This window comes from Paenibacillus sp. USHLN196 (genome assembly GCF_037144955.1).
In the GTDB taxonomy this organism is placed as follows: Bacteria; Bacillota; Bacilli; order Paenibacillales; family Paenibacillaceae; genus Paenibacillus; species Paenibacillus xylanexedens_C.
Map to the genome: position 1 here is coordinate 114,737 of NZ_JBBCYH010000003.1, position 57,671 is coordinate 172,407.

Annotated in this window: 45 protein-coding genes and 1 pseudogene (2 of these 46 running past the window's edge); 30 read left to right on the forward strand and 16 right to left on the reverse strand. The window is 45.8% G+C overall.

Annotated elements, in window-relative coordinates; genetic code table 11:
• A protein-coding gene (locus WFI24_RS07415) for a PAS domain-containing hybrid sensor histidine kinase/response regulator (protein ID WP_336759746.1) crosses the window boundary here: on the forward strand, positions 1 to 2,480 show its 3' portion. Its footprint begins 268 nt before the window's first position; the window shows 2,480 of its 2,748 coding nt (coding positions 269–2,748); the start codon falls outside the window, past its left edge; the stop codon is at positions 2,478 to 2,480.
• An 86-nt stretch (positions 2,481 to 2,566) separates the two neighbouring features.
• Here the strand turns inward: WFI24_RS07415 and WFI24_RS07420 are convergent, their stop codons facing one another.
• Positions 2,567 to 2,779 (reverse strand): hypothetical protein, encoded by a 213-nt coding sequence (locus WFI24_RS07420; protein WP_336759747.1) that lies wholly within the window; start codon positions 2,777 to 2,779, stop codon positions 2,567 to 2,569.
• 119 nt (positions 2,780 to 2,898) lie between these two features.
• Positions 2,899 to 3,654, reverse strand: a complete 756-nt coding sequence (locus tag WFI24_RS07425) for a hypothetical protein (protein ID WP_336759748.1) — start codon at positions 3,652 to 3,654, stop codon at positions 2,899 to 2,901.
• A gap of 605 nt (positions 3,655 to 4,259) precedes the next feature.
• Between WFI24_RS07425 and WFI24_RS07430 the strand changes: the two genes are divergently transcribed.
• The 4 genes from WFI24_RS07430 (at position 4,260) to WFI24_RS07445 (ending at position 9,556) form a co-directional block, all read left to right on the forward strand.
• Positions 4,260 to 5,954: a M3 family oligoendopeptidase gene (locus tag WFI24_RS07430; protein ID WP_336759749.1), complete on the forward strand. Its 1,695-nt coding sequence runs from the start codon at positions 4,260 to 4,262 to the stop codon at positions 5,952 to 5,954.
• A gap of 245 nt (positions 5,955 to 6,199) precedes the next feature.
• A complete protein-coding gene (locus WFI24_RS07435; protein WP_336759750.1) occupies positions 6,200 to 7,351 on the forward strand; it encodes an iron-containing alcohol dehydrogenase in 1,152 nt (383 codons plus the stop codon).
• 158 nt (positions 7,352 to 7,509) lie between these two features.
• Positions 7,510 to 8,448 (forward strand): tyrosine-type recombinase/integrase, encoded by a 939-nt coding sequence (locus WFI24_RS07440; RefSeq protein WP_336759751.1) that lies wholly within the window; start codon positions 7,510 to 7,512, stop codon positions 8,446 to 8,448.
• A gap of 43 nt (positions 8,449 to 8,491) precedes the next feature.
• Positions 8,492 to 9,556, forward strand: coding sequence for an ATP-grasp domain-containing protein (locus WFI24_RS07445; RefSeq protein WP_336759752.1), 1,065 nt, complete (start codon positions 8,492 to 8,494; stop codon positions 9,554 to 9,556).
• 8 nt (positions 9,557 to 9,564) lie between these two features.
• On the opposite strand, the gene WFI24_RS07450 is transcribed toward WFI24_RS07445, so the two are convergent.
• On the reverse strand, positions 9,565 to 12,003 hold the full coding sequence (locus WFI24_RS07450; RefSeq protein WP_336759753.1) for an ATP-binding protein: 2,439 nt from the start codon (positions 12,001 to 12,003) through the stop codon (positions 9,565 to 9,567).
• Between the two features lie 629 nt (positions 12,004 to 12,632).
• On the opposite strand from WFI24_RS07450, the gene WFI24_RS07455 reads away from it, so the two are divergent.
• The 13 genes from WFI24_RS07455 (at position 12,633) to WFI24_RS07515 (ending at position 29,804) form a co-directional block, all read left to right on the forward strand.
• Positions 12,633 to 13,802, forward strand: coding sequence for a glucose-1-phosphate adenylyltransferase (locus WFI24_RS07455; RefSeq protein ID WP_076217121.1), 1,170 nt, complete (start codon positions 12,633 to 12,635; stop codon positions 13,800 to 13,802).
• A 26-nt stretch (positions 13,803 to 13,828) separates the two neighbouring features.
• A complete protein-coding gene (glgD, locus tag WFI24_RS07460) occupies positions 13,829 to 14,932 on the forward strand; it encodes a glucose-1-phosphate adenylyltransferase subunit GlgD (protein WP_336759754.1) in 1,104 nt (367 codons plus the stop codon).
• Positions 14,933 to 15,430: 498 nt separating this feature from the next.
• The gene (locus WFI24_RS07465) at positions 15,431 to 17,863 is read left to right on the forward strand and encodes a glycogen/starch/alpha-glucan phosphorylase (RefSeq protein ID WP_336759755.1); all 2,433 of its coding nucleotides are present in this window, start codon (positions 15,431 to 15,433) and stop codon (positions 17,861 to 17,863) included.
• Between the two features lie 261 nt (positions 17,864 to 18,124).
• A complete protein-coding gene (locus tag WFI24_RS07470; RefSeq protein ID WP_336759756.1) occupies positions 18,125 to 18,994 on the forward strand; it encodes an effector binding domain-containing protein in 870 nt (289 codons plus the stop codon).
• A gap of 41 nt (positions 18,995 to 19,035) precedes the next feature.
• Complete coding sequence (locus WFI24_RS07475; protein WP_336759757.1) at positions 19,036 to 19,494, forward strand: VanZ family protein; 459 nt, start codon at positions 19,036 to 19,038, stop codon at positions 19,492 to 19,494.
• Between the two features lie 374 nt (positions 19,495 to 19,868).
• Positions 19,869 to 21,560, forward strand: a complete 1,692-nt coding sequence (locus WFI24_RS07480) for a glycoside hydrolase family 13 protein (RefSeq protein WP_336759758.1) — start codon at positions 19,869 to 19,871, stop codon at positions 21,558 to 21,560.
• Between the two features lie 98 nt (positions 21,561 to 21,658).
• Entirely contained in the window at positions 21,659 to 22,351 is a 693-nt protein-coding gene (locus WFI24_RS07485) for a metal-dependent hydrolase (RefSeq protein ID WP_336759759.1), read from the forward strand.
• A 236-nt stretch (positions 22,352 to 22,587) separates the two neighbouring features.
• Positions 22,588 to 23,943: a C4-dicarboxylate transporter DctA gene (gene dctA, locus WFI24_RS07490; RefSeq protein ID WP_336759760.1), complete on the forward strand. Its 1,356-nt coding sequence runs from the start codon at positions 22,588 to 22,590 to the stop codon at positions 23,941 to 23,943.
• Between the two features lie 368 nt (positions 23,944 to 24,311).
• Positions 24,312 to 26,033 carry an alpha,alpha-phosphotrehalase gene (gene treC, locus WFI24_RS07495; protein WP_336759761.1) on the forward strand — a complete coding sequence of 574 codons (1,722 nt, stop codon included), beginning with the start codon at positions 24,312 to 24,314 and terminating at the stop codon, positions 26,031 to 26,033.
• A gap of 28 nt (positions 26,034 to 26,061) precedes the next feature.
• Entirely contained in the window at positions 26,062 to 28,080 is a 2,019-nt protein-coding gene (treP, locus tag WFI24_RS07500) for a PTS system trehalose-specific EIIBC component (protein WP_336759762.1), read from the forward strand.
• Positions 28,081 to 28,308: 228 nt separating this feature from the next.
• On the forward strand, positions 28,309 to 29,157 hold the full coding sequence (locus WFI24_RS07505) for a chemotaxis protein (RefSeq protein WP_336759763.1): 849 nt from the start codon (positions 28,309 to 28,311) through the stop codon (positions 29,155 to 29,157).
• A gap of 103 nt (positions 29,158 to 29,260) precedes the next feature.
• Positions 29,261 to 29,524, forward strand: coding sequence for a YkgJ family cysteine cluster protein (locus WFI24_RS07510; RefSeq protein WP_017688873.1), 264 nt, complete (start codon positions 29,261 to 29,263; stop codon positions 29,522 to 29,524).
• Between the two features lie 76 nt (positions 29,525 to 29,600).
• Positions 29,601 to 29,804 carry a hypothetical protein gene (locus tag WFI24_RS07515; RefSeq protein WP_145318209.1) on the forward strand — a complete coding sequence of 68 codons (204 nt, stop codon included), beginning with the start codon at positions 29,601 to 29,603 and terminating at the stop codon, positions 29,802 to 29,804.
• 102 nt (positions 29,805 to 29,906) lie between these two features.
• Here the strand turns inward: WFI24_RS07515 and WFI24_RS07520 are convergent, their stop codons facing one another.
• The 3 genes from WFI24_RS07520 to WFI24_RS07530 form a co-directional block, all read right to left on the reverse strand.
• Entirely contained in the window at positions 29,907 to 31,022 is a 1,116-nt protein-coding gene (locus tag WFI24_RS07520) for an AbrB family transcriptional regulator (protein ID WP_336759764.1), read from the reverse strand.
• A 145-nt stretch (positions 31,023 to 31,167) separates the two neighbouring features.
• Positions 31,168 to 32,475 carry an MFS transporter gene (locus WFI24_RS07525; protein ID WP_336759765.1) on the reverse strand — a complete coding sequence of 436 codons (1,308 nt, stop codon included), beginning with the start codon at positions 32,473 to 32,475 and terminating at the stop codon, positions 31,168 to 31,170.
• Between the two features lie 77 nt (positions 32,476 to 32,552).
• Complete coding sequence (locus tag WFI24_RS07530; protein ID WP_336759766.1) at positions 32,553 to 33,257, reverse strand: O-methyltransferase; 705 nt, start codon at positions 33,255 to 33,257, stop codon at positions 32,553 to 32,555.
• Between the two features lie 139 nt (positions 33,258 to 33,396).
• Between WFI24_RS07530 and WFI24_RS07535 the strand changes: the two genes are divergently transcribed.
• A complete protein-coding gene (locus WFI24_RS07535; protein WP_336759767.1) occupies positions 33,397 to 34,293 on the forward strand; it encodes a LysR family transcriptional regulator in 897 nt (298 codons plus the stop codon).
• Between the two features lie 44 nt (positions 34,294 to 34,337).
• On the opposite strand, the gene WFI24_RS07540 is transcribed toward WFI24_RS07535, so the two are convergent.
• Positions 34,338 to 35,057, reverse strand: coding sequence for a YoaK family protein (locus WFI24_RS07540; protein WP_336759768.1), 720 nt, complete (start codon positions 35,055 to 35,057; stop codon positions 34,338 to 34,340).
• Positions 35,058 to 35,140: 83 nt separating this feature from the next.
• Positions 35,141 to 36,040, reverse strand: coding sequence for an alpha/beta hydrolase family protein (locus tag WFI24_RS07545; protein WP_336759769.1), 900 nt, complete (start codon positions 36,038 to 36,040; stop codon positions 35,141 to 35,143).
• 223 nt (positions 36,041 to 36,263) lie between these two features.
• Here WFI24_RS07545 and WFI24_RS07550 point away from each other — a divergent pair, with 223 nt between their 5' ends.
• On the forward strand, positions 36,264 to 37,007 hold the full coding sequence (locus WFI24_RS07550) for a GTP pyrophosphokinase (protein WP_062834047.1): 744 nt from the start codon (positions 36,264 to 36,266) through the stop codon (positions 37,005 to 37,007).
• Between the two features lie 6 nt (positions 37,008 to 37,013).
• Entirely contained in the window at positions 37,014 to 38,249 is a 1,236-nt protein-coding gene (locus tag WFI24_RS07555) for a multidrug effflux MFS transporter (RefSeq protein WP_336759770.1), read from the forward strand.
• A 133-nt stretch (positions 38,250 to 38,382) separates the two neighbouring features.
• Here the strand turns inward: WFI24_RS07555 and WFI24_RS07560 are convergent, their stop codons facing one another.
• Positions 38,383 to 38,991, reverse strand: a complete 609-nt coding sequence (locus WFI24_RS07560) for a hypothetical protein (RefSeq protein ID WP_336759771.1) — start codon at positions 38,989 to 38,991, stop codon at positions 38,383 to 38,385.
• A 536-nt stretch (positions 38,992 to 39,527) separates the two neighbouring features.
• Here WFI24_RS07560 and WFI24_RS07565 point away from each other — a divergent pair.
• The 6 genes and pseudogenes from WFI24_RS07565 to WFI24_RS07590 form a co-directional block, all read left to right on the forward strand.
• The gene (locus tag WFI24_RS07565; protein WP_336759772.1) at positions 39,528 to 40,505 is read left to right on the forward strand and encodes an iron-hydroxamate ABC transporter substrate-binding protein; all 978 of its coding nucleotides are present in this window, start codon (positions 39,528 to 39,530) and stop codon (positions 40,503 to 40,505) included.
• 160 nt (positions 40,506 to 40,665) lie between these two features.
• Positions 40,666 to 41,286: a flavin reductase family protein gene (locus WFI24_RS07570; protein ID WP_145318187.1), complete on the forward strand. Its 621-nt coding sequence runs from the start codon at positions 40,666 to 40,668 to the stop codon at positions 41,284 to 41,286.
• A gap of 231 nt (positions 41,287 to 41,517) precedes the next feature.
• Positions 41,518 to 42,672, forward strand: coding sequence for a type III polyketide synthase (locus tag WFI24_RS07575; protein WP_336759773.1), 1,155 nt, complete (start codon positions 41,518 to 41,520; stop codon positions 42,670 to 42,672).
• A gap of 51 nt (positions 42,673 to 42,723) precedes the next feature.
• Positions 42,724 to 44,949 (forward strand): MMPL family transporter, encoded by a 2,226-nt coding sequence (locus WFI24_RS07580; protein ID WP_336759774.1) that lies wholly within the window; start codon positions 42,724 to 42,726, stop codon positions 44,947 to 44,949.
• Positions 44,950 to 45,145: 196 nt separating this feature from the next.
• Positions 45,146 to 46,165, forward strand: coding sequence for a dienelactone hydrolase family protein (locus tag WFI24_RS07585; protein ID WP_336759775.1), 1,020 nt, complete (start codon positions 45,146 to 45,148; stop codon positions 46,163 to 46,165).
• Between the two features lie 189 nt (positions 46,166 to 46,354).
• A pseudogene (locus tag WFI24_RS07590) lies at positions 46,355 to 46,639 on the forward strand (esterase); the annotation flags it as partial.
• Positions 46,640 to 46,774: 135 nt separating this feature from the next.
• Here WFI24_RS07590 and mnhG read toward each other — a convergent pair.
• Genes mnhG through WFI24_RS07620 form a run of 6 tightly spaced genes read right to left on the reverse strand, consistent with a single transcriptional unit; the run spans position 46,775 to position 52,683 of the window.
• Positions 46,775 to 47,167, reverse strand: coding sequence for a monovalent cation/H(+) antiporter subunit G (mnhG, locus tag WFI24_RS07595; protein ID WP_017688856.1), 393 nt, complete (start codon positions 47,165 to 47,167; stop codon positions 46,775 to 46,777).
• Positions 47,151 to 47,435 carry a Na(+)/H(+) antiporter subunit F1 gene (locus tag WFI24_RS07600; RefSeq protein ID WP_017688855.1) on the reverse strand — a complete coding sequence of 95 codons (285 nt, stop codon included), beginning with the start codon at positions 47,433 to 47,435 and terminating at the stop codon, positions 47,151 to 47,153. The genes mnhG and WFI24_RS07600 overlap by 17 nt, the downstream gene beginning before the upstream one ends.
• Entirely contained in the window at positions 47,435 to 47,911 is a 477-nt protein-coding gene (locus tag WFI24_RS07605) for a Na+/H+ antiporter subunit E (protein ID WP_047842677.1), read from the reverse strand. Before WFI24_RS07605 ends, WFI24_RS07600 begins: the two co-directional genes overlap by 1 nt.
• A 6-nt stretch (positions 47,912 to 47,917) precedes the next feature.
• Positions 47,918 to 49,396, reverse strand: coding sequence for a Na+/H+ antiporter subunit D (locus WFI24_RS07610; protein WP_076217030.1), 1,479 nt, complete (start codon positions 49,394 to 49,396; stop codon positions 47,918 to 47,920).
• On the reverse strand, positions 49,389 to 49,727 hold the full coding sequence (locus WFI24_RS07615) for a Na(+)/H(+) antiporter subunit C (protein WP_036608715.1): 339 nt from the start codon (positions 49,725 to 49,727) through the stop codon (positions 49,389 to 49,391). The genes WFI24_RS07610 and WFI24_RS07615 overlap by 8 nt, the downstream gene beginning before the upstream one ends.
• 1 nt (position 49,728) lies before the next feature.
• Complete coding sequence (locus WFI24_RS07620; RefSeq protein ID WP_336760261.1) at positions 49,729 to 52,683, reverse strand: Na+/H+ antiporter subunit A; 2,955 nt, start codon at positions 52,681 to 52,683, stop codon at positions 49,729 to 49,731.
• A gap of 299 nt (positions 52,684 to 52,982) precedes the next feature.
• Between WFI24_RS07620 and WFI24_RS07625 the strand changes: the two genes are divergently transcribed.
• Positions 52,983 to 54,623 carry a diguanylate cyclase domain-containing protein gene (locus WFI24_RS07625; RefSeq protein ID WP_336759776.1) on the forward strand — a complete coding sequence of 547 codons (1,641 nt, stop codon included), beginning with the start codon at positions 52,983 to 52,985 and terminating at the stop codon, positions 54,621 to 54,623.
• A gap of 71 nt (positions 54,624 to 54,694) precedes the next feature.
• Positions 54,695 to 55,216: a hypothetical protein gene (locus WFI24_RS07630; protein WP_336759777.1), complete on the forward strand. Its 522-nt coding sequence runs from the start codon at positions 54,695 to 54,697 to the stop codon at positions 55,214 to 55,216.
• 137 nt (positions 55,217 to 55,353) lie between these two features.
• On the opposite strand, the gene WFI24_RS07635 is transcribed toward WFI24_RS07630, so the two are convergent.
• Entirely contained in the window at positions 55,354 to 56,472 is a 1,119-nt protein-coding gene (locus tag WFI24_RS07635) for a GGDEF domain-containing protein (protein WP_336759778.1), read from the reverse strand.
• A 234-nt stretch (positions 56,473 to 56,706) separates the two neighbouring features.
• On the opposite strand from WFI24_RS07635, the gene WFI24_RS07640 reads away from it, so the two are divergent.
• A protein-coding gene (locus WFI24_RS07640; RefSeq protein WP_336759779.1) for a DUF7507 domain-containing protein crosses the window boundary here: on the forward strand, positions 56,707 to 57,671 show its beginning. It continues 5,746 nt past the right edge of the window; only the first 965 of its 6,711 coding nucleotides appear in the window; the start codon lies at positions 56,707 to 56,709; its stop codon lies beyond the right edge, outside the window.

A 57,671-nucleotide genomic window follows, 5' to 3' on the forward strand; every position in this document is an offset into this window, starting at 1 on the left:
GTCTGAGACGAAAGGATGGATCGTTATTGTGGGTAACGATTAGAGCCTGCATTGTGAGGGATGAAACGAATGGTGATCCATTATACCTGTTGGTACAAGCTGCTGACATTACAAAACAAAAGGATGCAGAGGAACGGCTTTTAGTGAAAAGCAAACAACTGGAGGAAAACAGCCGTATTTCTCGTCTCCTGGCGGAATCTTCTCTAGATTTAATAGCCATACATCAGGCTGATCCTCAGCGTACATTCCAATATGTATCGGATGCATGTAGAAGCATGTTAGGTTATGAACCGGAAGAAGTTATTGGTCAGCCGGGAACGTTTGTTATTTATCCCGAGGACGTGCCATTGGTTGAAACCTACATGGAAGAGCAGAGGCAGGGACTGGCTCCTAAACGAATCAGTTACCGTCTTCAGCATAAAGATGGATCTACGGTATGGGCAGATACCATTACCCATTATGTGTATGACGATTCAGGTAACCTAAAAGAGATGGTCGCCGTAACCCGTGATATCACAGTCAGCCAGCAACAAAAGCTAAGCCTGCAGGAGTACAGATCATTGTTCGACTGTAATCCGCTGGGCGTGGCCTCTCTGGATCTGGAAGGCAATCTGCTGAAGGCCAATGTGGGTCAGGAACAATTGACAGGACACACTAAGGAAGAGTTGCTGAGTCGACCTTTTGATCATCTCATCGATCCTGTCGATTTGGAGAAGACCCGGTATCATTTTGAGCAGACAGTAAAAGGGACTGCGCAGAGCTATGAGATAGGTTTGATTCACAAAAACGGTCAGCGAATTGAGGCAAGTGTCATCAATGTTCCCATTTTACTGGAGGACCAAGTCGTTGGCATCTATGGAATCACAAGTGACATTACAGAGTCGAAGCGTTACGTTGAGGAAATTGAGAATCTGAGCTATGAAAGGGCGCTGATTCTGAATGGGATGTCTGAGGGTGTTATTGGACTGGACCTGGAAGGGAATATGAACTTTGCCAATCCAGCTGCTGCAGAGATGATGAGCATCTGTCCAAGTGAGATGAATGGTAAACCGCTCGAACAGATGATGATCCAAATGCAGAGCGAAGGCATTCCTTATGCATCCAAGGATACACCGATTCTGCAGGCTGTACGTGAGGGACGAAGTCTGCCGCGTACCGAATCCGTATTCTGGAGACCGGATGGGTCCAGTTTTCTTGCCGAGTTTCAATTGAAACCGATTATGGATCAGGGGAGAAACCGTGGAGCCGTTTTGGTTTTCCGTGATATGACATCGGTGAAGGATATTATACGTGCCAAGGAAGCAGCAGAACATGCAGACCGTGCGAAGTCCGAGTTTCTCGCCATCATGAGTCATGAGCTTCGTACGCCATTGAACGGCATCATGGGCATGGCCCATCTGTTAATGGAAACGGAGCTGGATGATGAACAGAAGGGTTTTGCGGAAATCATGATTGACAGCGGTGAATCCCTTTTGTACATTTTGAATGAAATTCTGGATTTCAGCAAAATTGAAGCAGGCAAAATGGATCTGGAGCGTGCGCCTGTAGATATTAAGACCATGCTGGGTGGCGTGATCGAACTGTTTGCACTTAAGGCGTCAGAGAAAAATATTGAACTCTACTGTGAAATGTCGGATCAGATTCCTGAACGTGTTCGAGGGGATGAGACACGAATACGGCAGATTCTAATTAATCTGGTGGGGAACGCCGTTAAATTCACAGAGAGAGGCCGTATTAAGGTGAAGGTAGGCGCTGATTTCTCAGAGGAGCATGGTCAAGATCACCTGATGTTGACCTTCTCGGTTCAAGATACAGGGATTGGTATTCCAATGGAGAAGCAGCATCAACTGTTCCAATCCTTCTCACAGATAGATCCGGCCATCAATCGCAAGTTTGGCGGGACAGGTCTGGGGCTTGCGATCAGCAAAAAGCTTGTGGAGTTAATGGGCGGAGCGATTGGCGTACAGAGCGAGATTGGTGAGGGTGCAGAATTTCAGTTCACTCTGGTGCTTGAACGGTGGCTCGATGAAAGTAGTGATTCGATCGAAGTAGCTACGAATAGTGAATTGCAATTGGATCGATCTAGTCTTGGTCATGACATCAAAATTTTGATTGCTGAAGATCAAGCGGTCAATAGTCATCTGCTGGAGGAAATGCTGCGTAAATTCGGCGGGGTGTGTGATATTGTTGAAAATGGTGCGCAGGCCGTCGAGTCATTAAACAAGGTGCAATATGACCTGGTGTTTATGGATATTCAAATGCCGATTATGGATGGGATTGAAGCGACCTGCAAAATCAGGCAAACTCATCCAGAAATCCCGGTTATTGCTGCGATTACAGCTTTTGCAGGCGCAAGTGACCGTGAGGAATGCCTGAAATGCGGAATGCAGGACTTTATCAGCAAACCGTTCCATTCCACGGAGATCAGCCGCGTACTGAATACATGGGTACCATACATCCGCTCTCAGAAGGTAACTTGACAGAAAAATAACCTGTACCTTAAGAAACTCAAGGTGCAGGTTATTCTGTCATTCATTCAAACCAATAAGGCTCCTGATAACAAGAATCAGGACCATCCTCCGATTAACCCGGAGAGGGTTACGCATTCGTCATCTTCCAATTCTGCAATCAGAGTGAGTTCTTCGTTGTCTTGTGGATCAACGGAGAATAATTCACGGCGTCCGTCTTCGTGTACAATAATAACTAACTGATTGCCGCTCTTTGTATCAAACTGGTACTTAACTCCGATACCAGGTAGTGGGCATTCCCGAATATTCATGAAACCTGTCACCTCTTTAGCTTTTACATAATTAAAAATCTAACCGTTCACACAGTACGGATGTATTCTACTATCCATAACACCGTTTGGCAAGTCACAAATAAAATTGTAGTGTGGAATTAACGCTTACCACGATGTGGTCTTGCACTTTGGCGCTGTCTTGCGCGTCTTCGGCGGACGAAAATCCAAAGGAGCAGTACAACGATTAACAATAAACCAAGGACTGCAATAATGATGATGTTCCGGATATTGGGAACCTGTACAGTCAGATCTAGCTTATTCATCTGGAGTGGTGAAACGTGCCAAATGAGCGTTTTTCCGCTATCCTCCACTTGGTCCGCATTGGAATCGGCTGCTTTGATGGGCAGAGACAACTTAAAGTCAAAATTTACATCTTTCAACAAGAGGTTCTTTAGAAATCCGGGCACCTTGTTAATCTGATTTTTGATCTCACCATCCGGCATGGACTCCATCAGATCGGCTTCTGCTGTAATGTGCATTTTGGAAGTGAAGAAGCCGGGTGTAGTGGATTGTTCGACCTTGATGCCTTGTGGTAACTTGGACGTATCAAAGCTGGTCGTATTGCTTTTTTCATAATGGGTTGTTGCGGTGAGTTGCTTCTGATCCCCTTGTTCCGATACCTCTGCCTGAAAGTTATTTCGATTCAATGCATCTGCGATCAGAGGCATGAGATTGTCTTGTCCGATCTTTCCAAGTGCAGAGTTGGTTACCTTGAGATCTAGATCCAGATCCGTTGAACCATCCATATTAACCGTTAGATGGGCTTCTCCATCCGCACAGGCGGATAAAATAGATAACATAAGGGTTAGTAGAACAGTAAGCATTAGCTGACGTAAGGGAATGCGAGTCGACATGTCTTTCAACCTTTCTACGTAAAATCCATTTCCAATTCATAGAAGTATAGTATACACCGTAAGGTTGGCGGATGAAACTTTAAACAGTGTAGCAAGATGAGAATGATACAGTATGATTGTGGAAATAATTGATTTATTAAAATTAAAGATTTCGTATTTTTGTCAATGTTCGGTCAATTCAAACGGATCTTCACAGTGTACACTAGTAGTAGTGTGATGAATATACGGAAGCAGGGAGGTTACATTCATGACATATATCATTATTATGGCTGTTATTATGGTCGTAGGCATGGTCGGAATGGGCTGGTTCTATCGGATTATGGACAAAGACCAAAGCTAGTATTCCTTAAAATGTGGAACAGAAGAGACAAGCCTATAAGCTGGCTTCGCTAACGCGAGGCGGGCTTATTTGTGTTGAAAAACATCTTGAGTACGTGACCTTACATTGGCGCGTAATATATATAACCAATGATGTTGCGCAATTTGACCGATGGACAAATATTTTTCGTAAAGATGGGATTTTTTAGCTACTCTTTTGTATAATAGGGGGTAGTTTAACTCGGGATATTCCCGAGATTCTGCCAAACAGGAAAGGGTGTACATAAATGAAATTTGGTGAGTATACGTATACACGTCCCGATCTGGAACACATCAAGACATCTTTCCGTGAGCTGCTGAGCGGTTTCGAAGCTGCTGCAACGGTTGAAGAGCAGAGCGGATTCATGGATCAGATTAACGCGCTGCGCAGTGATTTTGAGACGCAAGCCCAATTGGTCTACATCCGTCATTCCATTGATACCAATGATGAGTTTTACAAGGCGGAGAACGAATTTCTGGATGAGAACGCACCAATTGTGCAGGAATATATCACGGATTTTTACCGCGCACTGGTTAACTCCAAATTCCGCAACGAGTTAGAGCAAAAATGGGGTTCACAGTTGTTCCAGCTGGCGGATCTTTCTCTGAAAACATTCAGCCCGGAAATTATCGAAGAACTCCAGAAGGAGAACAAACTTTCCACAGAATACAACCAGTTGATCGCTTCGGCCAAGATTCCGTTTGAAGGTGAAGAGCGTACGTTGCCTCAGCTTCATCCATTTGAACTGTCTACGGACCGCTCCATGCGCGAGCGTGCGTCGGAAGCAAGATACACTTTCATGGCTGAGCATGAAGCTGAATTCGATCGCATTTACGACGAGTTGGTCAAAGTACGTACACAGATTGCGAAGAAACTGGGATATCCAAGCTATGTGGAACTCGGCTATGATCGCATGAACCGCACGGATTACAATGCCGAGATGGTAGCCAACTTCCGGGCACAAGTTCGTGATTATATCGTGCCTGTGGCGACCAAGCTCAGAGAGCGTCAGCGTAATCGGATCGATGTGGATACGCTGTATTATTACGATCAGGGCTTCAGCTTCAAGACGGGTAACCCGACACCTAAGGGTGACGCGGACTGGATTATCGATAATGGTAAAAAAATGTACGCTGAATTATCACCAGAGACGGATGCATTTTTCCAGATGATGACCGAAAACGAGCTTATGGATCTGGTAAGCAAAAAAGGTAAACAGGGCGGCGGATATTGTACGTTCCTGAACGATTACAAAGTGCCGTTTATCTTCTCCAACTTCAATGGTACATCCGGTGATATTGATGTATTGACACATGAAGCAGGTCATGCTTTCCAAGTGTATGAGAGCCGTGATTTTGCAGTGCCTGAGTACAACTGGCCGACATATGAATCGGCTGAGATTCATTCCATGAGTATGGAGTTCTTCACATGGCCGTGGATGCAGTTGTTCTTCAAAGAAGATACGGACAAGTACAAGTTTGATCACCTGTCTTCCGGTCTGTTGTTCATTCCGTATGGTGTAGCTGTGGATGAATTCCAGCATTTTGTGTATGCGAACCCGGATGCAACTCCAACGGAGCGCAAGCAGGCTTGGCGCAACATTGAGAAGATCTATCTGCCGCATATCAATTACAAAGATAATGCTTATCTGGAGCAAGGTGGCTTCTGGCATAAGCAGGGTCACATTTTCTCATCGCCATTCTATTACATCGACTATACCCTCGCTCAAATCTGTGCATTCCAGTTCTGGAAACGCAGCAACGAGGACATGAAGTCTGCATGGGCCGACTATCTGACATTGTGTAAAGCGGGAGGAAGTCTGTCCTTCACCGGATTGGTTGAACTGGCTGGATTGAACTCTCCGTTCGAGGACGGTTGTGTCTCTTCCGTAATTGGGGATATTGAGGCATGGCTTGATGGTGTGAATGATAAGGCGTTGTAAGCCTTTGTAAGTACGCTTTTAGTGAACGCATCATTAGTAAGTTGTAAATAGTCGATGAAGCTTTAAAATCGATAGATAAGACGGCTTGGAGACCTTCGGGTGTCTGAGTCGTCTTTTTCATTACAGGTAAAAATCAACTTCAGTGTAACATTTATTAGACTCATTGTGATTTATTTCACTATATCTGAAAACGGATTCAGTTACAATGTAAATAGTAAATCAGGGGTTACAGGAGGCTGGTTCAAATGGCAACACATGCATATTATGTTCCGCCCGTGAACTTGATGGGTAGAGGATGTTTACAAGAAGCAGGTCAGATGATTGAACAGATGGGTATTCGCAAAGCGCTGGTCGTAAGTGATCGTGCTTTGATTACTTCAGGTGTTGCAGAACAGGTTCTGTCTATATTAAGAAAATCAGGGTTAGACTATGTAGTATATGATGAGGTTCAGCCTAATCCAACGTGTCAGAATATACATGACGGACTTCAAGTATTCCAGGATCATGGCTGTGACGCCATTATATCGATAGGCGGAGGTTCACCACAGGATGCTGCGAAAGGCATTGGCATTGTAGCTACCAACGGTGGACATATCCGAGAATATGAAGGATTGCATCAATCGAAACATAAGTCCGTGCCACTTGTGGCCTTTAATACAACGGCTGGCACATCGAGCGAGGTGACAATTAACTACGTGATTACAGATGAGGAACGCAAAGTGAAGATGGTGATGGTGGACCGTAACAGTCTGGTCTCCCTGTCGGTTAATGATCCGGAGCTGATGCTCAGCAAACCTGCAAGTCTTACAGCGGCCACAGGAATGGATGCGTTGACCCATGCCGTGGAAGCGATGGTTACGCCGGGTGGATTTACAGTGACAAGTGCGACAGCTGCAGCAGCTGTTGAATTGATCTTTGAATATTTGCCAAGAGCCGTGAGAGACGGCAGCGATCTGGAAGCTCGGGAACATATGACGTACGCGTGTTTTCTTGGCGGGATTGCTTTTAATAATGCAGGCCTTGGTTATGTGCATGCGATGGCACATCAACTGGGTGGCGTGTATGATCTGCCGCATGGTGTATGTAACGCAATGTTACTCCCCTATGTGGAAGAGTTGAACGCGAAGCATGTCCCCGGCAAATTCCGTCATATTGCCAAAGCCATTGGTATGGATGTGAAGGGTAGAAGCGATGAGGAGTGTTCGGAGTACGTCATTGAGGCCATTCGACAGCTATCGAAGGAAGTAGGCATCCCCGAGAAACTGTCCGAGCTGGGCGTGAAGGATCCTGATGTTGAACTGCTTGCGGATAACGCGATGAAAGATGCCTGTGCACCAGGCAATCCATATCAACCATCGAAGGATGAAGTGATGGAGTTATTCCGCAAAATTATATAAGTGTGAGCGTATCGAGTCGGAGGTAATCCGGCTCTTTTTTGTTTTTCAAATTTCAGATGTTGTATATGTGCCTTTGGGCATCTTCACAAATGAAGTTCAATGCGTAATAATGTAGGTCGGGCTATTGGCAACATATGACATGGACATCAGGAGGCATCATGAGACTTAGTACCAGTAATTTAAACAGCTATATTAAGCAATACGAGACGTATTTAAGTGTAGAGCGGAATCTATCCCTTAAATCCATTAAAGCCTATCTGTCTGATCTCAACAGACTTGTAGAATGGTTTGATACTAAACATATCCATGATGTTACCAGAGAAAATTTGCGAATGTATCTGGAACAATTAAACAGTGAACATACACTTAAAGACTCGACCATTAAAAGAAAGTACATATGCTTCAAAGCTTTTTTTAATTATTTGGTTCAAAACGGTGATATCGTCGAGTCCCCAATTATTGGTTTCGGGAAAAAGTTCAAAACGGCAAGACGTATTCCAAAGACACTCTCTGTCAATGAGGTTGAAAAGTTATTAAATGCACCACAAGAGCACATGAAACAATTACACACGAGTTTTAGAAGAAGAATTAACCTTCGCAATGATGCTATTATTGAACTGCTCTATGTTATTGGAATTCGTATTGGAGAATTGGTGAATATTGATATGGAGCACATCGATCTTGAAGAGAAGACCGTGTTGATTTTTGGGAAAGGTCGTAAGGAGCGGTTGCTCTACATCTCAAGTAGCGAGGTTATCCATAAAATTAAAACATGGTTGCACGCCCGCGAACATTTCGACCCCCAATCTGATGCTCTGTTTCTCAACAAATATGGTGATCGACTCTCCATTTACTCCATTGAGGATATTTATTCTAAATATAGGGACTTATCTAAGGTTAGCAAAAAATCAACTCCGCACTATCTCAGGCACAGCTTTGCTACACATCTTTTGAACAATGGTGCAGATTTGCGCTCAGTCCAGGAAATTTTAGGGCATACGAACGTTAGTACAACTCAAATTTATACAGAGGTGTCCGTTGAGCGGAAGAAGGATGTGCTTTCGAGGTTCAATCCGAGAAATAACCTTAAAGTGTAGAGTAAAACCTCCAAATAACTATAAATTATTTGGAGGTCTTGTAGTGAAAGAAATTGAAAATCTAATTATGAATACTAGATTGACAACCACTGAATTAAGAAGAAATTATCACATTTCCTTGTTAACAAATACACGTTCCAGAACGAGAGAAATAAATAATGCTGTCATAAATTATTCAACAAATAATGAATTTTTTAATGATCAGGAATTTGGTGAAGTTTTGAGAGGAATTCAAGAAGCTAATTTCTACGTAGAGCCCTTTTTTAATGAACTAGAATTCATACAAACGATACTTAAAGAAGCTTATTATAAAAATAAACGATTTGTGTACAATTTATCACGTAACGGCACGCACATCGGAAAGAAATCTCTTATTCCATCGTTCTGTGATCTAATGTCCATTCCATATACGGGTTCAAATGCCCTCATCATTTCAGTAAGTAGAGCAAAATACATATACACTAAGTATTTAGAAAATCATAACGTAAAAGTACCAAAAAGTTGGGTATATGATCCAATTAATGGTTGGTTAGGTCAAAATAAACCCATTCCTAATACTAAAATATTAATTAAGCCTATGCATGAATCTGCCAGTATTGGCCTTTCAAAGACCTCTATAATGATCTTCGATCAACATGCTGAGTCAGAAATTATGAAACAATGCGAAGAAGATACTTTGCCAATATTAGTACAAGAATTCATTTCTGGATTTGAGTGTGAGGTTCCAGTTTTGATCTCTCAAAAACCCTATGCTATGAATCCAGTGGGTATTTCAATTAGTAATGAAAATAACTTAGGTGAAGATATTCTCACCTATACTAACTCTTACAATGATGACTATAACTTCTACTTACTTGAAAGAGAGTTTCCTGATTCTATAATTCAAACGATTCAACATGCAGCCATCCAAGTTGCAAGTCTAATAGGTTTGAAAGCTTATGGAAGAATTGATTTTAGAATTAACAATCAAGGTATTCCTTACTTAATGGATATTGCTGCAACACCATATACTACTAAACACAGTTCATTTGCCTTTGCGTTTGGTAATATGGGTCTGGAATATCATGATATCTATAATACAATTATAGGACTGTCGGGCAATCGCTAGGATTAGACCTACAAGGATGAAAACTGTAAATCAGAGAACAAAAATAATCTACAGTAAAATGTACAAGCCTCATCCTCATGATGGGTGTTATCATACACCCACTGATCAAGAAGAAGGGGGTCAAGAGTTATTTGATCAGAAATTAGTTTCGCTAAGGTATTTAATCTATTCTTCAATTTCTGTATATTTTGCTTGTGAAACTCTGGAAGATTATTTTTCATTTTCGCAAGCAAAAATTCAGCTGAAGACCAGTTGCATTGAAGTACGTTACTGACAAATTCTAGATTGGTCATATAATAATCATAAAAAGTATCTTCATTGTTTATTAAAATATGACTTTTTAATGTTTTCAGAATATTGGTACAACGGTCAAAGTCTTTGTTTATCAAGTGTAAATTAGCCAGATTGATTAGCATGATAGCGTCTTTTTCACTTGGAATTAGAGAAATTTTATTCTTAAAGTCAGTGATGCTTTGTTCAATAATTTCTTTATTTAGTTTTTGTTCCTCCCTAAAGTGGATCAAAAATTTACTTAAAAATAAGTTATTATAGACCTTTTCCACTGAAGGAAACTGAATATAGTCATGTTCCTCTGCTAGTAATAGGCATTTTGTCAAATGTTGGTTCGCTTCTTTGAATCGATTCAATACAATTAAGATGCCTCCGTAGTTGCATAAAGCGAAATAATACTGAATATAATCTTGGGTTCTTTCGAAATATTCCACACTATCTTCAATAGCACGTCTAGACATGACAGCAGACTTGAACAAAAATGATTTTCTGTCCATTACTTTACTAAGATATTTAAAAAAAGGAATATGATAATGCTTTTTTAGAAATTTTAATAGATCTTGAGCAGTATGCTCACCCATATCAAAATTTCCAAGTTTATTAGTATAAGTTGAGAAGAGTGCGAAGGAGCATTGAGCCCATTGTTCATGCTCCTCTTCTTTAAGATCTGTTAAAATGTTCGAAAGAGCATCAGCATGTTTTTTAATTTTATTTGTATTCATATCCATCATTAAGGAAACGAGTAATTGCATACGCATAATCTCAGCTCTGAATAGAAGTGAACCCGAATCAGATATTTGTGTTAACTCACGATATGCCTCTGAATATTTTTCACACATGTAATATTCACAAGCCTTAAATAAGTAATTAATATCTTTAGACAAGAAAAATAGTTCTTTATCTTTATCTAAAATATTTTGTATTATTTCTTGAATGTTAAACTGATCATCGGCTCTAGATGAAATTGCAATGTTTCGGCAATACGCCAAAGTATACAATCCAATTATCTCGCTACTAAATAAGTTATCATGATCCGCTGATGAAAGATGGATAGCTCGAGTTAAGTAACTCTCAGATCTATTTTCTCTCAAGTATTCATAATATTGGAGATGGAATTTTGTTTGGGCATTTGGAGTTCTCTCATAAAAAAAATTTTGAATAAAGCGGTTGGAGAAAGTAAATTGATTACTTTTTTTCAAAAGAAGGTGTGCGCATGATTGAGAAAGCAGTTCATCTACATCATTTCTGCCATGACATAAATAATTGATCTCATCTGTACTGAAATCCCCCCTGATAATTGATGAAGCCCTTAGTACCTCATAAAAGTCTTTCTCTCTTTCTCCAAAAAGTCTGAGCCTATTTTCAAGAATTTTAATCAAATCCATACCTGTCTTTTCTATGCCATTTAATGAATTCTGATCTGAGTAAAGTCCTTCAATAACCATTTTCACAAAATCCAAATTACCTCCACTTAGAGACATAATGGTATCAAGTTCGCTTCTTGAAAGTTGAAGTCTATATCCGAGAAGGTTAATGATTTCACTTATATCATTAATGTCTGGCAGTGATAATGAGAAATACTCTCCGTTTTGCATCATCGTCCGAGTATCAATATCTGTTATTTTGAAACGATCATCTTCTGTAGTTAAAATAATGATTTTAATGTTTTTATAATTGAATAGATTTCTTCTGTTTATAATTGCTTCGATAAATGCTTTAGAAGATTTATCCCAATATTCAAAACTATCTGCAACAATAACGATATTTTGTTCAGTTGCTTTCCTTAATTGTCTTACAAAGAAATCAACTCTTGAATTAAAAATCTCTTTTCTCTTAAAAGCATTGGTTAAACCCAAACTGAAAATTGACGGGATGCTTATCCCGAAATTAAAACTGGTTGTAGTATGTTCTATTCCACTATAATTTACATCTTCAGAATACATTATAGTGGAATACGCTTCTTGAACTCCTTTTTTTCCTTCAATATAATATTTTTTCCAATTTTCATAATCCTTACTGATTTCTTCAAGATAACTTTTTATGATAAATGTTTTCCCACTTCCAGAAGGTCCACTCAAGCAAATAATATTGATTCTATCTTCATTGAGAGCCCTTTCAATTTCTTTTTTCGCATCAGATTGTCTAACCGACAGCAATTATATGACCTCCAAATAATTTATAGTTATTAGTATGTAATTCCTCGATGGATTGAATATTTCAATCCTAATCCCTACTTTCATACTATATCTATCATTCGACACATTTCTATATATTCCTCTAAAAATTTACAAATTTATTGCCATTTTCTGATCCGTAAGACCTGTATTGTTGATTTTATAGGTTTATGGGTCTAGTAGTGTCATGGTTTTACCAAGAATTTTCCAAAAGGAGTTTCATTCCCTTTTATCGAATACATTATGAATAGCAGCGACACGAGAAAGGGTAATTTGAACCTTAATTTGATGTCGATGTTTTCCAGCAAGATTCCCCAGTCCGTTTCGTGTTTAATGTTAAATAGGAGTAGAGTAGTCTATTACATTGTTCACGAGCTACACCTTAAGCACTACATCCAACATTCACCTCAGTAAGACAGTCAAGACAATTCTACACCGCATCATCTCAATTTCAGGCTTCACAATCCAAGAGTTCAACTGCAATAAGAATAACACCAGTTACACATCTGTACAGCATGCTCCTAATCATGACAACAGTGTCCACACAACAGAATATCGATTATGGGCTCTGAAATGAATCAGAACGAATGCACGTGGAGGAGGCTGTAATGATGGCGAAAAAAGAAGTTGTAGCAATGCTACTTGCCGGAGGGCAAGGGAAGAGGTTAAAAGGATTGACCAAATCACTCGCGAAGCCAGCTGTATATTTTGGAGGAACATACCGAATCATTGATTTTCCACTGAGTAACTGCTCCAATTCGGGTATTGATACGGTTGGAGTGTTGACCCAGTATGAACCACTTGTCCTGCATTCTTACATAGGCATTGGCAGTGACTGGGATCTGGACCGTAAAAACGGCGGGGTATACGTACTTCCTCCTCATGAACGTGAAGACGGAAGCAACTGGTACCGGGGCACAGCGGATGCAATCTTCCGCAATCTGAACTTTATTGAACAATTCGATCCCGAGCATGTGCTCATTCTGTCAGGGGATCATATCTATAAAATGGATTACGAAAAGATGCTTCAGTACCATAAAGAAAAAGACGCGGACTGCACCATATCCGTTATTGATGTCTCATTGGAAGAAGCCAGCCGGTTCGGGGTGCTGAACACCAACGATGACTATAGCATTTATGAATTCGAAGAAAAACCTCCTGAGCCCAAGAGCACACTTGCTTCCATGGGTATCTATCTCTTCAAGTGGGATGTACTGAAACGTTTCCTGATTCAGGATGAACAACAGGCGTCCACCTCTTATGATTTTGGTAAAGATATCATTCCGTTGTTGCTTGAAAATGAAAAATCCTTATACGCGTATCCGTTCGAAGGGTATTGGAAAGATGTCGGTACCATTCGGAGTCTGTGGGAGTCCAATATGGATTTGTTGGACGAAGATACCCCGTTTAACCTAAATGATCCGGACTGGCGTATTTTTACACGTAATCCGAACCAACCTGCACAATACATCTCACCTTCGGCCAAGGTGCGGAATTGTATTATTAGTGAAGGCAGTGTGGTGCATGGAGAGGTCAATCATTCTGTCCTGTTCTACGGAATTGAGGTTGGGGAGAACAGCGCCGTTATTGATTCTGTCATCATGCCAAGGGTGAAGATCGGGCAAAATGTGCGTATTCACCGAGCGATCATTGCAGAAGGATTGGTTATTCCGGATGGAACACAGATTTCGCCTGCACCAGGAGATGAGAGTGATATATTACTCGTCGATCAGGAAGAACTGGAGCGTCAGCTTCGCCAAGGAATAACCAGCAAGGCCTAATTGAAGCCAAAAGGACGGTGCATGCGATGAAATCATTGATCGGAGTTATTAACCTTGACCATGAACTTGAGGAATTGAAGGAATTGACGTACTTTCGCTGCGGAGCCGCGGTGCCTTATGCCGGGCGTTACCGTCTGATCGATTTTGTTCTATCTAATATGATGAATGCCGGAATTGAGAGTATAGGGGTGTTTGTCCGTCGTAAGTATCGCTCGCTGATGGACCATCTCGGTGACGGCAAGCCTTGGGATTTGGATCGTAAGCATGGGGGCATGTTTATTTTGCCGCCGGACTGGAACGATCCAACAGATACATCACAGGGGGACTTGCAGCACTTCCATAACAATCTGGACTTCTTCCGTAGAGGTGCAGGGCAATATGTAGTGCATGCGGGCAGTCGCCATGTGACCAAAGCAGACCTCCAGGATGTCTACAGATATCACATCAATAAAGGAGCGGACGTTACACTGGTCTGCAAAAAAGTGGATCAGCTGCTGCCTGAGCATGACGCATGTGTCAAGGTTGACCATGACGAGGACGGTAACGTGGTGGACATTCACCAAAGCGCTAACCACCCGAATATATATACAGAAATTTTCATCATGGAAAAGGAATTGTTCCTGCGCCAGGTGCAGCGCTGCATTGATCATGGAGAGAGCCATTTCTTCCGGGATGTTATCCAAAAAAATCCAGATGGATTGAATATCGCTGCGTATGCATATGATGGCTATCACGCGGTCATCAATTCCATTGACAGTTATTATCGCAACAGTATGGATCTGCTGAACACAGGTCAATATGAACAACTGTTCAAGGAAGATCCGATCCAGACGAAAATTAAATACGAAGCGCCTGCCAAATACCTGGATACCGCCGATGTTAAACATTCACTTCTCGCGAATGGCTGCATTGTAGCTGGAGAGGTGGAAGACAGCATTTTATTCCGGGGCGTACAGGTGGCTAAAGGTGCCAAAATTAAGGGTTCAATCATCATGCAGAAATGCTACATTGGAGAAGGAACCGTACTTGAGAACGTCATTCTCGATAAAGACGTGAAGCTCACCGGAGGACAGACACTGATCGGTGACCCGTCGAATCCATACATTTTGGCGAAAAGCACTATTATCTAAAGCCCACACGTAACCGATATCTTCTATAAATATATATAAAATAAAGATCCTGTAGGATGGATTTAAGGTTCGTAGACGAAAGTTGTTTGGTAAAGAGCGTAGCAGTAAGTGAAGGGGACGGAATCGATTCTGAAGGAGCCTATGCTGTCTTCAAATTTTAACCTTTTCTTATATAAATTCAACTTAAACATTTACACAAAACGGAGAGGACAGAAATGACCTGAAGAAGCGCAGCGCTCGCCTTTATCCCCGGATTTTCCCTTTTTAAAAAGGAATCAAAAAATCTGGGGATAACAGCGATCGGAAGGTTATTCTGTCATCGAAGTGTCCAGTGTAAATATTAGTAAGTTCAATTTGTATAAGTTAATCGAGAAAATTTGGAGACAACAGCGATCAAAAGAACGATTCGTCACCGGAACGGCCACTTTGCACAATGTTGAGCAACTGAGTGTGTGAACCGCCATCATCCTGCAGGATTTCCCCGGGAGGAACCTACTTTTGTTTGACAATAAAGAAACGTTCAAGAGTATCTTTACACGGAATCTGGTCAGCAAATTGGGCAAACCGATTGAAGAAGCAACAGAGGAAGACGTGTACCACGTACTGGGAAGCATGATTCGTGAATATGCAGGCCAAGATTGGGCAGCGTCGAATCAGGGGTTTAAGCAGCGCCAGGATAAACAGGTCTATTACTTCTCGCTGGAATTCCTGATTGGACGTCTGCTCGGCAATAATCTGCTGAATGTGAATGAATTGGAATTGGTCCGTGACAGTTTGGCTGAGCTGGGCTTTTCTTTGGAAGAGGTGGAAGAACAGGAGGCAGATGCAGGACTGGGTAACGGAGGTCTAGGACGACTCGCTGCCTGTTTCCTGGATTCACTCGCATCACTCGGATATGCAGGACATGGCTGCGGTATACGGTACAAATATGGGTTGTTTGAACAAAAAATCATCAATGGCAATCAGGTGGAGCTACCTGACAACTGGCTGGATAAAGGCAACGAATGGGAAGTACGTCGTCCGGACAAAAAGGTGGAAGTGCAATTCTGGGGCCGTGTAGAAGCTCACGAACAGGATGGACATTATCAGTTTGTTACAAAAGATGCTGAATCGGTTGTAGCCATTCCTTATGACGTGCCTGTCATCGGTTATGGTCAGACCCATGTAAATACATTGCGGCTATGGAGTGCCGAGCCGAAGCGGGAGACTTCACTCGACACCCCTTCGAACTATTACGGCTATCTGGATTATAGCCGTTCGGTCGAATCAATCTCGGAATTCCTGTATCCGGATGATTCCCAGTACGAAGGAAAGCTGCTGCGATTGAAGCAGCAATACTTCATGTGTTCGGCAGGCGTGCAAAGTGCGTTGCGTACATTCAACAAGCTGGAGCTGTCGTATGATCGTTTGCCGGATAAAGTGGCTTTCCACATCAACGACACGCATCCAACCTTGGTTATTCCGGAACTGATGCGCATCCTGATTGACGTGAAGGGTTATGGCTGGGATGAAGCATGGGATATCACGACTAGAACCGTATCGTATACCAATCATACGACGCTGAGTGAGGCACTTGAGAAATGGCCTGTATCCATGATCAGCAAGCTGCTGCCGCGGATCTATATGATCATCGAAGAGATCAACAAACGCTTCTGTGGCATGCTGCTGGACCGGTATCCGGGAGATCAGGATCGCATAGGGCATCTGGCGATCGTTGCGAATGATCAGGTGCGGATGGCGCATCTGGCGATTGTAGGCAGTCATAGCGTGAATGGTGTCGCTGCATTGCATACTGAGATTTTGAAAGAGCGCGAGATGGCTCCGTTCTATGCACTGTATCCAGAACGTTTCAATAATAAAACGAACGGCATTACCCATCGTCGCTGGCTGATGCATGCCAATCCGAAACTGTCGGATCTGATTACAGATACGATAGGAAACGAATGGATAACAGAGCCGGGCAAACTGGACCAACTGGCAGGTTTTGCGGATAATACATCATTCCAGGAGCAGTTCCATTCGATTAAGCGGGATAACAAAGAGCGGCTTGCTGCGTACATTCTGGACCATACCGGAACCGCAGTGAATCCGGACTCCATCTTTGATGTACAGGTGAAGAGGCTGCATGGCTACAAACGACAACTGTTGAACATTCTGCATGTGATGCATCTGTATAATCGGCTTAAGCATGATGCTTCGTTTGATATGGCGCCACGTACGTTTATCTTTGGCGCGAAGGCAGCGCCGAGTTACTATTTTGCCAAGAAAATCATCAAGCTGATTAACACCGTGGCTGACACGGTGAATCGGGATGCGGCCGTGAATGACCGCTTGAAGGTATTTTTCCTTGAGAACTACTCCGTCTCGCTTGCAGAGAAAATCATTCCGGCTGCGGATGTTAGTGAACAGATCTCAACCGCAGGCAAGGAAGCTTCAGGTACGGGCAACATGAAGTTTATGATGAACGGCGCCTTAACAATTGGCACGATGGATGGAGCCAACGTGGAGATGGCAGAGCAGGTTGGAGAAGAGAATATGTTCATCTATGGTCTGCGTGCGGACGAAGTGCTTGAGTATTATCGTTCCGGCAGCTACCGTCCGAATGAAATTGTGCAGCACGATGAACGGATTCGCGAGGTCGTGGAGCAATTGGTGCATCCAGGTGCATTCTGTTATCGAGACGGGGAATTCTGGGATATCTATGACTCGCTGCTGGCTCATGGTGACGAATACTTTGTATTGCGTGATTATGCTGCTTATGCAGACGCGCATGCTGCCATTGACAAGGCGTATCGGGATATTCCGGGCTGGACTCGAAAAGCAATATTGAACACGGCGCATTCCGGCATATTCTCCAGTGATCGTACGATTAGTGAGTATGCTACGGATATCTGGGGAATTCATCCGGTGTCCGGGAACTGGAAGGGTTAAGAATAGATTGTTAGACAAACAGGTCCCCTTGTTCACAAGAGCCATCTCTGCTGGTTAATCAATCAGAGCAGAGAGCATCTCCTTGTGAACAAGGGGATTTTGGCATACAGTGAATTATAGGGACACTCCGAATGAATAGAAGCGGATTTCACATGTTCCTCATGACAAGTTCGCACACAAAATCAAAAAATGGTTCAGATTCTCAGTCATACTACATATGAAATCGTTTGATATTTCGAATTAGATAGGAGACCTGTCACGATGGATCATTACACACGAATTCAGCTTGCTATTGAGTATCTGGAGCAGCATTTGCAAGATGATTTCAATATCAGAGAGACGTCCGCTGCTGCGAGCTTTTCGGCGTTTCATTTTCAACGTTTATTCCAGGCAATCACCGGGTTCACAGTACTCGAATATGTGCGCAGACGTAGATTAACGGAAGCGGCAGGGTTGCTGAGGGACACATCTCAAGGCATATTGGACATTGCAATGCGCTTCGGCTATCAATCCCAAGAGGCATTTACCCGTGCATTTTCAGCCTACTTTGGAATGACACCAGCGAAGCTACGTAAGCTGGAAGCGGATCAGTGGTCACTTTTGAATATGCAGCGGAGCATTGATTTTAACGATTATCGAACCCGGCTTGGTGGAACATTCTACATGAACACACCCCGCATAGTCACATTGGCTCCGAACTGGATCATCGGCTATGAATATATGACCAACCTGAATGACAATCACCATTACACTGAAATACCCGGATTTTATCACGATTTTGGTGTGGAACAGAGATTCATGGCGATCCCGGAGAGAACACGCCCTGATATGGCTTACGGTGTAGGCTGTCGTTTTGAAGAGAATGGAGCATTTTCTTTTATTGTGGGTGAAGAGAGCAGTGGAACATCTCAGGTACTTGAACCTGGTTTTACATCGATTGAGATTCCGGGCGGCTTGTATGCAGAGTTCACCGTGGAAGGCTCCGGGCAGGATATCCGTAAAATGATCTATGGCAGCTGGCTGCCTCAGTCCAACTATGAGCGGAGGGAAGGACCGGACTTTGAAGTGACGGATGTCTGGAAATCGACGCCTGAACAACTGGACATGAAGATCTATATCCCATTAAAATAGACCTTACCGCTTCGCGGAATTCAAGGTCGGAGGACGGATGAATGAGCGAAAAGTCGTGGCTTCACTCCAAATGGATGCTCACCATTGTTGCCTGCACGGCATTGCTGTACATACTGATTATGGGCATTCTACTGTTTGTCAGTGGACGAACGCCAGGCATGTATTATCAATATAATCTCTTACCCTTCGAGACGATTCGGCCACTTCTTATGGAGAGAGAGAGGTACAATACAGATACCTGGGTCAAGAATCTGTTTGGCAATATCGTCTTGTTCATTCCGCTGGGTATCTGGATTCCATGGTTGTTTCGGAGGTGCCGTACATTCCTGACTTTTACAGCAACAGCTGTTTTGCTTCTGCTTGGTGTTGAATTCATACAATTGATTACACGCGTGGGTTCGTTCGATGTGGATGACATTATTCTGAACACAATTGGTGCTTGGATAGGTTACGCTGGATTGAATTTACTCTTTTTATCACAAAGAAGGACTCGGAACTAAAGCCGCAGATCGCGGTCCAAGACCGGGTCTTTTTTTGCCTGAGATATCTTTTAAATGTTTACAAGGGAATCTTTTCGGATAAAACATATTAACGGCTTATTTATATCGTGAGCAGAGATTATATATAAATTGAACTAAACATTTACACGAAACGGAGAGGACAGAAATAACCTGAAGAAGCGAAAGAGTTCGCCTAAAAAGCTTTCTGAAAGAAAGCTGCATCGGAAGCATACGCTATCCCCGGATTTCCCCCCTTATAAGGGAAATTCATAAAATCTGGGGATAACAGCGATCGGAAGGTTGTTCTGTCATCGGAGTGTCCAGTGTAAATATTTTTTAGTTCAATTTATATAGTGGACAAAGATGAGAGCGAGGTGGACGATATCGTTTGGTGGAAAGAGAGTGTCGTATACCAGATCTACCCGAGCAGCTTCAAGGATTCGGACGGGGATGGACAGGGTGATTTGCAGGGGATCTATGAGAAGCTCGATTATTTGGAGAATTTGGGCGTGGATGTGATCTGGCTCTGTCCCATCTACGATTCACCAGGACATGATAACGGATACGATATCCGGGATTATTACGCCATTTTGCGCAAATACGGCACGATGGAGGATTTTGATCGGTTATTGGCAGAGGCACACAAGCGTGGTCTCAAGATCATGATGGACCTGGTGCTGAATCATACGTCGGATGAACATGCGTGGTTTGCTGAGTCTCGTTCATCGAAGATGAATCCGAAGCGGGATTATTATATTTGGCGTTCAGGCAAAAATGGGCAGGTGCCGAATAATTGGGAGTCCTATTTTGGAGGTTCGGTATGGAAACATGATCCGGAGACGAATGAATATTATTTGCATCTGTATTCGGAACAACAACCAGATCTCAACTGGAATAATGCACAGATGGCAGAAGAGATGTATGAGATGGTGCATTGGTGGCTGGAAAAAGGGGTAGACGGCTTTCGTTTCGATGCAGTAGCGCATATCGCCAAGGCAGAAGGTCTGCCCAGTGCCCATAATCCGGATAATCTGCCGGTGGTTCCAGCGTATCAGCTCTTTTCCAACCTGGAACAAGTGCACTCGATCCTGAAGAAACTGAATAATATGATCCTGAAACCTTACGGACCCATGACGGTTGGCGAAACTTCGGGACTTGGGCCTGAGCAGGCCTTGGCTTATGTGGGCACGGATCGTGACGAGCTTAATATGGTATTCCAGTTTGAACATATGTTCATTGATGCCAAATCTTCAGGAATTGGGAAATGGAACTATAAGGAATGGAAACTGAGCGAACTCAAAGAAATCATGAGCCGGTGGCAAACGGTTTTGCATGGTAGAGGCTGGAACGCCAATTACATGGGCAATCACGATCAGCCACGCCCGGTTTCCCGGTTCGGAGATGACGGTAAATATCGGGTGCGTTCTGCTCAGATGCTGGCAACCTGGATGCTTACACTTGAAGGAACACCTTATATCTATCAAGGGGAAGAGATCGGCATGACCAATGTCGCTTTCCCGGATATCGAGCAATACCGGGATATTGAGACGAAAAATTATTATAATCATTACATTGGTCAAGGTAAGTCGAAGCATGAAGTCATGCAGGCGATCTGGCTGAAGAGTCGCGATAACGCCCGCACGCCGATGCAATGGGATGATACGGAACATGCTGGGTTTACCCAAGGTCAGCCTTGGATTCAGGTGAATGAAAATTATCCTGAGATTAATGTAGCTGATGCTGAAAGTGATCCGCAATCCATTTTGCATTATTACCGTAAGCTAATTGCCCTTCGCAAACAGCATAAAGTGCTTATCTATGGCGCGTATGAACTGTTACTGCCGGATGATCCGGATATCTATGCCTATACCCGAACGCTGGAAGATGAGCAGATGCTGGTCATTCTGAATTTCCGTGGGCATGAGCCTGAGATGCACTGGCCAGAAGGCTGGACTTCCGAGCATGCCAAGCTGATGATCAGCAATGTAAGCAGACGTTATTCTACCGATGAAGGTGCCATTCAGCTGCAGCCGTATGAAGCAAGGTTGTATCGTAAGCAGCCGTAAGACGGAGGAAGGCGTAATTTTGCGTTGGTGAAGAGCTATGATTTATAATCATAAGATGGTCTCAAAATAATTAAAGTATAGGTCAGGAGGAACCCAAGTTGTTGAATATTACGTTCCATGGTCACTCCAGTGTGCAGCTGGGCACAGAAGAAAAGTCTCTAATCATTGATCCTTTCCTGCGAGGCAACGAACTTGCTGTTACGAAGCCTGAAGATATCAAGACCGATGTTGTGTTGCTAACACATGCACATATGGATCACATTCTCGATGCTGAGCCGATTGCCAAAGCGAATAACGCCAAGGTTGTGGCTATTGTAGAGCTTGCTACATATATGTCTTGGAAAGGTCTGGACACGCTCGGAATGAATATGGGCGGCACGGTAGATCTTGGCTTTGCTCAAGCCAAAATGATTCAGGCATTCCATACTTCCGGGACTGTGCTGGAAGAAGAACAACGGATCATGTATGCAGGTTTGCCTGCTGGATATATCATTAATATTGGTGGTAAAACGATTTTACATGCCGGAGACACAAGTCTCTTCGGGGATATGAAAATGATCGGTGATCGTCACGATATCGATGTTGCCTTCCTGCCGATTGGTGGACATTTCACCATGGGACCTGAGGATGCGCTGCAAGCGGCCGAATGGTTTAATGCCAAACTGACGATTCCGGTTCATTATGATACATTCCCGGTAATTCGTCAGGATGCGGAACATTTCGTGCAGCAGCTGGCTGCAAAAGGTTTGGAAGGCCGCGTGCTGGCTCCGGGAGAATCGATTAGACTGTGATGTACATTTAACCCCTGTTCAATAATAAATGGATTAATGGTAAGACGAATAACACGTCAAGATAACTGACGCGATATTCGTCTTTTTTCGGTTTCAGGTTCAATTTTCACAGGTAGTGTTGGTAAAAATGACAAAAACATTGAAATTCCATTGTTGAACTCCGTTTTAGAATGATATAAAAAGTTACACGGAAACCAACCGGAAATCCGAATTGACCGCAAACAGGGGGAGCGTTCATGTCATTTGTAAAATCATTATTTTTTCAAATTATCGTAGCGGTAATCATCGGGATTGGCGTAGGCATCCTGTGGCCTGATCTGGGCAGTATGCTGCAACCACTGGGTACAGGCTTCATCAAATTAATCAAAATGATTATTGCACCATTGATATTCATGGTCATTGTGACAGGTATTGCCAAGATCGGTGATCTGAAGTCCGTAGGTCGCATTGGACTGAAAGCCATTGTATGGTTCGAGATTGCAACTACAGTAGCACTGGTTCTGGGATTGGGAACAGCCAATTTGCTTCGTCCAGGTGCGGAAATGAACGTGGACCCTTCAACCATAGACGCAAGTGGCATTGAAGCGAAAACGAATGGTTCCGAGTTGCCACATACAGTAGACTTTATGATGAATATTATTCCGACAAGTGTTGTGGACGCCTTTGCACAGAATGCCCTACTGCAAGTGCTGCTCGTGGCCTGTCTGTTTGGGGTTGCGCTGGTGGCAACGGAGAGTAAGGCAAAAGAAAATGTACTGACGCTGATTGAGAATTTGCTTGGTATCGTGCTCCGCATCATCGGTTATATCATGAAACTCGCGCCCATTGGTGCCTTTGGAGCCATGGCCTATACGGTAGGAGCTTATGGGGCTTCCACATTGTCGTCCTTCGGACTGCTTATTCTGGCATGTTACGGCGCTGCGCTGCTGTTTCTCGTGATGTTGGCACTCGCTGCCTGGTGGATCACCGGGCTGAATTTCCTGCAATTTGTGAAATATACCCGTTCTGAAGTGATGCTGGCAATTGGAACCGGCTCATCAGAAGTGGTGATGCCACGCATGATGGACAAACTTACTAAGGCGGGTTGTGATCGTGCAGTTGTAGGACTTGTGGTGCCGACAGGGTACTCGTTTAATCTGGATGGTGCTTCGATCTATTTATCGCTGGCAACGGTCTTTGTGGCCCAGGCTGTAGGGATTGAACTAACATTTATGCAGCAGATCACGATACTGCTGGTGTTGATGTTGAGTTCCAAAGGCATGGCAGGTGTACCTGGCTCTGCATTTCTGGCCCTGTCCGCCACGGCAGTAGCCGTCAATGCTTTTCCGGTAGCAGCGGTTGCTCTTCTGCTTGGTGCAGATCGCTTCATGGATACAATGCGTGTCTTCACAAACCTGATGGGTAATTGTGTCGCAGCGTTCGTGGTGGCAAAATGGGAAGGTCTGCTGGATCAGAAGCGAATGCGTGCCGTACTTTCAGGTGAGATCAGTGCAGCTGAACTGGAACGGGAAGAACAAGCTGCACTAGCCTTATTAAAGCTAAATATGCAGGAAAAACAGGGTAAAGCAGTCGTTTCACCTGAGATGTCGTAAGAAAAATGTCCCCGGTGTCGTGACTTAGTCAAGTGACAGTAACTGTATCATTTAAAATCAACAGAATGATTGACTGACAACGGTCAATACAATTAACAAGTTAAACCAAATTGGACCGTCTGTTGCCCACATCCATCGTGGGAAGAACAGACGGTTTCTTGTTATATCAATACAGATATCATGGAGTTCACGAACGCCGGTTCCAAAATAAATGTTACAGAGGAAAGATTTATGGGGAATGTGTAGAAGAGACGAAGAATATACATAATATAGTTTCAACTTGTATATACATGTTTACTTATGTAATATAGATATGAAGTTAGTTGAGAACATGGAATGAAGCATTACAATTTATTGGAGGCGTTAACATGAGTTCTAATCATACAACTCCGTCATCTTGGTGGAAGACATCAACGGTGTATCAGGTATATCCGAAGAGCTTCAATGACACTACCGGATCGGGCACTGGAGACATTCGCGGTTTAACCGAGAAGCTTGATTATTTGCAGCATCTGGGTATCGATATTGTATGGTTGCAGCCGGTATATGTATCCCCGCAGCATGATAATGGGTATGACGTAGCGGACTATTATCGGATTAATCCGGATTATGGGACGATGGAGGATTTTGACGAACTGTTGAAAGGTCTGAAGGCTCGTGATATGAAACTGATGATTGATATCGTGGTGAATCACTCCTCGACAGATCATGAATGGTTCCAGCAATCCCGTTCATCCAAGGATAATCCGTATCGGGATTATTATATTTGGAAAGATCCTGCCCCGGATGGCGGTGTGCCGAACAACTGGCAATCGAAGTTCGGTGGACCTGCTTGGCAGTTCGATGAACAGACGGGACAATATTTCCTGACTTTATTTGATAAAACGCAGGCAGACCTGAATTGGGAGAATGAAGAAGTACGAAAAGCTGTGCGCGATATGATCAAGTTCTGGGCGGAAAAAGGTGTGGATGGTTTCCGTATGGACGTGATCAACCTGATCTCCAAAGATCAGCGTTTCCCTGATGATGATGGCAGCGTGTCACCGGGTGATGGACGCAAATACTACACGGATGGACCGCGTGTGCATGAGTACATCACCGAGATGTACGAAGAGGTATTCGGGCCTTACAACATGGTGACTGTAGGGGAGATGTCCTCCACAACACTGGAGCATTGTATCCAATATTCGAACCCTGCTTCCCGTGAGTTTTCAATGACGTTCAACTTCCACCACCTGAAAGTGGATTATCCGAATGGTCAGAAATGGGAACTGATGCCGTATGATTTTGAAGCGATGAAGCAGCTCTTCAGTGAGTGGCAGACAGGTATGCAGGCTGGTGGAGGCTGGAACGCGCTGTTCCTTAACAACCATGATCAGCCGCGAGCACTGTCCCGATTCGCCGATGATGGTGACTATCGTGCCGAGAGTGCCAAGATGCTTGCAACAACGATACACGGAATGCAAGGTACGCCTTATGTCTACCAGGGTGAAGAGATCGGCATGCCGAATCCGGTCTGGAATGACGTTAGCGAATTCCGCGATATCGAATCCACGAACATGTACCGCTTGCTTCAGGAAGAACGAGGCAAATCCGCTGAAGAAGCTTTCAACATTGTAAAAGAGCGTTCCCGAGACAACTCCCGGACACCGATGCAGTGGAATGGGAGTAAGAATGCCGGCTTCACTACGGGGACACCTTGGCTGAAAGTGGATGAGAGATACCCATCCATTCATGTGGAACAGCAGTTGGCTGATCCGGATTCGATCTACTACCACTACCGCAAATTGATTGCCCTTCGTAAACAGGTTAACGTACTGACCGACGGTCTGTATGAACGCCTGGACGATGCACACCCAGACGTGTTTGCTTACGCACGGACCAATGGAAGTGAAACTCTGATTGTCGTATCAAACTTCAGTAAACGTGACGTCACATTCTCGCTTCCGGAAGCGGTCTGGAGTGATCACATTGCAGGCAAATCAGCAGAGTTGCTCATCGGAAATACGAAGGCAGCGCCTGCACTGACCGAGGAAATTTCCCTCAGTCCGTATGCATCCTATATGTGGCTTGTGCCACAACAGAACTAATCCCATTTTATAAATAGGAAGTGACACTATGGCAATCGATAAAAAACAGGTTGAGGAGATCGTCCGAGCAGTTGGCGGTAAAGAGAATATTGAGGCTGCTACACACTGTGTTACACGACTCCGGTTTGCCTTATACGATGAGAGTAAAGTGGATACCGAAAGTCTGGATCAGAATGACCTGGTCAAAGGACAGTTCTCTTCTCAAGGACAATTCCAGGTCGTTATCGGGCCTGGTCTGGTGGATAAGGTCTATGATGAGATGATTCAGATTACCGGGGGAGATCGTTCTTCCAAGGATGATGTGAAGGCCGTTGCTGGTAAAAAGCAAAATCCAATCCAGCGAGCCATCAAAACACTCTCGGATATATTCATCCCCATCTTGCCAGCGATCATCACGGCAGGTCTGTTGCTGGGTATTAACAATATTCTGACAGGTCCAGGCATTTTCTTTGACGGAAAATCACTGGTCGATGTCTATCCAGCATGGAAGGATCTTGCTTCCATTATTAATACGATCGCGAGTACAGCCTTTACGTTCCTGCCGGCTCTAATCGGTTGGGCAGCTGTAAAAAGGTTCGGCGGCAGTCCGCTGCTCGGGATCGTGCTCGGTCTCATTCTGGTACATCCCGATCTGCTGAGTGCATATGGTTATGCTGATGCCGTAAATGAAGGTACAGTGCCAACATGGAATTTGTTTGGTTGGGAGATTGAGAAGATCGGTTATCAAGGGCAGGTTCTGCCGGTACTGGTATCGGCCTATCTGCTTGCGAAGATGGAGATTTTCCTCAATAAAAGGGTACATGATTCGATTAAACTGCTGGTCGTTGCACCAGTCACGTTGCTGATTACCGGATTCTTGGCCTTTACGATCATTGGGCCAGTGACATTCGCCATTGCGAATGCGATCACATCCGGCTTGATCTATGTTTATGATTCATACGCGGCTCTGGGTGGTCTGATCTACGGTGGTTTGTACGCTTTGCTGGTTATCACCGGTATGCATCACACCTTCCTCGCGGTAGATGTGCAGCTCATTGGTAGTCAGGGCGGTACATTCCTGTGGCCGATGCTGGCATTGTCCAATATCGCACAGGGTTCAGCGGCACTTGCCATGATGCTTGTCCTGCGTGAGAAGAAAATGAGAGGACTTGCGGCAACGTCCTCGGTGTCGGCCTTCCTCGGGGTAACCGAGCCGGCGATCTTCGGCGTGAATATCCGTTATCGTTATCCGTTTATCTTCGGTATGGTTGGTTCCGCTATTGATGGTGTGCTGCTGACGATGAACAATGTTCAGGCAACCTCCATTGGTGTAGGTGGCGTACCGGGTTTCCTGTCGATTTTCCCTAACAAGTGGGGCGTCTTCTTCATCGGCATGGCGATTGTTCTGGTTGTACCATTTGTACTGACCGTCCTTTTTGGCAGAGCCAAAATGAGAAAAGAAGATCGTAGTGAAAGCAATGGTACGGGTACGGAGTCCAAAGCGGTGACATCACAATCTGCTTCAGGAGTAAGTACTTCGACTACAAATACAGACTCGAACCAGCGCACACGTCGTGCGGCTCAAGTAGGGAATGAGGCCGTGAATACACTGGAAATCATGGCACCTTTAACAGGGCAGGCCGTATCACTGGAGCAAGTGCCTGATCCGGCTTTTGCCGAAAAACAAATGGGTGAGGGTGTAGCAATTGAGCCCTCCGGCAACGTTGTTGTTGCTCCGTTTGATGCTCAGGTAGCTCATGTGATTAAGAGTAAACATGCGGTGATTCTTGAACATGCGAGTGGTTTACAGGTGCTGATCCATGTGGGGATCAATACGGTATCACTCAAGGGTGAAGGTTTCAATATGCATGTCGAAGCTGGCGAGCATGTAAAAGCTGGACAAAAGCTGTTGGAATTCGATCGTAAAGTAATTGAAGATGCGGGATATCCGTTGATTACACCGATTATTATTCCAGATGGTCAAGATATGGTTGAACGGGTGGAAGTCACGACAGGTGATGTTACATCTAATCAAAATGGTGTGTTGAAGGTTCATCTGAAAGGTTAATTGAATACAACAACAAGAAGGGGCTGCGTGATATGCAGCTCCTTTTTGCTGTATGATCGTTATTTTCATGACGATCATGGTAAACTGTATATAAAATGGAAGAATCACATTTTTAAAATAATGGTGGATAGAATGCATCGTCTGACTAAGCATGCTACAGGCATGTTCGAGTAGTGGCGTTCATATGGTGGAGAAAGAGTTCCTGGTTAATTGATGAGGAGGAGAGCCATGACACGTATTGCGGTGATGGTCATTCATGGGCTGGGTATGCGGAAGGATGGGTACGCGGACAAGCTGATCGCTTGTTTGCATAAGGAACTGGACAAGGTGATGGTTTTGCCTGGAGCCTCCAAACAGATGCTGGATATCGAACCTGTATATTGGGCGGATGTATTTGAGGAGCGGGAAGAGGCGCTCTTTCAACAGCTCGTCAGCTCTCCGGGATTGAACTTTCAGGCGTTGCGCCGATTTGTCATCCATTACCTGGCTGATGCGGTTGCTTATCAACCGGTGGAAAATCAAGGCCATAACTATGATGCCGTACATCGAACGTTGAATCAGGCGATGCATACCCTTGCACAGCGTAATGGACCGGAAGCTCCGCTCTGTGTGGTTGCCCATAGTTTGGGTGCCGTAATCGCCAGTAACTTCTTCTACGATCTGCAATATCCGTCCAGTCGCGTTCCTGAGATTGTGGATGTGAACTCGGCACTGGAGCGGGGGGACACCCTGACCAACTTTTACTCATTTGGTACAACACTGCCCTTGTGGAGTCTACGCTACCATGACTTTAGCTGTCCGATTCAGGTGCCCTCTTCCCATGTGAATCAATATTTTGCCGGCTTGGAAGGCGAATGGGTGAACTTCTATGATCGGGACGATATTCTGGGTTATCCGCTGCGTCCCATTGATCCGGCTTATGAGAAAGCGGTGAAAGAAGACATTGAAGTGAACTCTGGCGGCTTGGCCTTGAGCTGGAATCCGTTAAGTCATGGAGGTTATTTCTCCAACTCAAGCATGAATCGGAGAATCGCGCAGGGTCTGGCCCGAACCTGGACCTGGGTAAATCGTTCATAATATAAGAGGTTCTAGCTTTATCCCATCTTCTTGGTACTGAAAACCGATCTTTTTGAACACGTATTGTAAGTACTATAAGTTTTAAAATTAGGAGGAAATAAATATGGAATGCAGGACAGGCTGTGCCGCATGTTGTATCGCGATTTCGATATCATCACCGATACCGGGCATGGCTCATGGCAAGCCGGCAGGTGTACGCTGTGTGCAGCTTACGGATGATAATCGCTGCGGAATTTTTGGTCAAAAAGATCGTCCTGCGGTATGCAGTGGATTGCAAGCAGAGGAAGAGATGTGTGGTAGCACCGATCAGGAAGCATTTGATATTCTAACCTGGTTGGAGCAAGAAACTGCACCAAAGGTAATATGAGTAGGTTTTTTAATTAATTCAGATAATTATACTTAATATGGAAGAAGGTCGATCAGAGAGAGGGGACGCGAATACAATGGGGCTTGTTAAACGTTTTGTATTGGTTGTTGTGAATATGATCGGAGAGTTATGGATGGGGTTTTACCGACGTAACTCGGACTATTATGACCATCAGACTTCGGAGCCCAAGAGCAAGATTGGGTATTATGCATTTATTATTGGGGCAGCGGTAGTTACGGTGGGTATTGTGGGCTGGATGTACAACCGAATCTATTCATAAGTAATCATTTGACTTAAAATTGAATGAGCCTGTACAAGTAAAAGAGAGTATCCGCAGGATGTGAGTGGATACTCTATTTGTCATGGAATGGACGAAATAAAATCATTGAAGTGAGGGCTCAGCTTTCTTTTCTTTCAACATATGTACGAGAATCATCTTCAATACGGAAGAGACGATGAAGAAAATAAACAGGATGCGGAACAATTGATACCCGGATACAACCGAAAGGTCAGCATTGACTTCATGTGCCATGATACTCATCTGATCCATCCCACCAGGGGCCATACTGAGTAGAGAGGTAGCCGCCGAAAGGGAGAACACATTCATTAATAGAAAACTCAAACCAAGCGCACCTGCAATGAGCAGTATACTGCTTATCACTGCTAGGGTTACCGTCTGCGTTTTACGTTGCAACTGTTCCGGCTTAAGCATCAGTCCAACGTGACTGCCAATCATTAATTGCGAAACGTTTAACAGAGAGGTTGGCAGATTGGACGTGTCCATCGTTGTGCTTAATTGAATGATACACATAACAATCATGGGACCCAACATAAAGGCTGTCGGAAACCGGAGTTTGCGTGCAACCCACGCTCCCGCTACACAGAGCGGAGCATAGAGGAGAATCTCGGGAAAAAGGGCACCCCATGTCGCTACATCATGGAACGGCTGATCCGACCCAGCACCTAAGGTACCTCCAATCCATGGACTGAACAGCAAGAACGGAACACAGAAGACAATCATGATCAGCCGAGTCACCTGTAAAAAGGTAACCAGCGTCAGATTGATGGCTTTCATCTCTTCTGCAAGGGAAATCATCTGGGATAGTCCTCCGGGAATGCTGCCAACCAGCAACGAAGGAAAGTCAAAGTCAGTCACTTTCGATGCGATGTAGGCCGTAAGCACACACAATCCGATTAACAGCAAGGTCATCAGCAGCATCATGGGAAGTTGTTGCAGGATGCCATGCAGGGCCTCTTTTGTTAAGGTGAGTCCAATCGAATAACCAACAATCAGAATGCCATAGTCCCGAATGGAGGCAGGCCACATGAGCGGCCATTTGGCGACTTGGGAGCCAAGCAGCATAAATACCATTGGCCCGAGCAACCACGGGATCGGTGTATGAATGACTGTGAACAGCAATCCGCCAAGAACTGAGACAATCAGACTAAGAAAAAACCGAAAGACAACGTGGGAACCGAGCTTGCGCATCAGTTCCATCCGTTTAGCCTACCGGTTGAATGAGGTGGTATGAGATTCAGGTATGCATTCAGGTTCAATGAAAGATTCAAGTTCATGTATGATCACTCCTGATGATGAGATACAATGCGTTATCCACGGAACAACCGGACTACTTCTGTCCAGCTCATGATTCTTGTGCGAGAGCGGAAGGTTTGGGTTCTTTGAACATGACAAAGTACATCAACGATGAAATAACGTATAGACAGCCTGTGATGCTGAATGTGATCGCGTAACCCCAGTACGTTCCGTATGTAGTGACCAGATAGGATTGTACAGGTCCCATGGTAGCCCAACCAATCATGAACGAGGTCTGCATCAGTGAATTGGCAATCCCGCGGCGTTTGTCCGAGATTCGATCCACGAGTATGGCGGAGTGAATGGGATTGGCTGCATTCATCAATGCTTGCCTGAATAAAAAACTAACTGAAGCGATAAACAACAGATTGGTGAAACCTGTTAATAGAAGGAAGGGCAGCGACATGACCTGGAAAATAACAACGGCTCGTACGCTCCCGACTTTTGCCGCCAGGGTAGGGCCAATCAGCATGGATACAATCGTCATAATCTGGCCGAGTGCAATCAGCAAGCTCATGCCGCTTAGAGAAACCGAGAATCGATTGGTGAAATACAGATTCAGATAAGGTACAACCAATCCTGAACCTAATCCGATTAATAACTGGGTTACTACAAACTGACCAATCAGTCGGGAATCCTTTTTCTTCGTGATTAAATCATTCGTGCTTGGCGTATTCGTTGAATTATTCTTTGGATCCGCTTCGGGTTGAAGAACGGGTTGCGCCGGAGTTGTGGTCTGCGGAGCAGCCTTGCCTTCGGTTACAAATAACAGTGGAATAAACGCAGCAAGCGTTGCTGCACCGCCGACAAATAAAACGGTCTGTAATCCGGTCACTTTGGCGAGTCCTGCCGTATGTAGCAAATCTGCGAATACGCCGCCACCCAGGCTGCCAAGAACCTGGGAAGCCAGCACAAGGGATGAATAATAACTGAACATCTTCAGCCGCTGGCTTTTCTTGACGTTTTCCGCCAGATAAGGAATGGCTAGTACCTGGAATACACCTGCGAAAAGGCCAGAGAACACCGCGAACCAGATCAGTCCGGTAGCCGAATAATCGAAGGAGCGTCCGATCAGAAAGATACCGCTGAATAACGCTCCGGTAATGAGAAGCCGCTTGCGGCTGAACAGATCACCGCATAGACCAATAGGAACAAACATAATGGCTGTTGCGAGTGATTGAATACTTACAATCTGGCCGTTCATTGTATCATTATAGCCCAGACCCTGAATATACAGATTGTACAAGACAGAGAACATGCCATTTCCGATCTGATACAGAATGCTTGCCAGGAAAAAAAGTTGAATATTGCGGGACCAGCCGCGAATTTCAGCATGAATCTGTCGTAAAACTCTCAAGTGGTTCCCCCCAGTCTGACTGTACAGTGATTCCAGTTTAACAGGAAAGGGGAATTTGCGGAAGAATTGACCACTGTTTATTTTGGTTCAGGGACATCCATTACACGAGCGATGACGAACCCATCGTAACCTTTGCTACCGACTGTTTGCAGTGCTGTAGCTTCTAGCCGGGGGTGATCACCGATCAATTGAAGGAATGATCGAACGCCTTGAACTCTCGGGTCTGTGCTGTCTGCGCGGATCACTTCACCGTCCCTGACGATATTATCACCAATAATCAGACTCCCCGGCCGAGTCAGGCGAAGGGCCCATCTCAGATAATCGGGATTACTGGGTTTGTCAGCATCGATAAAGATCATATCAAACGGCTCCCTGTATTCTTCCTGAACATCAGGAAGGGTGGTCAGGGCAGGACCGACTCTCAGGTCAACCTTATGCAGAAGTCCTGCACGTGCAAGATTGGCTCGTGCCAAGTCCGCATGGCGTGGTTCGGATTCCAGTGAGACGATGTGTCCTTGTTCAGGCAGGGCTCTTGCCATCCAGATGGTACTGTATCCACCCAATGTGCCGATTTCAAGCACTCGGGCTGCTCCTTGGATTTGAAGTAAAAGTTGAAGTAGCTTCCCTTGATTCGGTGTTACGTCATGAGCGGGTAATCCAGCATCGGCATTGGCTTGCAGTGTAAGTTCGAGCAGGGCATCCGAGGGGATTAGCAGATCATTCATGTAGTCGTCGACTTGAGACCAGGTATGCTGCAGGTCGGTTGTATTTGTATTTTTCATCTTCACATGTTCCTTTCCTTGTATCTTGTATTTGATTTCATAATTCAACTATAGATGGAATGGACGTATAAATAAAATATATATTATGTATGTTAATATAACTGTAGATTATATATTAGACGTGGAAGAGGTGTAGCGCATGAATCTGCATGGATTGCGATTATTTCATGCAATTGTGAGATATGGCGGGGTCACTCGTGCCGCAGAAGAACTTAATATTAGTCAACCGGCGGTATCTTCCCAGGTGAAGAAGTTTGAGCGAGAACTGGGAATCCAGCTTTTTGCTTCAGAGGGAAGGAGGTTGGTGCTCACGGATGCTGGGATGCAGTTAACAGGTTATGCCGAGCGTCTGTTCATGCTGGAGCAGGATGTCGAGAATTTTGTGCAGGATTTTCGGGAGGGCAAGAAAGGACTTATACGACTTACGGCAACTTACTTACCTTCGAATTTTCTGCTGCCAGCCTGGATTGCGCGGTTCAAGCAAATGCATGAGGATGTGGAGCTCGTTGTGAGCACAACAAACACCCAGATGGCTTTTGACCAATTGCTTCGCTACGAGGCAGAGATTGCAGTATATGGTGGAAGTGGAATCACACATGCGGGTGTCCAATGGGACGAATTGTTAGAGGATGAGATGTGGTTTGTAGTTCACCCCAACCATCCTTATGCAGGCAAAGAAATTGAGCTGCATGAGATGGTGGCAGAACCGTTCATCATGCGTGAAGAAGGCAGTGCCACGCGTGAGCGACTGGTTTCCCTGTGCACAACAAATAACCTGGCTGCTCCCCGCATTGCGCTTCAGTTCAACGGGCTGAACGAAACGATCAGTGCAGTGAAGGCAGGTTATGGAGCCAACTTTATATCTTCTTTGGTTGTGAAGGAAGATGTACTGCAAGGCAGGCTGGCCCGTGTGTACGTTCGAGGTGTACAGCTGAGAAATACGGTTGCCGTATGTACACGAGCCGGGGAAGTGTTGTCACCTGCTGCACAGCATCTCGTCAAGCTAATCCGCCAAGAGGCGGCTTTGATGAAATAAAAAGTGCGATTGTACTTAAAAATGAATAGGTTACTTTTTGGCTATTAGCCTTCGCTTTGTTGTGACGTTCCCCATGCGTGTAATCGGGCGTACAGGGTTACACCGCCAATGATCAGGACCGGAATCCAGACTGCGATCATGGGCACACGGTGGAACAGCAATGCGGCAACAATGACGCCGACCAGATAGATAACAACTGCACCTGCGCGAAGGTAGGAGTCTGAAGACAGGGCTTTGGCCAGTGTTCGAATATTGGCATGTCGCAGCCTTCTAAGAATGCTTACGGTATCTTCTACCACAGCGGCCAGATTATTGGTAAGCACGGTTGTTGAGATACCAGCAATTCCAATGCGGCGCGCCGCAGTTGTTTGCATACCCATTGCAATGGCTAGTATGACAATCAACAGATAGGACAGTTGTTCTGAGTATGGACTAATCATGGCGATCGCGAACAGCAGGAGCAATATGCTCTCAACAGTGAATACAGAAGTGACTCGAGAAGACCAGCCATTTTTGGTATGCACATGACCGATCATGTGTGCGGCAATGGCATTGCCAGCAATAAAGCCGATGAGGGCTAGGAGCGAACGCAGCACGACAAATTCCTGAGCACGGGCGATGGCAATACCGAGCAGTACAATATTCCCCGTCATATTGGCTGTGAGTACGTGTCCCAGTCCCAAATATCCAATCAGATCGACCATCCCCGCAGACATACATAGAAGGAGCATGGAGTACTTTTGGAGGGTGCTTTGATTCATCATATCCGTCCTTTCAAAAAAAACGTAACCCCTCCAGTATACAGCCATATCGCATGATTCTTCAAAATGAAGTTCATGGCTCAGGGCTACGGCGCCGCAAGCCAGTCAAACATATTATTCACCGCTGACTCATGTATTCTCTGGTGAAAATGATGATCCTGCCCGCCATAGGCGTGAAACGTAACGTTAGCGCCCCGGCGCTTCAGCCAGTGGTACATCCGGGTGCCATGACTGTAATTCACCTGCGTATCCGATGTGCCGTGCATGATCAGCACGGGGCAGGATAGTTTGTTTGCATTCGACAAAGGGGAACGGGCAAGATATGCTTCCGGAACCGTACGGGGGGAACCACCGAGCACCCTTTTCAATGTACGTCTCAGGTCGGTTCGTTCATGATACGTGCGTTCCACATCGGCGACACCGCTCCATAGGACTAACTTATGTACTTTGTCTGGCCCATCATTATAGGTAGTTGCTGTATGTACCGCATTAATGGCTCCACGGGAGAACCCCATCAGCGATATCCGAGTCGGGTCGGCAAAAGGCAAACGTTGCACCAACCGGTAAGCGGCATGCACGTCTTCTGCATCTCTTCCGCCATACTCGTCACGCCCCTCACCGCCTTCGTTGCCACGATAGGATGGAGCGAACACAATATAACCTTTCTGTACAAATTGCTCAAGCCAAACAGTATTCACCCCGCCATAGCTGCCAAGTCCGCCGCGACAATAGATTAGCACCGGCCACTGTTCCAGTGTGTTACCCGTAGCGTGCATTCTTACAGCAGGGTAGTGGCTGGCGAGTGGTTGTAGATGTAGAGACTTTTCATTGGAAACGAAGTCCGGTAAGGTAGAGGAGCCAGAGAAGGGATGAGAAGTTCCGTATGCTGTGAGAGCAGATAACGAACAGCCGTGTGGCAGGAATAAATAGGCTTTAACTCTAAGCTTATCGGACGAGTACGTCACTTGATAGAGCAGGAAAATCAACCTCTTTCATCGGTAATAACAGGCCAAATGACAGGGATGCTTCTATATGATGCGCGTAAAATAAGTTCCCATACCTTCCAGGCAGAATAGCCAGCCCAAATGTGAGAAATTCGTTTATTGGCTCCATATGATTTATAATGGTTCAGGAGGCATATGCATTGACCGCTGTCCTCATTTTTATAAAACTAATTTTAGTGTGCAGAAAGAAAGGGAGAAAGCTATGATGAACGCTCCACATCCAATCGATCAATTCAAGAAATTCAAATATGAAATTACCAGATTTATGATGATCTATAAATTTGCTCTGGATCAAATGGAGACCAAGATTGAAGTACTGAAGGAAGAATTCCAGTCGCTGCATGATTACAGTCCAATTGAGCATACGAAGTCCAGACTGAAGTCACCTGAGAGCATTATGAACAAGATGTTCCGTAAAAATCATGAGTTAACGTTTGAGAGTATCAAGCAGAATATCAAGGATATCGCGGGAGTACGGATTACATGTTCATTTATCTCGGATATCTATCGCATTAAGGATATGCTGTGCAACCAGAGTGACCTGCGTGTACTGGAGGTCAAAGACTACATCGAGAATCCGAAGCCAAACGGCTACCAAAGTCTTCACCTTCTGGTGGAAGTGCCTGTGTACATGTCCAATGGTGAGGAGCGAGCTTGTGTGGAGATCCAGATCCGTACAATCGCAATGGATTTCTGGGCGAGTCTGGAGCATAAGATTTTTTATAAATACAATAAGGATGTTCCCGAGCATTTGACCAGGGAACTCAAAAGTGCGGCAGATTCGGCGAACGCACTGGATCAACAGATGGAGCGACTTCACCGGGAAATTCAGGAGATCAAGGATGCTGAGAACGAGCGGGATGAAGAAGAGTTGCGTCGTATTATTATTAACAATCAACAGTTCACACTGCCTTCCAACTTGCTCAAGCTGCTGGGGAGCGGGGAGTAGTACTCGATGAATAGTAAAACAGCTTCATTGAACACAAACTCCACATCTCGTGTGCGGATGGCTTTAATTCTGGGGACATTGTCGGCCTTCGGGCCCTTGTCCCTGGATATGTATCTGCCCGCATTGCCTACGCTGGCTGAAGAGTTCGGTTCATCTACCTCGTATGCTCAACTTAGTCTGACGGCGTGTATGATTGGACTTGCAGTGGGACAGTTGCTTGCCGGACCTCTAAGTGATGTACGTGGTCGGCGAATTCCGCTTATTGCAGGGCTTGTGCTCTATACCATCGCGTCCATACTCTGCCTGGTCAGCCCTACGATGGGCTCTTTTGTTGTGCTGCGATTCATTCAGGGAGTGGCCGGAGCAGCCGGGATTGTAATCTCGCGTGCGATTGTCAGAGACGTATACTCAGGTCCCGAACTGACACGATTCTTCTCCCTGTTAATGCTGATTAACGGCGTAGCCCCGATTGCTGCACCGATCATTGGTGGACAATTGTTGACGTATACCTCTTGGCGCGGGGTATTTATTTTGCTCAGCCTCATAGGCATATTGACGCTGTTTGCTGTCATTTTCGGTCTAGGGGAGACACTGCCTTCCAGCCGCAGATCAAGCGGGGGACTGAAGCAGACCTTGATTACGTTTCGCAAAATCGCAGGGGATCGTCAGTTTATGGGTTATGCGCTGACCCAGGGGTTTGTAGCTGCTGGCATGTTTGCCTACATATCAGGTTCGCCGTTTGTGCTTCAGAAGATATACGGGGTATCCCCGCAAATGTTCAGTGTCTGCTTCGCCATTAACGGGCTAGGTATTATTCTGGCCAGTCAGATTGCCGGCAGACTTGCAGGAAAGGTATCAGAGACTCGCCTATTAATCGCAGGGCTGCTAACCGCGGCAGTGGGAGGAACCTCACTGCTCATCGCCATTCTGGCTGGAGGTAATCTGATCTCTGTGCTGATTCCGTTATTTCTGGTGGTATCCAGTGTCGGGCTGGTCAATACCGCTTCCTTCGCCCTGGCTATGGCCAATCAGGAGAAGTCGGCAGGCAGTGCGTCTGCGCTTATCGGAGTGATGACGTTCCTGTTCGGAGGTATTGTCGCTCCGCTTGTAGGTCTTGGAGGAGAAGGTACAGCTGTGCCGATGGGAATCGTTATCGCGTGTGCTGATCTCGGTGCCTTGGTGATCTACTTCCTAATGGTCAGTAAAGGCAGGAAGCGCCAGAACGATCAAGCATTGAGTTAAATGTACTGATCTTGTACGTTTTGCTTTTGTGGAGTTTAGATATGTAAAGGCTACTTCAGGTTAAAAGAATAAGAGCCCCGCCTGGAAGGAATCATGCTTCCACGTGGGGCTCTTGCTGTAAGTAAGGACAGGATCAGCAGAGCGCGAACAAAATTTGTGTATTCAACAAAATACCTGGCGTAAGGAATGGATAGAAGTATCCAACCACAAAACCAAACAGATTAATGGCAGGCCACATCAGGTAGACATCACTGTAAGTGAACACAAGAGACCATCGGTTGTAGCAAAAGTTGGGCAGAGCGCGTGCTTCGGTATCCCGAGGTGCGGCTGCACCAGTCTGTGCAAATTGTACAGCTTGAGTCAGACTTTGCGGCTGTTGCTGAAGGAAGAGCGGGAGCAGACCTGGGCTGCTTTTGATCAGGTTATACAGAAAAAGCATCTCTGCCGGAGGCTGACCTACCGGACGAGGATAGGCACTGAGCAGGGTGGGCAGATTGCCTTGTGCCAGTTGTGCAGGTAAGCCCGGTGCTGTCCCCGGGATTGTACCTGGAATGCCTCCGGGGAAATATGGACCTGTTCCGCCGCCTGGAATGAATGGAGGATAGGAACCTTGGCCGCCAGGTACACCAGGAAACGTCGGACCACCCGGTGTGCCGCCACCTCCACCCCCTGGGAACAGTGGGGGCAGTTGAAATGAACGGTCTTCTCCGTAGCTTAGATAAGGGTTATATACGTAACTCATGTACAGAACATCCTTCCTGTCATCGTATTCTGCATTCAGCATATGGCGGCATCCGCCTATATGTGAGTGCCGTCAAGAAGATTTTATATGATCTATATAGTTGAACTAATCATTTACACAAAACGGAGAGGATAGAAAAAACCTGAAAAAGCGAAGCTACAAGCTTTCTGCAAGAAAGCTACTTCGAAAGCATACACTTCGCCTAAAAGCTTTCTGAAAGAAAGCTGCATCGGAAGCATACGCTATCCCCGGATTTTCCCTTAGAGAAAAGGGAATCGAAAAAATCTGGGGATAACAGCGATTGGAAGGTTGTTCTATCATCGTAGTGTCAGTGTAAATAAATTTTAGTTCAACTGTATAGCGCAGAATATAATCAAATTGACAACTGAACTGATAACAATTATCATTGTCAATGGAGCTGGACAAATGTACATACGGATATTATATGTATCAATAATAGTGTCAATATTTTTGAGCGCTGATATCTGTCACAATAACGCCCGATAAGACGTCCATATTGAAAGGGGATAAATCACGTGTTTAAGAGAAATAGCAAGATGATCATGCTTCTAATTACGGTGATGGTCATGTCCATCTGGTTGGCAGCGTGTGGAACGAAGCCAGCAGGAGAGAACGGCACAGCAACAGAAACCGAGACACAGACTGAAGCTCCAACAGAACGCAAATTAACTGACGCAATGGGACACGAAGTAACAATTCCGGCTAATCCGGAGCGCGTTATCGCATCGTATCTGGAAGACCATCTCGTTACACTCGGTGTTAAGCCAGTTGCCCAATGGTCTGTAGCCAACGGAATTCAGGAATATCTACAAAAAGATCTGAATGGTATTCCCACGATTGCCTTCGATCTGCCTTTCGAAGCGGTAACCAGCTTTAACCCAGATCTGATTATTATCGGTTCCGAAAGTGTGGTTGAAGGTGAGAAATACGAACAGTACAGTAAGATTGCACCTACTTACGTACTCGGCGAAGAGATTAATAGCGACTGGCGTAAAACGCAGTTGAAAATCGGTGAAATTTTGAATAAGAGTGCCGAAGCACAAAAAGCGCTGGATGATTACGAAGTTAAAGCTACAGAAATCAAGGAAAAAATCAACAACGTTACAGGTGGAACGAAATCGGCAGCGGCCATTTGGTTGGTTAGCGGCAAGTTTTTCATCGTAAGTGACAATGTATCGAGTGGAGAAGTGATGTACAAAGAACTTGGACTTGTAGAGCCTGAAGTTGTAAAAGAAATCTCTGCCAATGCGACAGGTAACTGGTCTTCCATCTCAATGGAGAAATTGGCTGAAATGGATGTAGACTACTTGTTCTTTGTGAATAGTGATGAAGGTACAGGGTCAGAAGCACTGAAAGATCCGGTATGGCAAAGCATTCCGGCTGTGAAAAATGGTAATCTGTTCGAATTTACCCGTTCCAGCAGCTGGTTGTATAGTGGAGTTCAAGCGAATCTTCAAATTATGGAGGATATTCAAAGCAGTATTGTGAAGTAACGCAAAAAACAACCCATGCGAAACAGTAGATTAAACGCTTTGATGCATGAGCATCAAAGCGTTTTTTGTTTTTAGAACAGATATGGATATATAATAACGGAGAAGTAACGTAAGTAAACCATGTTTAACGTTACACGAGCAGGGAAGGGGATATTTACATATGTATACATTGGATCCACGTGAAATAACGGGAAGAGACAACTATAAACTAATGAGTGGTTCGGTGGTGCCACGTCCAATTGCTTTTGTGACGACACGTTCAGATGAGAATGGTGTAATTAATGCAGCGCCTTTCAGTTTCTTCAATGTAGTTAGCTCGGACCCGCCGCTTTTATCCATATCCATTGCACGTAAGGACGGCGTTATGAAAGATACTGCACGCAATGTGCTTGCTCATAAGGAACTGGTCGTGCATATATGTGATGAAGCAATCATAGCCGAAGTGAATGAGACAGCAGCCATACTTGAACCCCATGAAAGCGAGCTTGAGCGGACAAAACTGACCACCGTGCCAAGTACAAAAGTCTCGGTTCCGGGAATACAGCAAGCACTTATTCGAATGGAATGCGAACTGTATCAGCATATACCCATCACGAACGATGATGGCAAACCCGCGAGTGACTTACTGCTGGTACGTATTGTGCAGTATCATTTCAGCGAACAAGTCTATAATCCGGATAAGGGCTATATCCTGATGGATCATTTGAAACCGGTCAGTCGACTGGCGGGTAATGATTATGCCAAGCTTGGCGAACGATTCACGGTAATTCGGCCTGAATAGTACTAACCGGTCGTATATGTGACACATGAATGGGCTTAACCCTATAGATAAGGCGGACAGCACGTGCGTAACTCGCATATGTGGTCCGCCTTTGCTTGTTCATATGAACATAAAGAGGACAGGGAATGAATAGACTTGTACTATATCCTGCACATTTCATATGAACCTATTTTATATATAGGTTGTTTAAAAAGCCTACTTTTGAACACGTACGATATAGGGGGGAAGCCGATGAACCAGTTTGAGGGAACTACAGGGGCAAGTATTATGGGAATAGGAACGGCGTGGCCAGCTCACCGCATTGAGCAAAAGGATGTATCTTCCCGTCTCGCACAAGCGCTGGAACATGAGCCGGATGCGAGACGATGGGCCAAGCGAATCTTTAATCAGTGTGGTGTAGAGACTCGTTATACATGTGAACCAAATCTGCTTGAACCTGTGGATGCTTGCCGATATTTACCCTTTACCGCTGCCGAGGAAGTACCGACAACAGCCGAGCGTATGGCCAAATATAAAGCAGCTGCTGTTCCGCTTGGTCTGGAAGCGGCAGGACAGGCTCTTCAGGATGCAGACGTATCCTCGGAAGAAGTTACGCATCTCATTACAGTGAGCTGCACGGGACAATTTTTGCCTGGGCTTGATGTTCGGTTGATCCAGCAGCTTGAACTGTCACCATATATCAACCGAATTCCGCTGGTATTTCAAGGGTGTGCAGCTGGTCTGAAGGCGATACAACTGGCCAATTCCATCGTAGCGACAGATCAGGAGGCGACAGTTCTCATCGTGTGTGTGGAGCTGTGCACGCTTCACTTCCAGCCTTCTGCCAAACGAGACGACCTGTATGCTGCATCTTTCTTCGGAGACGGCGCCTCTGCCTGCGTCATTGGTGCGTCTGGAACAGGCGGTAATGAATGTTTTCGACTGGGCCGTGGATACTCGACGCTACTCCCGGACTGTGCAGAAGAGATGATCTGGGAAGTGGGCAATACAGGCTTTGATCTCTATCTGTCTCCACAGATTCCGAAGCTGCTCGGCCTGCACCTCGGACCTGAGGTAGAGCGGTTACTGGAGGGGAGCGGTTTACCGGAAATATGGGCGATCCATCCGGGAGGCAGAGGCATTGTGGATGCCGTTCAGAAGCTGTATCAGTTGACGGATGAGCAGGTCTCTTACAGTCGTAACATCCTGCGGGATTATGGCAACCTGTCGTCCGTGACGATTCTGTTTGTCCTCCAAGCTATCCGTGAGGATTACAGGCAGAAAGAAGATCATTCCAGTGGGATAGCACTGGCCTTTGGCCCGGGACTGACAGCAGAGTTACTTCCTTTTACATACATTCCTGCACCCATTGCGAACAGAACACCTGTGAATCATGGCATCCAATAGATCACGAACCAAGTAACTGAATGGCCAATCTGATCGCAGAGGAGCTTAGGTATGGGTTATCGCAGATTTGCTGTCCTCATTAGCCGATATCCGCGGTTCATTATTCTCTGCTGGGTGTTTATCATCGGGATGTCAGCCGTTTGGGCGTGGAAGTTGCCTGACATTGTTCAAGATCACGGATTGAAACGGATTCACGGTGATGCGCAAGCGGTTGAGCTTGTTCTGAAGGACGAGTTCGGTTCTCCTGCGGATCCAGTTATTCTGGTTTTTGAGAAAAAGGAAGCTACCTCACCAGCAGAGTTCCGGCAGTGGATCAGCGATTGTCTGACACAGGTCCAAGTGTTGCCTGCGGTTACCTCTATTACATCCCCTCTTGATACCAGGGAAGGGATGATGCTGAAAGACAATATGGCTTATGCCCTTGTGAACATGGATGTACCTGCGCATCAGATGAGTCATCCACTGGAGCAGTTGCGCGCCGTGCTGACAATAGACGGTCCGGGTACGATCCAGTTAACGGGAAAGGCGGTCGTGCAGCAGGACGTGAATCGTCTGAGCTTTCGGGACCTGGAACGGGCAGAGATGGTGGGAATTCCGATTGCCCTGATCGTTTTATGTTTTGCATTCAGGGGTCTATATGCCGCATGGATCGCCGTCATGATGGGAATCAGTACTGTCATTACAGCGATGGGAGTCACGTCTCTCCTTGGCTATCATCTGGAACTGTCCAACTTTATCATTAACGTAATTCCTATGGTGGGCATGGCACTTAGTATAGACTTTGCCCTGATCATCCTGAGTCGGTACAGGGAAGAGCTTCAGCGGGCCTATGAAGATGAAGGCGAAACTAACAATCTGGGCAGCAGTATGGTTCTGCAGAGCGAGGTTCTTCAGCGAACACTGCGTACTGCTGGCAGAGCGGTGTTGTTCTCGGCAGCTTGCGTGCTCCTTGGACTGCTGGGTCTGCTCTGGATCAGACTACCGATGTTTCTGAGCGTATCCTTGGGGGCCATTATCGTGCTGCTTCTATCGCTACTGTTGAACGTAACGCTGTTGCCAGCCCTGCTTTCTCTGTCTGCGGTTCGGGTCTTCAAGCGGAAGTCAGTCCATTCGATACCCAGACGCTCGATCTGGTATACCTGGTCAGCGATGGTCATGAAACGACCCGTCAGAATGGCGATTGGGGGGACGGTTGCGCTGCTCCTGTGTGTCTATCCAGTGACCCGGCTGGAACTGTCCATCCCGGATGCCTCGTCATTGCCAGAAAGAATGGAGTCCCGCCAGGCAGCAGAGCAGTTACAGCATGATTTTGGACAAAAGAATACCTCCACCATCGAGATGGTGATTGGCGGACAGCAGCAAGCTTTGACTGCTTCTCACTGGCAGATGGCCCATAACAAAGTACTTCAACTTCTACAGGACTCCAATGTGGTGAGCATTGGTTCACCATGGGGCCTGTTCCAACCGAATCAAAAGGGTTCACCAAGACATTTCCGAATACCTTCGTCATTGACTTCTTCTACAGCGGGCAGTGAATCGCATCCGACGCCATGGATGCGTTCAACTGTCTCTGATCATTCGATTCGATTAATAACCACCGTATATGGAGAGCCTGGTTCGGAACAAGTTACAGACTGGCTGGAACGAATGAGCAACAGCGATTACGCGCTGGGTTCCAAAGACGTAAAACTTCGTTATGGCGGTGAAGCAGCCAAGCAACATGAAATTATGCAGGAAGTCACGCAGCAACTGCCCAAAGTACTGGTATTTGTAGTAGTATCCAATTATCTTGTACTGTTGGCAGCATTTCGATCTCTGCTCATTCCAATCAAGGCCATTTTGATGAATTTGCTCAGCTTAGCCGCTTCTTTTGGCATATTGGTGTGGGTGTTTAATGAGGGCCATCTGGGGATGGAACCGTCAGCCATTGCCATTATGATTCCTGTATTCATTGCGGGATTGGTGTTCGGTATATCCATGGATTATGGGGTATTTATGCTGAGTCGTATTCAGGAAGTCTATAGACGAACCGGAGACAGTGACATGGCAGTTCAACAGGGATTGGCCTCTACAGGCCGTCTAATTACCTCCGCCGCAGCCATACTGCTTGCGGTGACCGTACCGTTTGCTTTTGCAGAAATCGCAGGTGTAAGGCAGTTGGGGATCGGAATCACGGCAGCAGTACTGATTGACGTTACGCTGATCCGCCTAATATTGGTCCCTGCCCTGATGAAGTTAATGGGCAGATGGAACTGGTGGTTACCAGGTCAGTTATAATGAAGGGTATTTCCGAAACCTGTCACCAGGTTGGAGATATCCTTTTTTGGCTAGCAATCGTGTGATTCCATTCAAAACAGGCAAACATGTTCAATTCATAAGTGACATAGATGTTCTATAATGGACTGGATTAATCGAATATTTCGCTCGGTTGATCATCTACGTTATCCTACGAAAACAGGAGGGACACAGGCCCATGTCGGATATTGAAGCCTACCTGCAACAACAAACCAATCTTCGTGGCCGTTCCGCTTATCATGCTGATCAACCCCTAGAGTTATGGCGCAGTCAGCTGCGTACACGCGTAAAAGAACGACTGGGTGGTTTTCCAACGATGGCGGCAGCACTTCATCCTGTATTACTGGAACGCAACTCATGTGACGGATATATACGGGAACGGATCGAGATCACGACCTATGCAGGACTTCGCATGCCTGTATATGTGTTGATTCCAAGAGATATCGGCGTTACCGATGGGAAGAGACCTGCTATTGTAGCATGTCACGGGCACGGGTATGGCAGCCGGGAGATCTCTGGTATGGAACCGGATGGGTCGCCACGGACAGGAGAGCCTGGATTACACAAGGATTTTGCAGTTGCTCTAGTGAAGCGGGGTTACGTGGTTGCGGCTCCAGAGTTGCTCGGATTTGGTGATCGCAGACTGGAGGAAGATCGTGAAGCGCCACCAGGTGCAAGCTCCTGTACGAAAATTGCTTCGCATCTGCTCATGGTGGGGCAGACCCTTGCCGGGCATCGGGTATATGAAACAACGCGAGTACTGGATTATTTATCGACTCGGCCTGATGTGGATTCGCAGCGAGTCGGAAGTATGGGGATTTCTGGCGGTGGACTTGTTACCGCATTTACAGCTGCGCTGGATGAACGTTTCCGTGCAGTTGTAGTGAGTGGTTATGCAAGTACATTCCATGGCAGCATACTGGATCGGAACCATTGTCTGGACAACTATGTGCCAGGTATTCTGCGTGAAGCGGATTTGCCGGACATCATCGGTCTGATTGTCCCTAGGCCCCTTTTTATTGAAGCAGGAAGTGATGACCAGGTATTTCCGCTCCATGCAGCAAGAGAGGCCTATAAGCGACTGACACACATCTACGAACAGGCGGGAGCAGAGGAATCGCTGGATGCGGATTTCTTTACAGGTGGACATGAGATTAGCGGAGCAAAAGCATATGACTGGCTTGATCAAGTGCTGTGAAGCTGAGGCTTATTACCATCTATATAAGTTGAACTAATCATTTACACGATAACGGAGAAGATAGAAAAAACCTGAAAAAGCGAAGCTACAAGCTTTCTGCAAGAAAGCTACTTCGAAAGCATACACTTCGCCTAAAAGCTTTCTGAAAGAAAGCTACATCGGAAGCATACGTTATCACCGGATTTTCCCTTGAGAATGCCTCAGGGGCGGGCAACGGACTTTAATTCAGCCAACGTACATCAAGCGGAGAACCGCTGGTACAATCCATCCACTCGTGCTCTTGCTCAGGAAGAGGGGGTTACCCTTGTTGAACTGAACAAGCTGAGTTCTGCCTATTTCACGTCCATTGGTCCTGCGGCAACACTTGCTCTGTATATGACAGGGGATAGTCTGCATCCGAATCGTCAAGGGGCTGCCGAGCTTGCACGTATTGTGGCTGCGGATCTGAGAAGACAGGGACTGAATGGATTCTGACTTTACTACTTAATCAGTCTGCATAATCAGTGCTTGATATGATCCGTGTATGAAAAAGTAAACAAATACCCCCGGGAACATGCCGCGAAACGGGCAGCTGATCCTCGGGGGTATTCGTTATGCCCAGGCTGGGGATTACTCCATCATGTCCTTGGCTTCATGGTTCACTTTTTTCCCTTTTAACAAGGGTTCCAGTTCATCTTGCACGCTCTGCTCCCACAGGGGTACATCTGTGCGATAGGCGGCCCGACCATTCAGATGTCCGGCGACCGGAGCTGTGATGAATACAAACAGGATACCTAACAACAAGCGGGCACTGATATAGTTATCGAAGTACCAGAAGTAGAAAAATGTAGCACTTAATACACAGAACACACCAAGTGTCATACTTTTGGTTGCGGCATGGGCACGTAGATATACATCAGGCAGACGAATAAGTCCGAATGCGCTGAGTGCACTGAGTAGTGCACCGAGCAGTACGAGTAGACCTATAGCGGTTTCAGCGGCTACTTTAACGATCTCCATCATTTTTGAATACCGCCCCCCGTTCAATATAACGTGCAAATGCCACTGTACTTAAAAAGGCTAAAATGCCAATCAGCAAGATAATATCCAGATAGGCTTGGGTTTGCAGCATCATCGACAGAACGGCAACGATGGCAATCACATTGATACCGATGGTATCCAGTGCCGTGATCCGGTCAGCCATGGATGGTCCCCGCAGCACCCTGTACAAGCAACCCAGAATGGCTAAGGAGAGAATGAGCAATGAGATGAACAACAGTGAGGATAACATTAACGCGTCACCTCCATAATTGCTTTTTCAAATGTATTTTGGATATCATCTCTCATTTTCTGTTCATCCTTGATATCCAGTGCGTGAATAAACAGTTTGCGTTGGTTACCCGAGATCTCAAGCGGCAGAGAACCTGGTGTCAATGAGATGAGTAAGCAGAGCAGAGTAACTTCCCAATCCGAGGACAATTGAGTTTTATACGTAAAAATACCGGGCCTTATATCTAACTTTGGCTTGATAATCTGGCGTATAACCTCAATGCTGGCTCGCACCAGTTCCTTGAACAGCAGAGTAATCAGTTTGAAGATGGCCCAGACTCGCACAACATAGAAGCGCTGGGGGAAAAATCTGCGCATCCCCCCGATGAGAAGCAGTCCGAGCAGGTAACCTATGAGAAAACCAACACCATTCCAGGCATTGTTCAGAAACATCCATACAAAAGCAATGATAAGATTCAGTACAATCTGAAAGGCCATAGACATCTACTCCTTCAATACGGCATCAATATAAATATTGGGATGCAGTAAAATATCGCCTGCGCGGGAGGTCAATTGAAACATGCCTTCAGCCCCCACACCCATTACGATGATGAATACAAACAGAATTCCGGCAGGAATCAGCAGGCCGTTCACCGCGTAAGGGCGTCTTATAACCCCGGCAGGTGGTTCGCCCCAGAACGCTTGTATGAAGATGCGTAGTACCGAATATAACATTAGCAAGCTGGACAGTACGGCAATGCCGGTCAGGCCATACAAGCCTGCTTGCAAGCCGCCTTCGAAGAGAAGCAACTTGCCCGGGAACCCACTGAATGGAGGCAAGCCTGCCAAGGCAAGTGCACTAATGAAGAACATCCAGCCGAGTAACGGATAGCGGTGTATCAGGCCACCCATGTTGTCAAGTTTTGGTGTTCCGGCAACAGCGATCAAGGCGCCGCCGAGCAGGAAGAGCAATGTTTTGATCAACATATCATGCAGCATATAGAAAAGCAGACCTTCCAGTGCAGGGCGACTGGCCGAAGCCATACCGAAAGCGACAAAGCCAACACCTGCGACCACGTTGTAGATGAGAATCTTGTTCACATCGCGGTATGAGATCGCACCGATGACACCAAGGACCATCGTTGCACCAGCCATCCATCCGATTAGAGCATGGAAGAAATCTGGATCATGATAGAAGATCAGTGTGAATGTTCGCACAATGGCGTACAGGCCAACCTTGGTCAACAACCCTGCGAACAGTGCAGTGACAACAGCGGGTGGCGCGGCATAAGAGCCGGATAACCAGAAGAACAGGAACAATCCGGCTTTGATGCTAAATACAATCAGGAAGAGTACGGCAATCAGGGTAATGACCCCGCTCTGTCCCACTTCAGCAATCTTTACAGACAAGTCTGCCATGTTCAGTGTGCCAGTAATCGAGTAGAGGAAGCCGATGGAAGCGACAAACAGTGCTGAAGAAACGATGTTAATCAAGACATATTTGATCGTTTCCCGAAGCTGTCTTTCCGTACCTCCCAATACGATCAGTGCATAGGAAGAGATGAGCATCAGTTCAAAGCAGACGAACAAATTGAACAAATCACCGGTTAGGAATGAACCGTTAACGCCGGCGATCAGGAAATGAAAGAACGGATAGAAGTGATGCTCTTCCCGTTCCTGGTTCACACTGCGGAACGCATACAGCAGGCAGGCCAGCGCAATGATGGAAGCGGCAACGACAAGTAGCGCCGAGACCATGTCTGCAACAAGCACAATACCATATGGAGGTGCCCATCCTCCCATATTCAGCGTGAGAACTCCGCTTTGGGCTACTCGCGTTATGAGTATCGTTGAGACCGCTGCGGTGAACAAAAGTCCGAAGACACTAATGATCCGCTGGATGTTCGTTTTCCGGAAAAACAGAAGAGCCAGAACACCTGTAATCAATGGCAAGAGAATCGGCAGAACGACGAGATTATTCATATGGGCGCCCCCTTACTTCTTCCATATCGTCTGTTCTCAGCTTCAGATAGGAGCGATAGGAGAGAACAAAGAAGAAGGCAGTGAGCCCGAAATTAATAACAATTGATGTTAATATCAACGCCTGAGGAAGAGGATCCACATAGCGTTCAGCCATCTCCCCAAGCAGCGGTGGTGCCCCGGTTTTGAGACGTGACATGGTAATCAACAACAGATGCACACCATGGGTCAGTATGGACATGCCAAGAACGATGCGGAGCAGGCTCCGCGACAAGATTAAAAAGACGGCAACCGCAAACAGAATGCCAACGGCCACACACATCAATATTTCCATATCAACGATCCTCCCCGATCTGTAGAATGATGGTCATGGTGACACCTAGGACAGCGAGATACACGCCAAGATCAAACAGCATGGCCGTGGCGAGTTCGGTCTCTCCCAGCAAAGGAAGTTCGAAATAGCCGAAGGTTTGGCTGAGGAACGGGACTCCGAATATAAATGAACCCGCGCCCGTCAGTAGGGCTATTCCCAAGCCGATTCCTGTTAGAATACGGAAATCTACGGGTAACGCTTTGCGTATTGTATCCGTACTGAATGCCAGGGCAATCAATACGAGCGCTGCTGCGGTTACCAAGCCGCCGATGAAGCCTCCGCCCGGATTGTGATGTCCTGCGAAGAACAGATGCATGGCGAACGTGAGAATAATGAACACAACGACCTTGGTGGTCGTTTGCAGCAATACATCATTACTTTGCAAAGGGACAGTGTCCCACGAGGATGAGCTGCGTTCGCGGTTACCATACTTTTTCGTATTGTCCGCTGCATCATCCAGATCAGGCTCGGAATCCTGAGTTTCGTCCTTCTTGCGGAATTTCAATCGGGCTCCGAGATCCTTTGCTTCGAGGTTCAGATTAATCATGGAGTAGATGGACAAGGAAGCAACACCAAGCACCATAATCTCCAATAACGTATCGAAGCCACGGAAATCTACCAGCAACACGTTCACGACATTTTTACCACCGGCCGAATCATAGGCTTCCTGAAGGAAGAAAGTAGATATGCTGTCGAGTGATGCGGTGCCGCTTGCAGCCAGTGCAACAAAAGTCATCACGACACCTACTGCGATCGCTACGATCATATTGACCGTGAGATAACGGCGGCTCGATTTGCCACGTTGCAGTTCAGGCAGATGGTAGAAGCAGAGCAGGAACAGTGCAACGGATACCGTCTCAACAATCATCTGCGTCAACGCCAGATCCGGCGCCCGGAAGAGTACAAACAGCAGAGTTACAAGGTAACCAACTGCTCCGGTCATAATGACTGCCGAGAGTCTGTTCTTGGCAAAAGGAATCGAAACTGCAGCACCAATGAGTGTGACTAACAGTACAACCTCATAGAATGAGTAGGGCGCATTGCCCTGCAGATTCCATGTGATATTTTCGCCTGAACGGAAGAAGGCATAGACCAGTAGCGCAACCGTGAATGAAAATATATACACAAGATAATTACGAACCGAGCCATTCATATAGGCTTCCGTCCATTTGCGTGCATAATGCTGGAGATTATCCAGTACGACATGGTACATATTGTTAATCGTTAATCCTTGCGGATAGTGCTCATAAATATTCCTCCATCGTGGCAACAGCTTATAGAGAGTGATTCCTAGAATCACGACTCCGATCGTCATAATCAGTTCCGGAGTCCATCCATGCCACAGAGAGAAATGTACATCGAAGCGTTCGTTCCCATTCAATAGGGAAGGAAGCACAGCGGCCATTGCCGGTTCGATCAGTGATCCGGCCAACAGGTTCGGAAAGAGTCCGAAGACGATGACAAGAACACCGAGTACAACGGGCGGAATGAGCATACCGGCGGGCGCTTCGTGTAACTTCTCGGCAGGGATTTCGCTTTGGCTACGACCGAGGAATGTTTTGAACACGATAATAAGTGCATAGATCAGGGTAAACACACTTGCAAGCCAAGCAAATACCGGCAATAGAACACTCCAGGATCCAAGTCCAAAGATTCGCAGATGCGTGACTTCGACCATGGCTTGGAAGAATAGCTCTTTGCTCAGGAATCCGTTGAATGGTGGAATACCTGCCATGGCAAGTGAGCCGACCAATGCTACGGTGAATGTAATTGGCATGAACGAAGCAAGTCCACCGAGCTTCCGAATGTCACGTGTGCCCGTTTCATGATCGACAATGCCTACGACCATAAACAGAGCGGCTTTGAATGTCGCATGATTAAACAGGTGAAGCAGCGCAGCGGTTATCGCTACGGTGTACATTGCAGAGGACTCGCCATATCCGAAGTAGAGAGCAGCAGATCCAACCCCTAGGAGGGACATGATCAGGCCAAGCTGAGAGATGGTGGAATAGGCGAGAATCGCTTTGAGATCGTTCTTTTTCACGGCCAGGAATGATCCGTAACACAAGGTTAGAAGACCAATGCCGGTAACGAGCCAGAACCAGAGTCCCTGTCCACCGAAGATCGGTGTGAAGCGGGCTACAACATACAGTCCAGCCTTGACCATAGTGGCTGAGTGCAGATAAGCACTCACAGGTGTCGGAGCTTCCATGGCATCCGGCAACCAGATATGAAACGGGAATTGCGCTGACTTGGTGAAAGCTCCAATCAGAATCAAGACAAGTGCGGGCAGGAAGAGAATGCTCTCCTGAAACTGTCCCAATCCGGCAATGGTTCCGCGTATGCTGAATGTTCCCGTGATGAGATACATCATCATGAAACCGGTCAGCATGGCGAATCCGCCAAATACGGTGATCAGGAAGGACTTTTGTGCTCCTGACGTCGAGGCTTTACGTTTGTAATGAAAAGCAATCAACAGGAAGGACGTAATACTGGTTAATTCCCAGAATCCGTATAGCACGATCATGTTATCAGACAGTACCACACCCAGCATGGCTCCCATGAACATCAACAGATACAGGTAGAAGCGGTTCAGTGCTTCTTTCATATCCATGTAAAAGATGGAGTAGAGAACAACCAGGACACCGATTCCGGTGATTAGCAGTGTCAGCATCAGGCTTAGACCATCCAGATATAAGTTAAATCCAATGTCCAGTGATGGGATCCATGGGATATTTCCGGATACGTTATTGCGCTGGGATACAGCGGGTATGAGGCTCGAAAAGTATACAAATAATAGTGCCGGGACAAGGAGAACCGGCCATCCCAGATGGTTTTTACGGAAGAAACGATGCAGCATGGCAAGGAGAATGCTAGCGGCAAAAGGCAGAATAACAGCAACATGAAGCAGGCTCAACATTACACCCCCAATGTTTAGTATTTCGACTATTCTCTCTGTGACATACAGGCGCATATTCCTCAAAGGATATGCTTGCTCTCTATATTCATAACCCAAGTATGTATATACAGAATCGTGTCTATTCTTTGAATGGAAGGAACACGGTGAAGATTTCAGTATAATATTGTATGGGCATGTATAATAAAAAAACACACAAGTTCCGATAAAGATGAAAACGATTAGGTGACATTCCGTGTACTCTTTGCAGCATAGTTATGTTGAAAAGCAGATGGTTTCACCGTGTAATGGAGGAAGTAATGTCATTCAAAATTAGAACTGTGCTTACTGTCATCTTTGCTGTGTTATCCTTGCTGGTTACCCTGACGATTGGGTCTATTTTTAGCCAAAAGTCATTTGTTGCTGTAGAGACTGAGATTGGTCACTCGCTTACAGGCACGGCCTCACAGGCTTCGGACAAGCTGGATCGATTCATGGCCGCTCGTGCGGGGGAACTGGACCTGCTGGGCCGAATGGCTTCGTTGGAAGATGGATTCCAACCTGATGAGATTCAGATGCTGCTGGATCAGTTACAAGATAGCTTTCCCTCATTCTCATGGGTTGGATTCATGGACCCCAAAGGAAAAGTTTTAGCCGCGACGAATGGGATCTTGATTGGTGAAAATTTATCGGAGAGACCTGTGTATCAGGAGGGCATTAAGGGTAAATTTATTGGAGATGTGCATAATGCAGTGCTTCTTGCCAAGCTGCTTCCGAATCCAACGGGGGAGCCGTTGCAATTCGTTGATATCAGTTTTCCCTTAAAGGATAGCAAAGGTCATATTCGAGGTGTGCTCGCTGCACATTTAAGCTGGGCCTGGGCGAAGGAAGTCGAGGAATCAGTGCTTGCTCCGCTCAAGCGGGAGGAAAAGGACATTGAGTTCTTTATCGTGAGCAAAAATGAACATACGGTACTGCTGGGGCCTAAGGAATGGATCGGTAAACCGCTCATGTTACCCGGTATCGCAGAGGCTCAGCTTAACAAAAGCAGTTGGTCCATTGAAAAATGGCCTGATGGAAATGACTATGTCACAGGTTTTGCCTACAGCCAAGGTCACCTGGATTATCCCGGATTAGGATGGACCGTAGTCATTCGTCAAGTCAAGTCTACTGCATTTGCCTCTGTATTTGATCTGATGTGGTTTAATGTGTGGGCAGGGCTTGCTGTCACCTTGCTATTTGCACTTATTGGCTGGTTTGTTTCTCGTCTGATCTCTGCCCCAATAGTTCGTCTCACCAGAGTAGCCAATCGACTGCGAGTAGGAGACGCTCTTGAGATTCCCGAGAATAAAGGGATTAAGGAAATCGAAGTGTTGTCCCGATCCCTTCGGGATATGGTGACCTCTCTTATGAATAAAGACTCGGAGCTGGTCGTGATGCAGAATCTGGCACATTTTGATCAGTTGACCAGTCTGCCGAATCGTACTGCACTTGAAGTGTATCTGGAAGAGTCTTTGGAGACCGAAAGTGAAAATCATACGCTGACTTTTCTCTATCTGGATCTGGATGGATTCAAACGTGTCAATGATACACTTGGACATCAGGTTGGAGATGTTCTGCTACAGAAAGTGGCCCAGCGTCTGTCAGCTCTTGGTCAGGAGAAGGGCATAACGGTTCGCTTGGGCGGAGATGAGTTCCTGATTGTACTTCGCTCTGTTGGAAGTCAACCGAGGGAGGAAGCCAGCGCTTATGCAGAAGCGATTATTCAAAGCCTGAACAAGCCGTTTATTATTGAATACGAGCGAATTCAGATTGGATGTAGCATCGGAGGGGCTGAATATCCAACCAACAGCGGCAACCCAAGTGAGATTATCCGGATGGCGGATGAAGCTCTGTACGAATCGAAACGTGCAGGCAAGAATAGAATGACATTTTATTCCGAGTTGAAGCAGGGGAGTTAGCATATAATAGTATTAGCTGAGTGATTCCAATCACCTTTGTATGATTCTGTGTATAGACAAGGAGGGGTGAAATGTCTGGAAAATATGCATCGGTACCTTACGGGTTTGAGCCGCCTGCGGCCAGCCATAAAGGGACACTGACGTTTTATGACTCGTTTGAACATGTAACCGATGAACAACTTGAACGAGCCGCTGCAACGGTAGATACTCGTTCGTTTGTACAACTCGTGCTATATCCATTACACGAGAGCACATATAAGCGGATGAGCCGGGATCCGATTCAGGCATATTACAAAAGAGAAGACCGCCTGCATGATTGGCGGCGGGAACATCCAACCTTACGCATACGTGTGGAAGGTCTGGAGGGCAAGAGAAAGAAGTATACGCCTGTGGACAGCGCGCTGCGCCATATTACTGCGGAATACCAGGCTCCTCATTTTCTGTATATGACAGTGGAGATGGCGAATCTATTCGCTTCGTTCGATTCCTTTAAAGATTGGATCAAGGAACTGCGTCTGATCATCGACGGATCGTCTGAAGATCTGCATCCAAGGCTGGAACAAAATCGCCATCGCTGGGAATGGGCAGAATGATGATACAGACATAGTGGTAGGTATAGGTTTAGGGGGAAGATCGGCTATTGATCATAAGCAAACCCAAAAAAAGTTGTGTTGTACAACCGTAAATTCGGTGTACAGCACAACTTTTTTTAATGTTTTTCCAAGTAGAGCTATGTCAGGTCAAGGGACGTTACGGTTTTATTTTTACCCGTTCGTTTGGCTGCATACAGACAGGCATCCACTTCTTCAAACAACTTGTCTTTGCTTAGATTGGGACTGTAGCTTTTGAGGCCAATACTCACCGTAATGGAAGCTCCTTCAAGTTCCAGATGGCCCATCAGGGCAATCTTCTGACGAATCTGTTCCACCAGAGCGTAGGCCTGCTCGAAAGACTGCTCAAACATCAATAAGGCGAACTCTTCGCCCCCATACCGTGCTGCTATGTCACTTGAGGTAATGTTCTCCTGAATGATCAATGACACCTTTTCGAGAATAATGTCTCCAACCCGATGACCATATGTGTCATTAACGGATTTGAAATCATCAATATCGATCAGGGCCAGATGCAGACTCATGCCACTATTGGCGTACTCAAATGCTTTTTCATAATAATCCTTGAAGGAGCTTTGGTTATAGAGGTTGGTTAAACCGTCTGTTTTGGACTGTTTGGTCATAATGGCATTTCGCACAATAAGGTCCTGCTTGGCAAGCATGCTGGCTTGAAGATCGTCGAGCACCTCGACTCCACTGGTTACGATAACCTGCGCTACATATGTACTTAGGATTAGAAAAGCCGGAATGGATACCATGTCAAATGAAGATAGATATAATCGGTAGACTGGATCGAACAGAACCAGGAAGTAACCCGTCATCTGCATCAGGAAGACAATCCAGACTCTCTTTTTACTGAAGAACAGCACCGAAGCGAAGATGGGTAACAGGCAGATCGCTAATATAATCCGAATGTCATAGTTGACATGAATAATTGTCCAGGCGATAACTGTACTTGCTACAGACATGGAATAGAAGGAAAATGAACTAAAACGACGATCAATCCAACTCGCGATCAAAATACAAGCACTGCTGATCGCAGTAGGCCAAAACAGGACATTTATCATGAAATCTGCAGGCGTGCGATCATACTCCAGAAACAGGAAACAGCCAATCTGAATGGCTAAATGTGCAATAATGACAATCCAGTAGGCATAAAGCATTTTTTTGATCCATTTGGAATGTTTGAATTCGTATTCTGTTGGAATGTGGCTATTGTGCGTATGGAAACTCTTCATATATCACCGCTGACTGCATCATAATGATACGACAGAATTACTCTCGTATATGATGATTATAATTCACAATGAACAAAACGCAAATCATTATATTCGTAGCATGAGAACTAAGCTTACATAATATTACAGAGAAATACAAACTTTTGGAATAGGGACATACAAATTTTGAATGGAGCATCATAGACTCATATAAGGCTCCGTTCCATCGGATTGTAATTCTTGCTGAAGGGGGAGGTGAATTCCATTCCTCTTGTCGTTCGTTCAACCGTCAATGCTACGGGAGCAATTACGTTTACGGGCAATACACTCGGACTAAGCCGCTCCGAAACGTTAGGAGTGCCTGGTACACAGGATAGCATTGGGGCATTTTCGACTGTCAATGCGGATGTGCGTTTCGGGACGTATCCGCTGGGAACAACGAACTTGTACCAGAGTAATAGTTCCGCTGCGATCCTCGTTCTTCCTGCGGGGAGTACCGTACTATATGCGGAATTAATCTGGGGTGGAAGTTATATCAATGGATCGGTCAATCTGAGTGCTGCGATCAACAATCCGGTAACGTTGATCACTCCAGCGGGTTCATTCAGCGTTACACCTGATCCGGCAACCTACAATCAGTTCGATCTTGGGAACAATGCGGCAGGATATGTACGTTCAGCCAATGTCACAACACTTGTACAAAATGGGGGAGCAGGTACATATATCACCGGATCAGTCGTGGGAACGATTGTGATAACGAATGATTCCACAGCGAATCATGCCGGATGGACACTGGGCGTTATTTATCAGAATCCGAATCTTCCTTTTCGGAACATGTCATTACGTGCAGGCGCCGTACTTGTCCAATCGACTTCTCCACCCGTTGTTACCACACTGTCTGGATTCGCAACTCCCCTCTCCGGTGCACTTGGAGGAAGAGCACTATTCAGTGCACAGGAAGGCGACGCGAATCGGACAGGAGATCAGGCTTTGTTCGGACCAACCTCTGCAACATCAGTGGCCTTATCGGGACCGAACAACCTGGCTGCGAACTTTTTCGCATCTCAGATCAATGGAGATACCGGAGCGCTTAACACAACAGGTACTTTCGGTACTCGAAATCAGACCAATGGTGCTCCAGGCACCAATATTATCGGTGGACGTCAAGGCTGGGATATTACCAATGTGGATGTGTCGGCAAGACTGATCAACAACCAGTC

Bases quoted from the DNA above. Each gene is read 5' to 3' on its own strand.
- WFI24_RS07420 (WP_336759747.1), bottom strand. From the start codon at position 2,779: ATGAATATTCGGGAATGCCCACTACCTGGTATCGGAGTTAAGTACCAG.
- WFI24_RS07425 (WP_336759748.1), bottom strand. From the start codon at position 3,654: ATGTCGACTCGCATTCCCTTACGTCAGCTAATGCTTACTGTTCTACTA.
- WFI24_RS07430 (WP_336759749.1), top strand. From the start codon at position 4,260: ATGAAATTTGGTGAGTATACGTATACACGTCCCGATCTGGAACACATC.
- WFI24_RS07435 (WP_336759750.1), top strand. From the start codon at position 6,200: ATGGCAACACATGCATATTATGTTCCGCCCGTGAACTTGATGGGTAGA.
- WFI24_RS07440 (WP_336759751.1), top strand. From the start codon at position 7,510: ATGAGACTTAGTACCAGTAATTTAAACAGCTATATTAAGCAATACGAG.
- WFI24_RS07455 (WP_076217121.1), top strand. From the start codon at position 12,633: ATGGCGAAAAAAGAAGTTGTAGCAATGCTACTTGCCGGAGGGCAAGGG.
- glgD (WP_336759754.1), top strand. From the start codon at position 13,829: ATGAAATCATTGATCGGAGTTATTAACCTTGACCATGAACTTGAGGAA.
- WFI24_RS07470 (WP_336759756.1), top strand. From the start codon at position 18,125: ATGGATCATTACACACGAATTCAGCTTGCTATTGAGTATCTGGAGCAG.
- WFI24_RS07475 (WP_336759757.1), top strand. From the start codon at position 19,036: ATGAGCGAAAAGTCGTGGCTTCACTCCAAATGGATGCTCACCATTGTT.
- dctA (WP_336759760.1), top strand. From the start codon at position 22,588: ATGTCATTTGTAAAATCATTATTTTTTCAAATTATCGTAGCGGTAATC.
- treC (WP_336759761.1), top strand. From the start codon at position 24,312: ATGAGTTCTAATCATACAACTCCGTCATCTTGGTGGAAGACATCAACG.
- treP (WP_336759762.1), top strand. From the start codon at position 26,062: ATGGCAATCGATAAAAAACAGGTTGAGGAGATCGTCCGAGCAGTTGGC.
- WFI24_RS07505 (WP_336759763.1), top strand. From the start codon at position 28,309: ATGACACGTATTGCGGTGATGGTCATTCATGGGCTGGGTATGCGGAAG.
- WFI24_RS07510 (WP_017688873.1), top strand. From the start codon at position 29,261: ATGGAATGCAGGACAGGCTGTGCCGCATGTTGTATCGCGATTTCGATA.
- WFI24_RS07515 (WP_145318209.1), top strand. From the start codon at position 29,601: ATGGGGCTTGTTAAACGTTTTGTATTGGTTGTTGTGAATATGATCGGA.
- WFI24_RS07520 (WP_336759764.1), bottom strand. From the start codon at position 31,022: ATGGAACTGATGCGCAAGCTCGGTTCCCACGTTGTCTTTCGGTTTTTT.
- WFI24_RS07530 (WP_336759766.1), bottom strand. From the start codon at position 33,257: ATGAAAAATACAAATACAACCGACCTGCAGCATACCTGGTCTCAAGTC.
- WFI24_RS07535 (WP_336759767.1), top strand. From the start codon at position 33,397: ATGAATCTGCATGGATTGCGATTATTTCATGCAATTGTGAGATATGGC.
- WFI24_RS07540 (WP_336759768.1), bottom strand. From the start codon at position 35,057: ATGATGAATCAAAGCACCCTCCAAAAGTACTCCATGCTCCTTCTATGT.
- WFI24_RS07550 (WP_062834047.1), top strand. From the start codon at position 36,264: ATGAACGCTCCACATCCAATCGATCAATTCAAGAAATTCAAATATGAA.
- WFI24_RS07555 (WP_336759770.1), top strand. From the start codon at position 37,014: ATGAATAGTAAAACAGCTTCATTGAACACAAACTCCACATCTCGTGTG.
- WFI24_RS07560 (WP_336759771.1), bottom strand. From the start codon at position 38,991: ATGAGTTACGTATATAACCCTTATCTAAGCTACGGAGAAGACCGTTCA.
- WFI24_RS07570 (WP_145318187.1), top strand. From the start codon at position 40,666: ATGTATACATTGGATCCACGTGAAATAACGGGAAGAGACAACTATAAA.
- WFI24_RS07575 (WP_336759773.1), top strand. From the start codon at position 41,518: ATGAACCAGTTTGAGGGAACTACAGGGGCAAGTATTATGGGAATAGGA.
- WFI24_RS07580 (WP_336759774.1), top strand. From the start codon at position 42,724: ATGGGTTATCGCAGATTTGCTGTCCTCATTAGCCGATATCCGCGGTTC.
- WFI24_RS07585 (WP_336759775.1), top strand. From the start codon at position 45,146: ATGTCGGATATTGAAGCCTACCTGCAACAACAAACCAATCTTCGTGGC.
- mnhG (WP_017688856.1), bottom strand. From the start codon at position 47,167: ATGATGGAGATCGTTAAAGTAGCCGCTGAAACCGCTATAGGTCTACTC.
- WFI24_RS07600 (WP_017688855.1), bottom strand. From the start codon at position 47,435: ATGTTATCCTCACTGTTGTTCATCTCATTGCTCATTCTCTCCTTAGCC.
- WFI24_RS07605 (WP_047842677.1), bottom strand. From the start codon at position 47,911: ATGGCCTTTCAGATTGTACTGAATCTTATCATTGCTTTTGTATGGATG.
- WFI24_RS07610 (WP_076217030.1), bottom strand. From the start codon at position 49,396: ATGAATAATCTCGTCGTTCTGCCGATTCTCTTGCCATTGATTACAGGT.
- WFI24_RS07615 (WP_036608715.1), bottom strand. From the start codon at position 49,727: ATGGAAATATTGATGTGTGTGGCCGTTGGCATTCTGTTTGCGGTTGCC.
- WFI24_RS07625 (WP_336759776.1), top strand. From the start codon at position 52,983: ATGTCATTCAAAATTAGAACTGTGCTTACTGTCATCTTTGCTGTGTTA.
- WFI24_RS07630 (WP_336759777.1), top strand. From the start codon at position 54,695: ATGTCTGGAAAATATGCATCGGTACCTTACGGGTTTGAGCCGCCTGCG.
- WFI24_RS07635 (WP_336759778.1), bottom strand. From the start codon at position 56,472: ATGAAGAGTTTCCATACGCACAATAGCCACATTCCAACAGAATACGAA.